This is a genomic window from Nocardia sp. NPDC004604 (genome assembly GCF_040609795.1).
Classification (GTDB): Bacteria; Actinomycetota; Actinomycetes; order Mycobacteriales; family Mycobacteriaceae; genus Nocardia.
In genome coordinates this window covers 1-57,671 of the sequence record NZ_JBEXLC010000022.1, presented here as the reverse complement: position 1 = coordinate 57,671, position 57,671 = coordinate 1, and the positions used below count along the sequence as shown (strand labels likewise).

The window sequence follows — 57,671 nt, the reverse complement described above, 5'->3', positions numbered from 1 at the left end:
AGATAGTGCTCCTGGAGACGGCCCGCGCAGTCGCCCACCACCTCGTGACCATAGCCGCCCTCGATGACCACCAGTCTGGCGTTGACCAATTCCTGCTGGGCCCGGCGGGCGGCCGTCAGCGGGGTGACCGGATCGAACCGATTGTTGAACAGCAGGGCTGGCTTATCCGAGCGCAGAATCCACGGACCGGTGATGCGCTGCGGATAACCCTTGGCGGATGCGGGCCAGGCCCCACAGGCCTGGCGCAGATACAGCCACATGGCACCGTAATGCGGTGCGGTATTCGCGAGTTCGGTTGCCAGCGTTGGCCATTGCTCGGGTTCGTGACCGAAGTTGTTGTCCGCGCAGCTGATCGCGGTGTAGGCGTCGAGGAAGTTATCGGTGAAACCGCCAGCGGCCAGAATCTGCTGTACCGCATCGGGATTGCCCGCCGGACCGCGCTCGAGTTCGGTGAGCAGCTCGGCCAGCGCGGGCCAGCCTTCCTTCGGGTCGTAGAGCATGGTGGCGTGGGCGGGCAGCACCTCGGCCAGGGTCACCGCGCGGGCGCGCTCACCCTGTCCGACCTCGATCGGGCCCTGACGCAGCCGGTCGAACACGGCCTCGTTGCGGGTGCGCAGTGCCGCGGCGTCGGTCTTGGCCGGGCCCGCGAAGGCGCACCGCGGCTGGCCCGCTTCGGCGCACAGCCGCAGGAATTCGGTCAGCACCTCCTCGGTGCCGGCCGCGGAGTCGGCGATCTGGGCGGACGAATCGTTGGTGTAGGCGTCCGGGTCGATCATCGAACCGAGTTGCAGTGCGCGGACCCGGTCGCCGAAGAGCGCGCCGTAGACCTCGCCCAGATAACTCGCGTAGGACCCGCCCTCATAGGTCATCGTCGCGTCGCCGACCGCGCGGCGCAGCAGATCCAGATCGCGGGCGGCATCGACGGTGGTGAGATGCGGCAGTAGCTCCGGACTGTTCGCGGCGCATCCGGCGGCCAGCGCACGGGCGTTGCGCGCGGCGATGCCCTCCTGTTCGGCAGTGGTCGGCGGCAGCAGGAATTCGGACCAGAACCGGTGCTGCTCTTCGGCATTCGGGAAGCAGCGCACCTGTCCGCTGCGGCCGATGCCGCGCTGGTCGAAGGTGATCACGTCGAATCGGCGGGCCACCTCACCGGAGAACAGCTCGCCGTGGCTGGCCCATTTGAAGCCCGAACCACCCGGTCCGCCGACCGCGGTGAACAGAGTGCCGATGCGCCGGTCCTTTTCGGTGGCAGGCTGTTTGATGATCGCGAGGGCCAGCGTCGGGCCGCTGGGCTGCGCATAGTCGATCGGGACCGCCGCGGTGGCGCACTGATACCTGCTCAACTCGGGTTCGGTGCACTGCGCCCAATCGAGTTTCGGGGTCGGCGCCGCATCGGCCTGTGCGACGAGCTCGGCGATCTGCGATACCGCCTCGCTCTGCCGGGAGCACGCGACCAATGACGGCACCAAGACGAGTAGTGCCAACCCGACGATCTTCCACCCGCGCATACCGATCATCCTGCGTTGCGGACCCGGTCCACGTCGTCCTCCTTTGGGACCAATCCCGCTCCGCCGCAAGTGCGTCCGCACTAGGAGCTGCGCATCTCGAGTGCCACGTACTTCCTCCACCTCAGGTCGAACTCGCCCGGCCGACAGGACTATTGCCGCTCAGCCCTCGGACCGACCACCGCGCCGCTCGGTGCTAGGTCATCAGCAATCGGACGACGGCAATGCTGCCCACCACCACGATGACCCCGCGCAGGACATTGGGCGGCATCCGCCTGCCCAACTTCGCGCCCAACTGCCCGCCGATGATCGAGCCGACGGCGATCAGCGCCGCCACCCGCCAGTCGACATCGGCGATCAGCGTGAAGATCACCGCGGAGACCGCGTTGACCAATAGTCCGAGCACATTCTTGACGCCGTTCAGCCGCTGGATGTCCTCGTGCACGAACACCCCGAGCAGGCCGATCAGCAGCACACCCTGCGCCGCGCCGAAATAGCCGCCGTAGATGCCGCACGCGAAGATCGCGAGGAACAGGATCAGGCCACCGTGTTCGGGTTGCGGACCGGTATCGGCCTCGCGGCGCTGTTTCACCCAGCGCGCCAGCCGCGGCTGGACCATGACCAGGATCAGCGCCGCGATGATCAGCACCGGGACAATGGCCTTGAAGGCCGACGCCGGAAGCGTGAGCAGCAGGATCGCACCGGTGATGCCGCCGAGCAGGGACGCGGTGCCGAGCCGGACCAGCCTGGCGCGCTGTCCGGTGAGTTCGCGCCGGTAGCCGTGCGCGCCGCTGATTCCGCCGGGGACCAGCCCGATGGTGTTCGAGACATTCGCCGTGACCGGCGCGATCCCGAAGGCGAGCAGCACCGGGAAGGTGATGAGGGTGCCCGATCCCACGATGGTGTTGATGCCGCCCGCCGCGATACCCGCGCCGAAAACGGCCAGTTGTTCCAACCAAGTCATCTGAACTACCTCTTACGTCCCGTCGGAGCCTGTGGTTGACCTCACAGGGATCCGTACCGGCGTTCACCAGCCGGTCGGAACGCTAATCGTTACGTCGGATGACCGGACGATGGGGACCGGTCTTTCATCGACGCATTGCCGCACTGTAAACTCGCCGACATCATGCAGCGGGCACTTCTTCTCGGCCGCCGCGACGGGGTCTGATCGGACCGGCTTCCCGTCGCGGGGTTCTGCGGCGCCGGTCGACCCCATAACTGGGATCCACCACACCCTGGAGAAATCGCATGTCCCCCGCTGACGCTTTCGTATCCGGCACGCGCACCATCACACCCCCGTCCAAGCCCGCGCCCGCCGACCAGCCCGCCTGGAACCGGCAGCAGAACTCGTCCATGCCGACCTTCCGGTACCGGCCCTTCGCCGAGGAAGTCGAGCCGATCACGCTGCCCGACCGCACCTGGCCGGACAAGATCATCGATCGCGCCCCCGGCTGGTGCGCCGTCGACCTGCGCGATGGCAACCAGGCGCTGATCGATCCGATGAGCCCCGCTCGCAAGCGCCGCATGTTCGACCTGCTGGTGCGGATGGGCTACAAGGAGATCGAGGTCGGCTTCCCGTCGGCCAGCCAGACCGATTTCGACTTCGTCCGCGAGATCATCGAGGACGGGGCCATTCCCGCGGACGTCACCATCCAGGTGCTGACCCAGTGTCGCGCCGAGCTGATCGAGCGCACCTTCGAGGCGTGCGCCGGTGCGGCCAATGTGATCGTCCACTTCTACAACTCGACCTCGGTGCTGCAGCGGCGTGTGGTGTTCCGCGCGGACCAGGAAGCGGTGAAGAAGATCGCGACCGATGCCGCGAAGCTGTGCCTGGAGATCGAAAAGAACTACCCGGACACCAACTGGCGCTACGAGTACAGCCCGGAGTCCTACACCGGCACCGAGCTGGCCTACGCCAAGGAGGTCTGCGACGCGGTCACCGAGATCATCGCGCCGACCCCGGATAAGCCGATGATCATCAACCTGCCCGCGACCGTCGAGATGGCGACCCCGAATGTGTACGCCGATTCGATCGAGTGGATGAGCCGCAATCTGGCCCGCCGCGATTCGATTGTGCTGTCGCTGCACCCGCACAATGACCGCGGCACCGCGGTGGCCGCCGCCGAACTGGGCTACCAGGCCGGAGCCGATCGCATCGAGGGCTGTCTGTTCGGCAACGGTGAGCGCACCGGCAATGTGTGCCTGGTGACGCTGGGGATGAATATGTTCTCCCGCGGCGTCGATCCGCAGATCAACTTCTCCGATATCGACGAGATCCGCCGCACCGTCGAATACTGCAACCAGCTGCCGGTGCACGAGCGCCACCCGTACGGCGGCGATCTGGTCTACACCGCGTTCTCCGGATCGCACCAGGACGCGATCAACAAGGGTCTGGACGCGATGAAGGTGGCGGCCGACGCGGCCGATTCGGATGTCGACGACATCGTCTGGGAGGTGCCCTACCTGCCGATCGACCCGAAGGATGTCGGACGCACCTACGAGGCCGTCATCCGGGTCAACTCGCAGTCCGGCAAGGGCGGCGTCGCCTACATCATGAAGACCGACCACGGGCTGGTGCTGCCGCGGCGGCTGCAGATCGAGTTCTCCCAGGCGATCCAGAAGATCACCGATGGTGAGGGCGGCGAGGTCTCGGCCAAGGAGATGTGGGACGTCTTCGCCGAGGAGTACCTGAGCCCGATCCGCCCACTGGAGCGGATGCGCCAGAAGGTCACCGCCTCGGAAACCGACGGCGGCGTCGACTCGATCGCCGCGGTGGTGAAGGTCGACGGCGTGGAGCAGGAGATCACCGGCGCGGGCAATGGCCCGCTCGCCGCCTTCGTCGACGCGATCGCGGCGGTCGGCTTCGATGTGCGGGTGCTGGATTACTCCGAGCACGCGATGTCGGCCGGTGACGACGCGCAGGCCGCGGCGTATGTGGAGTGCGCGGTCGGCGACAAGGTGGTTTGGGGTGTGGGTATCGCCACGTCCATTACGACCGCGTCGCTGCGGGCTGTTGTTTCGGCGGTCAACCGGGCGCACTGAGGCGTTCAGCCGCGCTGAAGCGCTGCTATATCAGCGGCGCGGAACCACTTCCCGAACTCGGCCCGAGCCGCATTTTGTAGGGCTCGGGCCGACTTCCCCTCATGGACCGGTTCTGGCGTGGACAGCCTCGTGGTTGCGAGGTGGTCACCACGCCACAGGTCCGAAGCGGTCGACGAAGATCCCGGTCGGACCATCCGCGTCGATCATCGCAAGTCCGACGATCGAGTCGGTGCCCTCGGTGACCGTCAGCTGACCGGTGTGATTCGGGCCAGGACTGGAGCCTCCGGATGCCTTCACTCCTGTCCTGGAGCCTCTGCGGCCGTTCCCGTTGAACGGCTGCTTTGCGATCGGCCCTGCCTTCCTCACGGCCAGACGGGGTCCGAGCTCGCTTTTCTCCGGTGGTACTGGAAACCCTTGGCCAGCGAGGTCGTTCGAGCCCGCACCGACCGGGCTCGTCGGGTGGTTCTTTGGACCGGGTTCGTTCGAACGGGGTTCGTTAGGACCGAGGTCGTTCGGACCGGGTTGGCTTTGCCCGGATCCGCCACGGGCCGAACTGGTTTGGACCGAGCTCATAGGGCGGCTCGATCGGCCGGGTTCGCTCGAACGGGGTTCGTCGAACCGAGTTCCTTGGGACCGAGCTCGTTCAGGCTGGGTTGGCTTGGCCCACATTCGTCCTGGCCGAACTCGTTCAGACGGAGCTCGTTGGGTGGTTCGTTCGGACCGAGTTCGCTCAATCCAGGTTCGTACCACCGAGTTCGCTCGAGCCGAGTTCATGGATCCGGGCTTCGTTGGGGCCGAGGTCGCTCGAGCCGAGTTCATGGATCCGGGCTTCGTTGGGGCCGAGGTCGTTCGGGCCGGGTCCGAGCGATCCGGCACTTCGGCTGAGACCGGGGAGTACGGTGAGAACAGGATGCCCATTGGTGACGATCTGTTGCCGATTCGGGTGTCCGAGTCTCGAACTCGCTGTTGGATCAGTGTTTTCGAGCCACCTGCTAGCAGTGGTTAGTGGCGGCGTGCCACCCGGCGCGTCTGCTGTATACACCACGGCGCGGGGGCATGAACCCCGTGCTAGCGTTGATTCGCATTCAAGCGCCGAGCTCTCTGCTCGAATTCCGAGCAGATGGGGGAACAGTGACAGCTAACGACCACAACCCGACTTCTCCGCCCTGGCTGCAGAGTCACTCGGTGGATACGGCCGAGGTCACCACCGACTCCTCGGGTCAGCACGCGGCGCAGGACGAGGCGGCCGAATCCGCAACCGCCGACGCGGCACCCGAGCACGCAGGCGACGGGCACGAGACCGCCGAGGCCACCGACCAGCACGAATCCGAGCAGCCCGACGAGCCCGCGCAGTCGGAGCCCGGGCAGTTCGCCGGATACCCCGTGGGGCCGATGGATCAGACCACGACCTACCCGCAGGCCGGGATGCCACAGCAGTACGGACCGCCCGACGGCTTCGCGCCGCCCAGTGCGCCGGAGCCGTACGGGCCTTACAGCACCAGCCAATTCGCGCAGCCGGGTCCTGGGCAGAGTGGTAGCCACCCGGTGCAGCCCGAGCCGTCATATGGTGATTTCCGGCAGGAGATCGGGCCCGATGGGCTGGTCCGGCGGGTCTCGCAGGATGGTCACGGCGAACCGCAGAGTGGGCCGATCTACAGCTGGGCCCCGCCACCGCCGGTGCAGCAGCCGCCGATGTATCAGCAGCCGCCGATGGGGCAACCGCCCATGGGGCAACCGCCCATGGGGCAACCGCCCATGGGTCAGCCGCCGATGGGTCAGCCGCACGCCGGGCAGCTGCCCTATGCGGAACAGGGTCCGCCGGGCTATGTGGATCAGGGGCCGAATACCGGTCAGATGCCGTACGCCGAGCAGGGGCCACCGCCCGGATGGCAAGGCGGGCAGCCGAATCCGTATCAGCCGCAGCAGCCGTTCCAGCCGCAACATGTGCCGCAACCTGGGCAGCCAGGGCATTCGGTCAATGATCTGAATCTGCTCAAGCGGGCCCGCAAGGCACCGCGCAGTGGCTGGCGCCGGGCCATGCACAAGGCCTCCGGCGGCATGATCAATCCGGGTGAGTCCGCGGCGGATGTCGTCTACCGCGATCTCGTCGACCGGGTGAATCAGCCGGTGCGCGGCGACTATCGGATCGCGATCCTCTCGCTCAAGGGTGGCGTCGGCAAGACCACGACCACGGTCGGGCTCGGATCGACGTTCTCCTCGGCGCGCGGCGACCGGGTCATCGCTATCGACGCCAATCCCGACCTCGGCACGCTCGCGCACCGGGTGCCGCGGCAGACCCGCTCCACCGTGCGCAATCTGCTCGAGGACAGCCACATCACCAGGTACTCCGATGTCCGGGCGCATACCTCCCAGGCGCCGAGCCGACTGGAAGTGCTTGCCAGTGAACAGGATCCAGCGGTTTCCGAGGCCTTCAGCGAGGCCGACTACCGCCAGGCCATCGGCATCCTGCAGTCGTTCTACAACATCATCCTCACCGACTGCGGCACCGGCCTGATGCACTCGGCAATGGCCGGTGTACTGGATATGGCCAGCTCGCTGGTGCTCGTGACCTCCCCCGCCATCGACGGTGCCCGGAGCGCCTCCGCCACGCTGGACTGGCTCGACCACCACGGCTACGGCAAGTTGGTCGAACGAACCGTGGTGGTGGTCAACGCCTCTCGCCGCGGCGCCTCCACCGTCGACCTGGACCAACTACGCAAACTCTTCCTGGACCGTACCCGAGCAGTCCAGGTGGTCCCCTTTGACGACCACCTCGCCGAGGGCGCCGAAATCGACCTCGAACTGGTCAGCAAACCAACCCGCCGAGCCCTCCTCGAACTAGCCGCCATGGTTGCCGACGACTTCAGCTACCTCGGCTCCCAGCAATACCGCCCAGGCCCACCCCGCCACCACTAACCCCCAAAACCGGCCACCCCGCTCCTCCGGCACTGGCGCAGAACATTTGGGTTGGCCGGTGGTTATTCGGCTGTTACTTGGTGGGCGGCGGTGTGGAAGGCGGTTAGGACGGTGGCTATGGCGGGGCGGGTGGGGGCGTGGGGGCGGGTGGCCAGTTCGTAGAGGCGGGCGGCGCGGACGCCGGAGAGGCGTAGGACCGCGAGGTTGGGGTGGGCTACGGCCCAGCGGGGCATGAGGGCCACGCCGTAGTTGGCGGCAACCAGGGTTTCGATTACGCGGAAGTCGTTGAGGCGCTGGGCGATACGGGGTTGGACGCCGGTCATGGTGGCAATGGAGCGCAGGACATCGTCGACCGGAAAGCCGCCGCGGACGCTGAGCCAGGTTTCCTCTGCGAGTTCGGCGGGCGTCACCTCGGTGCGGCCAGCGAGCGGATGTGTCAGGGCGACAACGACATCGGTGGGTTCGCGCATGATGACGGTGGTACTGACACGCGGGCCCGCGATACCGGGCGAGCGCTCGTCGCGGTGGGTGAGGACGATGTCGTAGTCGGCGAGCAGGCGCGGCACTTCGCTCGGCGGAACATCCTCGTCGCGGGCGATGACCTCGACGCCACTGTCGGCGAGAGCGGGCAGCACCCGCGGCAGCAATAGTGCGGCGCCGGATGGAAACAACGCGACGCGGACGCGACCGCGGGCAGAGCCGCGATGGTGGGCCATCTCGGCCACGGCGCGGTCCATCGCGGCGAGCACCTCGTCGGCGCGCACGACGAGGGCGTGCCCCGCATCGGTGAGGCGCACCCGCCGACCATCGGGCTCGAGCAAGGCGACGCCCGCCTCCTTGCCGAGAACCTTGAGCTGCTGCGACACCGCAGACGGCGTCATCGAAAGCGCCTCCGCGACAGCCGCAATCGTCCCGCGATCCGCGAATTCACGCAGCACCCGCAGCCGCTCAACAGCCATCGGCGGCCCAACACTGAGGGATCGACGGGGATCGGGATTCGAGATCATTAAGTGATGCTACATTGATAGTGCATATTTATTCGATTGTTCTTATTTGTTTTATTACTCACGATAAAGAACGTGACGAATCGTGATCGACTGCTCGGGCTCGCTGTTGTGGTGCTCTGGGGGCTGAACTTCATTGCTATTCGGGTGGGGCTGGACCACTTTCCGCCGTTCTTTTTCGCTGCGCTGCGGTTTGTGGTGATCGCGGTGCCGGTGGTGGTGTTCGTTCCGCGTCCGGAAGTACCGATGCGGTGGTTTCTGCTGTACGGCATCGGATTCGGGATTCTGCAGTTCGCGTTCCTGTTCACGGCGATGCGGGCGGGGATGCCGACCGGGTTGTCCTCGCTGGTGCTGCAGTCCTCGGCGCCGTTCACGGTTGTGCTCGGTGCGCTGTTGCTGCGGGAGCGGTTGCGGGGGACGCAACTGTTCGGCCTTGCGGTCGCGGTCGCGGGCATCGTGGTGATCGGGGTCGATCGGGCGCAGCATGCCGCACTGCTGCCCGTGGTGCTGACACTGGCGGGCGGGCTCGGTTGGGCCTTCGGCAATATCGGGTCCCGGCTGGCCACCACGTCAGGTGGCGTCAACCCGCTGCACCTCACGCTGTGGATGACGGTTGTGCCGCCGATCCCGCTCTTCGCACTCTCCGCACTCACCGAGGGACCTACCACCGGTCTGCGCGCACTCACCGACGCCACCTCCCCCAGCGGCTGGCACGCACTGCTCGGGCTCGCCTATATCGTCGCGCTCGGCACCATCACAGGCTCCGGTCTGTGGACCTACCTGATGAGCCGCTACCCGGCCAGCACTGTTGCGCCGATGTCCCTGCTCGTCCCGGTGGTCGGCATCCTCGCCGCCTGGGCCGCATTCGGTGAGGACCCGACGCCGCCATCGCTGCTCGGTGGAGCAATCGTGATCACAGGTGCGTTCGCGGCAACGAAAGCCGGGCGCCGCGATGCGCCCGCGACAGCGGAATCGGTTCCAACCGTTCCGGCATCGGATCGGCCCCACGGCGGGCAACCCCGATTGGTCGAGGCCTGACCCACCAGCGACAACGGACCCGGCCCGGGTCCGTTTCGGTTTGCCGACGCAGCCTCGAGCGAGCAGCACCTCGCCGAGCGCCACGCAAGTGCCAACTCGCGGCGATCTCGCCGCCGAACAGCACTCGACACAGCCTGCGATAGGCAACACACGCCCACCGCAAGCGAGCTACCTGGCGCTTTCGCCGAAGCCCGAAAGCACCGCCCACTGCAACGCCCCGACCTGCGAAGGTTGCGTACAACCTCGGTTCCAGGAAGTAACTCGGGTCGCTCGCACTGCCCGGTAATGTCTGCCCCGCTGTAATCGCGAACCTGTCGAGACCGATCGGGGTTCGGGTGGCGGCGTCAGGGGCGGGTCGGGGTGCCCGCCAGTTGCCGCTTTACAGTGTTTGCGGCGGTAGAGGTCAGGTCCCGAGGCTAGGCACAAAGAAGCGCATGGCAGATCAACGGTGGGCCGTTTCGCGGCGAGCAATGCTTCGCGGGACGGTCGCGATGGGGGTAGCGACGGCGGGAACACTGTCGGCCGGTGCGCTGAGACCGGCGCCTGCCGCGGGGAGTCCCGGTGGCAGGCGGGTCGCGGTATTCGGCGGCGGGGTTGCGGGTTTGACCGCGGCGCACGAATTGGCCGAGCGTGGATTCCAGGTCACTGTGTACGAGAGACGCGCGCTCGGCGGCAAGGCGCGCAGCATTCCGGTGCCGGGCACCGGATCGGGGGGACGTCCGGACCTGCCCGGTGAGCACGGCTTCCGCTTCTTTCCCGGCTTCTACCAACACATTCCGGATACGATGCGGCGAATTCCGTTCGCGGGCAATCCGAATGGCGTCTGGAACAATCTGATCGGCGTGCCCGAGGCACGTTTCGCGCGACGCGACGGCGACGATTTCCGACTACCGCTCGGCCCGAAGGCCCGCACGAGTTTCACTCCGGAGTCGTTCCGCGAAACCGTGGGCGCGATGATTTCCACTGCACTGAAAATGCCCGCCGATGAGGGTGCCTACTTCGCCGATCGACTATTGGTCTTCAACTCCAGTTGCGACGCCCGCCGCTACGGTCAGTGGGAATACACCTCGTGGCGTGATTTTGTCGGCGGGCACGAGCGCTCCCACGAATTCCGCGCACTGCTCTCGCGCACGTTGACCAGCATCATGGTGGCCGCGAAGGAGGATGTCGCCAGCGTCCGGACCATCGGCACTATGGGCGAACAGTTCCTGGGCAACCCCTTCGAGGTCGGCAACGACGGCGCACTGGACCGGGTATTGAACGGCCCGACCAATTCGGTCTGGATCGATCCGTGGGTGCAGCGGTTGCGCGAACTCGGTGTGCAATTCGCGCTGGGCACCGAGGTGCGCGGGCTCGACCTGCGCGATCGGCGCATCGCCTCGGCCCGCGTCGTCGACGAGACCGGTACCACGCGCGATGTCGACGCCGACTATTTCGTGGTGGCGCTGCCCGCCGAACAGGCCCGCGCACTGTGGTCGCCCGACGTGCTCGCGGTGCGTCCGGAACTGGCCGCGATGGATCGGCTGTTCGTCGATTGGATGAACGGCATCCAGTTCTATCTGCGCAGGCCGATGGATATTTCGCGCGGTCACACCGCCTATATCGATGCGCCGTGGTCGCTCACCTCGATCACCCAGAATCAGCTCTGGACGCGCAAACTCACCGAATTCGGCGACGGCACCGTGCAGGACTGTCTTTCGGTCGATATCTCCGACTGGAACACCCCCGGAATGCTCTACGGCAAACCCGCCAAGGAGTGCACACACGAGGAGATCGCCCGCGAGGTATGGGCCCAGCTCACCGCCCATCTCAATGATCGCGGTGAGCTGCTGCGCGATAGCGATCTGCATTCGTGGTTCCTCGATACGGGCATCAGCTGGCAGGAATCGCAGCGGCGCAATGCCAATGCCGACCCGCTGCTGATCAATACCGCCGGTTCCTGGGATTGTCGACCGGAGCCGCACGGCGCGCTCGAAAATCTTTTCCTGGCAGGCGATTACGTGCGCACCAATGTCGACCTCGCGACCATGGAGGGCGCCAACGAATCCGCGCGCGACGTGGTCAACGCCATTCTCGAGGTATCCGGCTCGAATGCCGAGCGCTGCCGCAAGTTCACCCTCTACCGGGTCCCCGAGTTGGAACCACTGCGCCGCATCGATGCCGAACGCTACGCCGCGGGCCAGCCGAATCTGTTCGATGTGCGAATGTGATCGATCTCCCTTCGCGGGAACACAATTCGATCGCCCACGACAACGTGGCGGTGCTTTGATCAAACTATGGGCGAAATCATGGGCACCACTACGATCACCGACCCGGCCGACCTGCGGCAGCTGCTCGGGGAGGTGATGCCGCGAGCCGCGACCAAGGAGCGCATCGCACTCCATCCGCGCGACCGCGACTGGATCGCCGCCACCCCGTTCATCGCCCTGAGCACCAGTGATGCCGCGGGCAACTGCGATACCTCGCCGAAGGGCGATCCGCCCGGATTCGTGAAGGTGCTCGACGACACCACCATCGCCATCCCGGAACGACCAGGCAACCGCAGGGCCGACGGCTATCTGAATATCCTCAGCAATCCGCATGTCGGGCTGCTGTTCATGATTCCGGGCCGCCGCGAGACGCTGCGCATCAACGGCCGGGCCCGGCTGGTCCGCGACGCTCCGTATTTCGATGACATGGTGGTGCGGGGACACCGCCCGATCCTGGCCATCGAGGTCGATATCGAGCAGATCTTCTTCCACTGCGCCAAGGCGTTCATCCGCAGTCACCTGTGGGAACCGGAGCTGTGGCCGGAGGACAACCTGCCCAGTCCGGCCTGCCTGGTCAAGGAGGTCCAGACCAATGTGACGGAGTCGGTGGAGGAACTGGAGCGCCACTACTCGCCGGAGAATTACAACGCCAAGCTGTACCAGGAGTGAGCGCCGTCACTGCCGGCCAGCGAGCGGCCCGCAGCGAATGCGTCGGCGAGCAGAACACATAGACTCGCGGCGTGGCAGACATAACGGTGCGCGGGCGGCTCGCCCTGCGGGCAGCGGCGGCGGCGTCGTGGGCCTCGCAGAAGGCGGGACGCGGCAAGGGATCGATGATCGGCGGGCTCATCGCGCTGCAGATCGATAAGACGATCATGGATCAGCTCGGCCGCGGGCGGCGCACCGTGCTGGTGACCGGCACCAATGGCAAGTCGACCACCACCAGGATGACCACCGCCGCACTGAGCACACTCGGCAAGGTCGCCACCCAGGCCGACGGCGCGAATATGGACGCGGGCATCGTGGCCGCACTGAGCGCACACCGCGGCACACCGCTGGCCGCGATCGAGGTGGACGAGCTGCATCTGCCGCATGTCACCGATTCACTGAACCCGTCGGTGGTGGTCCTGCTGAACCTCAGCCGCGACCAGCTGGACCGGGTCGGCGAGATCAATATGATCGAACGCAGGCTGCGCGCGGGGCTGGCACGGCATCCGCAGACCGTGGTGATCGCCAACTGTGACGATGTGCTGGTCACCTCCATTGCCTACGACCATCCGAATGTCGTTTGGGTGGCGGCCGGCAGCGGCTGGTCGATGGATGCGACGAGCTGTCCGCGCAGCGGTGAGCCGATCGTGTGGGAGGGCGCGCACTGGCGCAGCACCGGCACGGATTTCGAGCGGCCCGAGCCGAATTGGTGGCTCGATGGCGATGAGCTGGTCGGGCCCAACGGTATCCGGCTGCCGCTGAAGTTGGCGCTGCCCGGACGGGCCAATAAGGGCAATGCCGCACAGGCGGTCGCCGCGGCGGTCGCACTCGGTGCGGATCCGGCGGCGGCGGCGACCGCGGCGGGTACGGTGCGCGAGATCGCGGGCCGCTACCGGACCGTGCAGGTCGGCGAGCATGCCGCCCGGCTGCTGCTGGCGAAGAATCCGGCGGGCTGGCAGGAGGCGCTGTCGATGATCGAGCCCGATTCGGCCGGTCTGGTGATCGCGGTCAACGGGCAGGTGCCCGATGGCGAGGATCTGTCCTGGCTGTGGGATGTGCGGTTCGAGCATTTCGAGGGCGTGCAAGTGGTGGCCGCCGGTGAGCGGGCCACCGACCTCGCGGTGCGCCTCACCTATGCCGGGGTCGAGCACACCACGGTGTCGGATCCGTTGCGCGCCATTGCATCCTGTCCGGCGGGACGGGTCGAGGTGCTGGCGAACTACACCGCGTTCCGGGATCTCAACCGCGATCTGGAGGAGCAAGTATGAGCGCATCGCGCAGCGAATCGACCGTACGTATCGGCTTGGTGTTGCCCGATGTGATGGGCACCTACGGCGATGGCGGCAATGCGCTGGTCTTGCGCCAACGGCTGCGCATGCGCGGCCATGACGCTGAGATCGTCGAAATCACCCTCGCCGACCCGGTTCCCGAATCACTGGACATCTATACCCTTGGCGGAGCAGAGGATTCGGCGCAGCGGCTGGCCACCCGGCATCTGCTGCGCCACCCCGGTCTGCAGCGGGCCGCCGCGAAAGGCGCCCCGGTACTTGCCATCTGCGCCGCCATCCAGGTGCTCGGCCACTGGTACGAGACCTCCTCCGGAGAGCGTGTCGACGGTGTCGGCCTCATCGATGTCACCACCTCGCCGCAGGCGAAGCGCGCGATCGGCGAGGTGACCACCACCCCGCTGCTCCCCGGCCTCACCGCCGCCCTCACCGGATTCGAAAACCACCGTGGCGGAACCAAACTCGGCGGCGACGCGACCGGTCTCGCGCACGTCACCCGCGGCGTGGGCAACGGTGTCGGCGACGGCCTGGAGGGTGTGGTCCAGGGCTCCACCATCGGCACCTACATGCACGGTCCAGCCCTGGCCCGCAATCCCGAACTCGCCGATCTGCTGCTGCGCCGCGTCCTCGGCGTCGACGAACTCCCACCACTGCACCTGCCCGAGGTCGACCAACTGCGCCGCGAACGCCTGCGCGCCTGATCACCGCTGCGCGGCCGGCCGTGGGTGATCGCTCCGCGCGCAGCGGAACAGCCTGCGTGGCCGGGTGGTCGCGCGGCGTGCTATGGGCGCAACACAAGGCGCTTTTCGCCTAGGGCTTCAGCGGAATACCGAGTAATGCACGATACGCTCCCGCTATGGCGACGATCACATCAGCGAGATCGGATCGGCTCGAGGAGCATTCGGCACCGGAGGACTACCGGCTGTTCCTGGTTACCCGACTACGGGCATGGCGGCCGCGTCCGCTACATGCCTCGGCGATCGTCACCGGCATCGTCGCACTGACGTCATTCGAAATGTCGTTTGCCGCATTGCACGACCTGTCGGTGCGAAACCTGGTGGCGCCGGCGCTCGCCGCGAATGTGCCGATCGCCATCGACGGCTTGGTCATCGGTTCGATCATCGCCACCGCCACCTTCCGGAGGGGAAGTTCGGCATGGTGGTACGCGACGGGACTGTTCGTTGTCTGGACCCTGGTTTCGGTTGCCGGAAATATTGAGTACGCGCGCGAAATCGGGGGTAGCCCCGTGTCTTTGTCGCTGTATGCGGGCATGCCGTTGACGATGCTATTCGCGGTGCATCTCACCCTGATGCTGTTCGGGCGCGGACGCGAGCGCACACGCGCCGCGGATCCCGCCCCGACGCACGAGGATCACGATCCGGCACCGCACGAGGACTACGACCTGGCACCGCACGAGAATTTCGACCGAGCACCGCAACAGGATCACGACCGAGCACCGCTACTGAATGAAGCCGAAGTGGCGGAGGAGGATTGGGACCCAGCGGAAGCGGAGGATTGGGACACGGAGGACGATTCGGACCCGACACCGCCGCCCGAGCGCATCGTGCCGACGCGGATTCCCGTGATCCTGGCCACTACCGACCCGCTGCTCGTCGCTCCCAAGAAGATGCTGACCAGCGCACAGCCCGGGACCGTCCACTCGGCGGCGCCGCGAATCACTCCGACGTTCGCGACCGCCGGGCCGAACGGCCAGACCAAGATCGACCCCAGCTAGCACAGGCGAGAGCGGACCGCTCGTCTGGGCGGTAGGCCGCGCCTGAGGTGCTCACCCTGCTCGAACTGCTTCAGCCACAATCGGACACGTCGATGGAGAAACGATGGCTTTCAACGTTTGGCAAGACCAGGGCATAGATCAATTCCGGGAGATCGCAGGCCGACTCGCGTCGGTGATCCAGAGCGGTATCGATCGATCGGGCGCATTGAACCAGTTCGCCGAATCGGTCAACAACGGCGAAGCATTCACCGAGCTGATGATCGAATACTCGTCCCGGTGGTTCACCGAAACCGGCGGACGCTCCATTTTGATCGGGCCGGAGCTGTTCTGGCTGCTATCGGAGCCGAGCCCGCGCCGGGCGTCCGGCACCGGCCTGCGAGCCCAGGAATCCTATTTGGATACCGAATTGACGGCCGGACAGCGGGCCCGGATTCTGCTGCTCGTCTGCGTATACGAGGCGCTGGCGCAAAACCAGTGGGCACCGGAAGGCATTGCGGAACATATGATCGCGACCAATGGCGTCGGCTAGGTAGCGCGCAGCACGGCGTAGAACCGCGCGCACGCACGGTGCGCGCGGTCAGCGGGGGTCGGCGGTGGCACAGAGGTCGTGGACCAGCCGCATTTTCTCCAGCACCGGGTCGGGCAGAACGAAGGGGTAGAGGTCGTCGTGACCCATGGAGCGATTCACCATATTGAGTGACCAGGCCAGCGGGAGCCAGAGGTCGATGATGCGGTCGAAGCCGGCGCGGCCCACCTGGGGCCGGTCCAGCGTGGCGCCCGCCGGAGCGAACCCGAAAGCGGCCGCGGTGTCCAGGGTGTCGCGGATGTGCAGGTAGTGGGCGAAGGTTTCGGCCCAGTCCTCGGCGGCGTGCATGCTGGCGTAGGACGAGACGTAGTTGATCTCCCAGCCCGCCGGCGCGCCCTCGGCGTAGTGGCGGTCCAAGGCCGCTTGGTAGTCGGCGTTCGGATCGCCGAACAGGTTCCGGAAGCGTTGCCCGGCATCGTCATCGGCGATCAGCACGTCGAAGTAGTAGTGGCCGATCTCGTGGCGGAAGTGGCCGAGCAGGGTGCGGTAGGGCTCATCCATTTCGATGCGCAACTGTTCGCGATGGGGGTCATTGGCCTCGGCCAGATCCACCGTGATCACGCCGTTCTCATGGCCGGTGATGACGTGGTCGGTGGCGCTGGAGAGCAGATCGAAGGCCAGGCCGGTCTGCGGATTCCTATCGCGACCGACGATCGGCAGACCCAGTTCGACCAGTTCCATGATCAATCGTCGCTTGGCTGCCTCGGCTTCGGCGAAGGCCTGCATGCCCGCGGCATCGAGATCATTGGGCCGGGTCCGGGTCAGGCGGCAGGACTCGCAAAGTCGCGGCCCCCCAGTCTCATCGGGTGCCGGTGTGGCGGTGCTCTGCCAGGCATTATCTGCCGCACCGGATTCGGCCCCGGGCGGCGGCCCGAGCGCACCGGCCGAGACGCCCGACCGGCCCGGTAGCGGCACCAGCCAATTGCACTCCGCCGCGTGCAGGTTGTCGCAGAGACGGAAGCGCTCGCGATCGACAACCCCGGCCGACCGGTCCACCGCCGCGTCACCGGGCGGATCGCCGATCACCACCAGCGCGCGGTCGGCGAGACTGAAACCCAGTGGGCTGAAACAGGACAGGCATACGGAGTTCTCGAAGGCCAACTGCTGTCCACAGTTCGGGCAGGTGAAATCGCGCATTTCGCTACACCTCCACCGGCGCGACGTCGACGGATACGGTGATGGAGCTCTCTTTGGCGTCGGTATAGATGATGCCGCGCAGCGGCGGCACATCGGCGTAATCGCGGCCCCAGGCGACGGTTACGTAGCGCTCGTCGGCGAGCTGGTCATTGGTCGGGTCGAAGCCGATCCAGTGACCGGTCCGGTCGTGCGCGGTATCACCGGGCATCCACACCGCCGACCAGGCGTGCGTCGCATCCGCGCCGATCATGCGCTCCTTACCGGGCGGCGGATCGGTTGCCAGATAACCGGATACATAGCGCGCGGCGAGGCCGTGTGAGCGCAGGCAGGCGACACCGATTCTGGCGAAGTCCTGGCAGACGCCCGCACGCGCCGCGAAGACGTCGGCGACCTTGGTGGATACCGTCGTCGAGCCGGACTTGTAGGTGAAGTCCCGGTAGATGCGGGTATTGAGTTCGGTCACCGCGGCCAGCAGTGGCCGACCGGGGGTCAGGGATTCGGCGGCGTATGCGGTGACCTCGGCGGTGATTTCGGGCGGATGCAGGTCGAGGGTGAATTCGACCACCAACGGGCCGTTCGCGGTGTTCGGACGCGCCTGCTCCCACGGTTTATCGGTCGCGCTGATCGCGCTCCGGTCCGGTACCTGCACCTCGACCGTCGAGGCACCGATGACCACCAGCTTCGTATGTTCCGCCGTGACATGGAAATACGAGGTGGTGTTGCCGTACACGTCGGTGCCGATCGACCGGTCCGATGGCATCGGATCGATATGGATATCGTGGGCGAACAGGCGCTGCCCGGGAAACTCCCGCGGCGTCAGATACGCGCGACCGTAGGAGCTGCTGACCTCGTCGGAATATTTGTAAGTAGTGCGATGCTCGATCCGATAGCGCCGGACCGCATCATTGGGCGCCATCATCCAACGACCCTCGTACTACCCCACAGCGGCTGGATACCAACCGGCAGAGCCAGTCTCGTCGTCTCGAACGATTCGGAGACCTTGCGCAACCGCAAGTGCACACCCTCCAACAGCTCGGCCAGCTCGGTACGCCTGCCCTCGGCGTCGGTGCTATCCAGATCGGCCGGGTCGACGCGGCTCAGCATGCGCTGTGCGTCGGCAAGTAACCGTTGCGGGCGTGCGGATCCCGACGCGCCGGGCAGCGCCTGGAAGTCGGCCTCCAGCTGATCGAGTTGATAGGCAAGCGAACGCGGGTTGCTCGCGTCGAAGAGCAGCAGTCCGGCCACGGCCGATACCCGCACCGAATCCCGGTACCGCCGACGGTAACTCACCGATGATTCGGTGGCCTCCAGCACCGCTTCGGTGACCACGCGCTCGGCCGCCACCGGATAGGTCTTCGTCAGCGCGGCGGCCAGCAATGCGGTCAGCGACAACCCCCGTTCGATGCGCTTACCGATATCCATGACATACCAACCGGTATCGCGCACCAGCGATTCGGCACCGATTCCGGACAGCGACAGCAGCGCCGCCAGTGACAGCGAATGCACCGCCGACAGTGCCGACTCCTGATCGTCGCCGGTGAATCGATATTCGGACAGCGCCCGTTCCATCGAACCCAGGATCATCCAGGTATCGGCCGACAACTGATCCCGCACGGCCCGCGCCGCCGACCCGTACCGATCGATCGCAAAGGCCATCGAACCGGACATATACCGATCGACGGTCAATTCCACCAGATAGTCGTGTCCCTCTCGGCCCGCCCCCGGCACCACCTGCTCAGCGGCAGCAGCCTGATCCGTATCCGCCCCCGCGGCAACATCATTCGTCCCAGCTGGCTCGGATTCATCAGCGCGGGAGTCGGGCCTCGGTTCATCTGGATGTCGTTCGGACCCCGAAGTAGGTTCCGTACCGGGCGCGCCCGCCGCCTGTGACTGCGCCGCATCCGAACCCGATACTCCCACAGCAGAACTCGGCTCGAGCTTCGCCACCACAGCGGGCCCGTGTACACCGCCGGGCAGCTCACTCAGTGGCGCCAAGGTACCGGTGGTGCGGGCCAGGGCGGCCATGAGCGCGGGCAGCGCGTCGGCACCTTCCAGCCACGGCTGGTAGCGGTAGTCCTGATAGCGGATGTGGGTCGCGATCAGCAGGCGCACCACGGCTTCGGCGCGTTCGCTGTAGCGGCCCATCCAGAACAGGTCATTGAGCACGCGGGGCGAGCTGACCGGTTCGAGTGCAGGGGCACGGCGTTCGCGTTCCTCGTGCGCGAGTTCGGTGCCGATGGCGGCGACGGCGGCGGGGGCCGCGCGGACCCAAATGTCCTTGGCGCCAACCTTGATGACCACTCGCTCGGGCAACAACCGCTGACGCAACTGCCCCAGACCACCCTCCATCGCGGTATAGCCGCCGCGCCGGGCCAGCGAGAACAGCCGCATACCGACCGGAGCCGAGGCCAGCCCGCCATACCCCTGGACGGCAGGTGCGACCGAGAACTGCGCCGGCTCCTGCCCGACCCACTGCCAGCCGCTGTCCTCGATCCGGGTGGCGAGTTCGGCGCGCTGGGCATTGGACAGTTCCGGCCCGAACAGCGTCGCCCCGTCGACCGCCGAACGGATGATCAGCCGATCCAGATTGGCGATCAGATGCGAGCGTTCGCTGTCGTGGCCGCCCCAGTAGGCCGGCGCGCCCTCCAGCGCCAACTCCTCGCCGAGCAGGGCCCGCGATATCCGGGGCAGGAATCCGGCCAGCGCCGGATTCTCCAGCAGCCCGCTGCCGAGGGTATTGACCACGGTCACCGCACCGCGCCGCAGCACTTCCACCAGGCCGACCACCCCAAGCCGCGAATCCGGCCGCAGATCCAGCGGATCGGAGAATTCGGCGTCCACCCGGCGCAGCACCACATCGACCCGCTTCAGGGTGCCGAGCGAGCGCATCCACAGCGCGCCGTCGCGCACCACCAGATCCGCGCTCTCCACCAGCGGAAAACCCAGTGTCGAGGCCAGATGGGCCTGATCGAAGGCGGTTTCGGAGTGCACACCTGGACTCAGCACCACCACGACCGGATCCTCGTCATCGGCCATCGGCGCGGATTCGATCAACATCAACCGCATGGCCCTGGCGAACGGTGTCAACGGCCGCGGATTGGAGCGCTCGAAGGCCTCCGGAATCGCCGTCGACACCACCCGACGGTCGGCCAGCGCGTAGCCGGCGCCCGACGGGGCCTGTGCCCAGTCCGCGATCACCCGGAACTGTCCGTCACTCCACCGGCTCAGATCGCAGGCGTGCAGGAACAGCTGATGCCGTCCGGGAATCGTGATGCCGTGCGCAGCCCGCACATATCCGCGGTTGCCGAATACCAATTCCGGCGGCAGTAGGCCGGTGGTGATGGTGCGGCGCGCGCCGTAGATATCGGTGAGCACCTCGTCGAGCACCCGCGAGCGCTGCACCAGCCCGGCCTCGAGCCGGGTCCAGTCGTCCGCGGACACCAGCAGCGGAATGGGATCCAGGCGCCAGGCCGTCGGCAGGGCCGGTTCGCCCGCCGCGCCCACTTCGGTGTAGTAGATGCCATCGTCATCGATCAGTCTGCGCACCCGGCTGTCCAGCCGCCCGAGTCCGCTCGTGCCCAACTCGACGAAGTCGGCGGACAGCTCCGACCAGATATGCCGCACACCGCCGTTGGCATCGACCAATTCGTCGTAGTAGCCGCCCATCGGCCGACCACATTCGTCGAAGGACCCGCTATCGGCCCCCTCGGCGCGATATATGGCGAACTGTTCGGCGATCTGCTCGCGCACGCCGAGACGTCCGGCATTCGGCGGCGTCGACTCCCCCCGCGCGCCGGATTCCCGGGCGCCCGAGCCTCGCGCCTCGTCGCGCATAGTCACCGCGCCGACCTCGCTTCCCCTGTCAGACGTTGTCCAGTGCGCCGCGGACACATGTCCGACCTCGCCTTACCGATTGCTGACCAGTCCCCACACCGTCCGCGCCCGGCGCAGATCGAGAATGCCCGGCGCTCCGATATCAGTGGCCTGTGCTGTCATCTTCGCACGTAGTTCCCCCAGGTCGACCCGGGCCGTGGTGTGCCCGGCCGCCTCGAACCTGCGGTTGCGGCGCGATTGCGCGACCACCGCGTTGACCGGCGGCTCGTCGAAGGCCATGCCGCCCGGATGTGAGACGTGATACGTGCAGCCGCCGCGGGACAGCCCGGTCTCGGCGTCGATGAGATCGAAGACGAGCGGCGCGTCGACGGTGATCGACGGGTGCAGCGAGTTGGGCGGCTGCCACGCGCGATAGCGCACCCCGGCCACTTGGACGTCGGCCTTATCGGTGGCCAGCAGCGGCACCGGCATCCCATTGCAGGTCACCACGAAGCGGTCCCGGTCCGCACCGACCACCCGCACCTGCAGCCGCTCCACCGAGGAATCGACATAGCGGGCGGTGCCGGTCGCCGCGGTCTGCTCGCCGAGAGTGTTCCACGGCTCGATCGCGCCGCGCAGTTCGAGTTCGACATCGCCGAGCACCACGGTGCCGATGCGTGGGAAGCGGAATTCGGTGAACGGATCGAGCCAGGAGGTGTCGAAATCGATACCGTGCACGCGCAGGTCGGCGGCGACATCGGCGATATCGGTCATCAGGAAATGCGGCAGCAGATAGCGGCCGTGCAGATTCGCACCGTGTCGAATCAGCCCGGCCCGCAACGGCTCCGACCAGAATCGCGCGACCAGGCCGCGAACCAGCAGCGACTGCACCAGAGCCATCTGGAAATGCGGCGGCATCTCGAAACCGCGCAGCTCGACCAATCCCAGTCTGCCCCTTGCGGTTTCCGGGCTGTACAGCTTGTCGACGCAGAATTCGGCGCGATGGGTATTGCCGGTCAGATCGGTGAGCAGATGCCGCAGCGCCCGATCGATATGCCATGGCGCGGATCGCCCATCCGAATGCTTGCTCAACCTCGCGATTTCGGCGAAGGCGATCTCCAATTCGTACAGCGCGTCCTCGCGCCCCTCGTCCACCCGAGGGGCCTGCGAGGTCGGCCCGACGAACCGACCGGCGAACAGATACGACAGCGACGGATGCCGCTGCCAGTAGGTCAGCATCGACACCAGCAGATCCGGACGGCGCAGCAGCGGTGACCGCGCGGGGGTCACCCCACCGAGGGTGATGTGATTGCCGCCGCCGGTCCCGCTGTGCGTGCCGTCCACATCGAAGGATTCGGTGCTCAGCCGGGCCAGCCTCGCCTGCTCGTACAGCGTCGAGAGCAGGTCGGACTGTTCGGCGAAGGACGCGCTCGGCTGCACATTCACCTCGATAACGCCGGGGTCCGGCGTCACCGAAAGGGTGCGCAGCCTGGCATCGACGGGCGGGGCGTAGCCCTCGAGCACCACCGGCTGTCCCAGCGCGATCGTGGCGGCCTCGACGCGCCGGAGCAGATCGAGGAAGTCGTCGAGTTGCTCCAACGGCGGCAGGAAGACGTGCAACCTGCCATTGCACACCTCACCGACGAGTGCGGTGGTCGGCTCCCAGTCCGCGTCCGCCACCACCGCGGGTGGTTCGGTGCGTTGGGCCCGCAGCGGTCCCATGAACAGCGGGTCGCTGTCGGGCCGTGGCCGCGGCGGCTGCCAGGAGATGGCATCCAGCGGTAACCGCAATCCGGCGGGCGAATCGCCCTCCGACAATACGATTCGGCCCTCCGGCTGATCGGGTGACTTGCCGCGACGCATCCGCCAGTCGGCACTGGCCCACCCGGATCCGTCCGCACGCCGATACAGCGGAAGCACATACGCGACGGGCGCGGTCACCGGATCGTCGAGCCGCGCCAGCAGCTCCTTGCGGGCCTGCGCCGAATCCTGGCCCGGTTCCAGATCATCGCTCGGATCCACCGGATCCCCCTGCGGCGCACGGACACTGCCCGCCAGCCGGGCCAGCGGGTCCTCGAAGGCGGGGCGCACCTGGGTATCCGGGAGGCCGAGACCCGCGGCGACATGTGCGATCAAAGCGCGCGCCGACTCCGCATCGGCACGCATCGGCCATTGCGTACGCCGGACCACCGCATCGTCCGCGGTCACCGCACCGTTGCCATTTCCGACCGACGCGGTGGACGAATCCGAAATACGCTGTGCCCCAGTCGGATTCTCGACGCCAGCGGCCGAATCATCAGCCGCATCCACCTGCTGCCGGGCCACGCTCCCGGAATGCTCGGCCATCGGCTCGACGCCGACGCTGTGCCCCTTCGACACCACGGTGACCAGCTTGGGCGGCATCCACGGATCGGTCAGCAGATCCTGGCGCGTCCAGACCGGTTCCCCGTCGGCACGCCAGGCAACCGCGATCTCCCAGCGCGGCAACGGTTCTCCCGGATACCACTTGCCCTGCCGGTATTGGACGATGCCGGTCGGCGCGTAGATGCGGCGCAGGCGATCGGCGAGATCGACGGCTCGCTCCCGTTTGTGCGTACCGTCGGCTTCGGTGGTCCATTCCGGGCCGGTCTGGTCATCGATCGAGACGAAGGTCGGCTCACCGCCGATGGTCAACCCGATATCCATCGCGGCCATGCGCTCGTCCACCACCGCACCGGCCGCGGTGATCCGCTCCCACTGGGATGCGGTGTAGGGCAATGTGGTTCGCGGATCCTCGTGCACCCGGCGCACCGTATTGGCGAAATCCATGGTCGCCTCGGTGCGCCCGGTCGCCCCGGTGATCGGGGCCGACGAGCTCGGATGCGGTGTCGCGGCCAGCGGTATGTGGCCCTCCCCCGCGAACAGGCCCGAGGTCGGGTCCATCCCGACCCACCCCGCGCCGGGCAGATACACCTCGGTCCAGGCGTGCAGATCGGTGAAGTCGGCGGGCGGACCCGAGGGTCCGTCGAGCGAGGGCACGTCCTGGGCCAACTGCACCAGATATCCGGAGACGAACCGCGCCGCCAACCCGAATTCGCGCAGGATCGACACCAGCAGCCAGGCCGAATCGCGGCACGACCCGATCGCGACGCGCAGCGTATGGTCCGGCGATTGCACGCCCGGCTCCATCCGAATCGTGTAGCCGACGTCATTGCGCAGCGCATGATTGACCGCGACCAGGAAGTCGATGGTGCGCGGCCGATCGGTCGGCGTATGCGCGCGCACCCAATCCCGGACCAGCGCACCGGGTCCGCAACCGGGTTCGGATTCATCCACCGGCCGCAGATATTGCTCCAGATCGGCGACCAGTTCCCGGCCGTAGGCGAACGGGAAATGCTCGGCGTAGTCCTCGACGAAGAAGTCGAACGGGTTGATCACCTCGAGATCCGCGATCAGCCCAACTGTGATCGACAGCTCCCGCGCCGGATTCGGAAAGACCAGCCGAGCAAGGAAATTTCCGAATGCGTCCTGCTGCCAGTTGCAGAAGTGATCGTCCGGGGTGACCCGCATCGAGTAGGCCTCGATCCTGGTCCGCGAATGCGGCGCCGGTCGCAGTCGCACCACGTGGGGATGGACCGCCACCAGCCGGTCGAAGGTGTAGGTCGTCCGGTGTTCGAGCGACACCTTGATGCCCATGCAGCAAGTTCACCACACCCTGGCCGGGTGTGGTGCGGCATGAGCAGTCGGTTTCCGGACAGCCGCTGTCCCGATGCCGTCGCGCGACACGCGCCCGACCTCCCACCGGCCCGCGCGGGTGGGTGCTATGACCGATTCACGAACCGATCTCGTCTGGAGGTCATATGCGTGCGCCGAACTGTCCGTCCTGCGAATCCGCCATCGACCACTGCCACGGCACCCTGATCGTTCACCCGGCCCGAATCACCGAATGCACCGACGCCGACTGCATCGATTTCGACCACGCCCGACACACCTTCGTCATCGATTGCGCCGACGTTGCCGGGGGCTGCCCCTGCACCGCACCGACGCGGGATACCGCCAGCACCGCCTGAACACACCCGGCTGCGCCGAACTTGCTGCAGTCGCGCCCCCGTAGGCTGGGCTGGTGAGTTACGACCACGTCTTGTTGCCGTCCGGTGCCGCCACGACGATCGCGCAGGTCGACGCGTATCTGGCCACCCAGCAGGGGAGACCCGAGACGGAAGCGGTCGCGGCGATGGCGGCCGAGCTGAACAGACGCAATGCCGAGCTACCCGAACAGGACGGTTTCCTGAGCACGGTTCCGATCGGCGGCGCGGCGACCGGTGCGGTGCTGCCCGTTCCGTGCCCGTACGACGCGATCGGATTCGTCCGGCATCTGCTGTTCGAGATCGCGACGCCGCTGAACTACGCCGTCTACGATCCGCAGCTGGCCTGGTTGATCGATCCGGCCGGACATGTGCCCGCACTGGTCACCCACGGTGGCGCCGGTGAATTCCCCTATGTGACGAAGGCGCTGACCGACCAGTGGATCGCCGAGCTGGCCCCGCCGAATCCCTATCTGGTCGTCGAACGCGACGAGCAGATCTACATCCAGACCTACCGCGACAAGTCCGGGACCTTCACCCTCGAATATCGAGATGGCGCCCCGGACAAGCACTTCGGCGTAACCGTCACCGACCCGCAGATCGTGGCGGAGCTGATCTGGGATTGGGCCATCGACGACCGCAGCCGCCTGCAAACCCTGCCCTGGAGCCGAATCACCCTGTGACGGTTACTGGTTCTGCACGGCCAGTCGACCGGCGAGGGCAATGAAGGAGGCCCCGAAGACCCGGCGCATCCACGTGACCACCGCGGGTCGCGATATCACGTGGTTGCGCACGGCGGCTGCGCACGCTCCATACACCGCGAACACCACGAAGGTGGCGAGCATGAACAGCCCGCTCAGTTCGAGCATGCGCGCCAGCGCATTCGGCGCACTATTCGGCACGAACTGGGGCAGGAAGGCGAAGAAGAAGATCGTCAGCTTCGGGTTGAGAATATTGAGCAGCACCGCCGAAGTGATCACCTGGCGCGCCGAGGGCGCACCATGGGTTCCGGTCTGTTCCTCCGGTACGGCGAGCGCGCCCTTGTCCCGGAAGGTATTCCACGCCATGTACAGCAGGTAGGCGACACCGAGATATTTCAGTGTCTGAAAGGCGACGGCACTCGCGTTGAGCAGTGCCGCCAGTCCGGTCACGGCCGCGACCATGTGCGGAATGATGCCGAGTGTGCAGCCGAAGGCCGCGATCACACTGGCTCTTGTCCCCCGGGACAGTCCGGCCGCCAGTGTGAACAGCACGCCGGTTCCGGGAGTGGCGACGATGACGAGCGTGGTCAACAAGAACTCGATGCTCATCCCCGACACAGTAACGCGTGTTCGGTCGGGCGCAACCCCCGATTTACAGTGTGCGCCGACCCGATAGCGCGCGGCCGAGCGTGAGCTCGTCGGCGAATTCGAGATCGCCGCCCATCGGCAGGCCGGAAGCCAATCGCGTCACCGAAAGACCCGGAAAATCGCGCAGCATTCGCACCAGGTAGGTGGCCGTCGCCTCGCCCTCGGTATTCGGGTCGGTCGCGATGATCACCTCGGCGACATCGACGCCGTCCTCCTGATTGCCGATGCGCGCCAACAGTTCTCGAATGCGCAGCTGGTCCGGTCCGATGCCGCTGAGCGGGTCGAGCGCGCCGCCGAGCACGTGATAGCGGCCGCGGAATTCCCGGGTGCGCTCGATGGCCTGCACATCCTTGGGCTCCTCGACCACACAGATCATGGTGCGGTCGCGACGCGGATCCGAACAGATGCGGCACATTTCGTTATCCGAGACCGTGCCGCAGACAATGCAGAACTGCACGCCGTCGCGCACCTTCTGCAAAGCGGCCTGCAGCCGGTCGATTTCCGGCGGCTCCACCTGGAGCAGATGAAATGCGATGCGCTGCGCGCTCTTCGGACCGACGCCGGGTAGCTTTCCCAACTCGTCGATCAGATCCTGGACCGGGCCCTCGTACAAAGACGTCCTCGGATCAGAAGTCGGGCAGACCGGGCAGCGCCCCGCCACCGGCCAGCGGACCGAGCCGCTCGGCGGCCAGCTGCTGCGCATTGGACATGGCGTCGTTGACCGCGCCGATCACCAGATCCTGCAGACTCTCGACATCGTCGGGATCGACGATCTTCGGGTCGATCGCCAGCGCGACGACCTCGCCGGTCGCCTTGATCGTGACCTTGACCAGGCCGCCACCGGCCTGACCCTCCACTTCGGTCGCCGCGATCTCGGCCTGGGCCTGCATCACCGCCTGCTGCATCTGCTGCGCCTGGGCGAGTAACTGCTGCATATCGAACTGACCACCGGGCTGCACGGCTTGTCCTCTCTGCGGAAAGTGTCGCCGTCCAGCGTAGTGGGCGCCGCTGCGGGCCGTCCGTCCGGAGCCCGGTGCCCGACCGACGGCCGGGTAACGATTGGATCTTCAACGAATGCGGCGCAGGGCCGCCATGCCTACCATCGATTTGGGTCGGGTGTGGTGATTTCTGGAGACAGCTATGAATGCGAACCGAGTTCTTTTCATCAGCACCCTGGCGCTTTCCTTGGGCTTCCCCAGTGTGCTCCTCGGGGTCGCGAGCCCCGCCGCCGCCGACTCGGGCGTCCCCGATTCCGATGTCGTCGATTCGGGTGTCGTCAACACCGCGCTGGACTACGGCGGCGGCTGCGTACTCTACCCCGACAACCCGACAGCCACCATCGATTCGCTCCGATTCCGCTGCTCGGCAGTGCAGCAGGACGCGATCTTCCACGACGCCCCGCGCGGCAATGTGCCGAGCGGCGTGACCAACGGCTGGGTCACCCGGCCACCGGTCATGCAGGCGGTGGCCCCGTCACTGTGGATCGGCAAGACCTTCTATACCGGCCCCGACGGTGGCTTTCTGGTGAACCGGGTCACCAGCGCGGGCCTAGAGGCCTGGAAGGCCGACGTCTACACCGCCCCCGCACTCTCCGATGGCGGACCGGCCTGGGCGCTGAACTACGACCCCTCACCGACACCACCGGTCTACGACGAGATCCGCGAGATCACGCCCAATGTGTGGTTCGGCTACTCCTGGTGGCGCGGCTATTTCCAGACCACCCTGCTGCTGACCTTCGCGCTGACCTACTAGTGCGGTTATTTGACTCTCCCCTCACTGGAGGGTGTTCGCTGGAGACATGACAGCGACAGTCTCCATCGGGGAGTTCGCCCGGCTGACCTACCTCAGCGTGAAAACGCTGCGGTACTACCACGAGGTCGAACTGCTCGAACCCGTCGCGATCGACGCCGGATCGGGATATCGGCGTTATTCGATCGATCAGGTCGCGCAGGCCCATCTGATCCGGCGGCTGCGCGGGCTGGATATGCCGCTGCCCGAGATCAAGGCGGTCCTGGCCGCCTCGGATACCGAATCCCGGGACACGGCACTGCGCGCCCATCTGGCGCGCATGGAAGTGGAGTTGCAACGCACGCGGTCGGTGGTGGCATCGCTGCGGTTGCTGCTGACACCGTCCGCGCCGATCACCGTCGAATACCGATCGATTCCGGCCTTCCCGGCGCTCGCCCGCGTCGAATCGGTCACCAGGCACGCACTCGGGGATTGGTGCGCGGCCACGTATCCGCTCTTGCACGAGACACTGGCCGCGACGAATATCGCGCCCACCGGTGTCGACGGCGCAACCTATTCGATGGAATTCTTCGCCGACGACGAGGGTGAGGTCGCCGCCTTCGTCCCGATCCCGGCCGCGGCCGATATCGCAGTGCCGGAGGAACTCTCGATCATCGAACTGCCCGCGCGCCGCTTCGCCGTGGCCGTGCACTCGGGCCCCTTCGACGATTTCGACCGCACCTATGGCGCCCTCGGCAGCCACGTCGCCGAACACGACACCGCACTGGCCGAACCGGTCCGGGAGCTCTATGTCCTCGGCCCCGGCGAAATCGACGATCCCACCGCCTACCGCACCGAAGTCTGCTGGCCCATCGGTCGGCTCTGAAATAGGGAGAACCACAATGACACTCACCATCGGGCACATCACCTTCGATTGTGCCGATGCGGCCGCGCTGGCCGGTTTCTGGTCCGAGCTATTGGATCGGCCGCTGGATGCGAACGCGAGCTCCGAGTTCGCCACCGTCGGTATGGCCGAAGGGATTTCGCCGGTGCTGATGTTCATCCAGGTGCCGGATAAGACGCCCGGCAAGAATGTGATCCACCTGGACCTGAAGGCCGCCGACTGGCGCGAGCAGATCGATCGCGCGATCGGCTTGGGCGCCAAGCACATCGGCGACTTCGACGAATACGGCGCGCAGTGGGTAACGCTGGCCGATCCGGAGGGCAACCTGTTCGATATCGCGGCCAGCTGATCGACGGGAAGCCACATCCAGCGGTCGGACTCTGGTGTCCGGATTCCGACGTCCCGTCGACTACCGCCCAGAACGAATGATCTCTGCGATATTGCGCTCGGCCAGCGCGCTGATCGTCAGCGACGGGTTCACTGTTCCGGTGCTGCCCGGCACGGCCGCCCCGTCCATTACGTACAGGCCTCGATGCCCGGAAACCCGGCCGTAGCGATCTGTCGCGCGGCCGATCACCGCGCCGCCCAACGGATGTGGGGTGAACGAGGCATTCGCCTCCCAGGCCGGTCGGGCGGGCATGCCGGGCACGCCCACCTGGTCGTTGACTTCCCGCGCTCGCGCGAGGTAGCCGGCCGCGCCGTTATCCGGCCATTGCAGGTTCACGCGCCCGTCGGCCGGGTTGTAGACGAACCGGCCGCGGGTGTCGTCCAGCACCATGCCCAGCGATCCGAGAATGCCGATATCGAGGGGTGTCACACCGGGGACGAACCAGTTCTCCAGTGATACGGGTGCGCCCGCCTCGTCCAGGATCCGGCTCACGGACGCGGCGCCCTGGGTACCCACGACGGGCGAGCTGGCCGACCGCGCCAACGCGACGTCGCCGTTGCCGCCCCAGCCTTCGCCGATGTGCTCGTTCAGGTTCGGCAGCGCGCCGGTCGCCTGCGCGCGCACCAGCAGCTCGGAAGTGCCGACGGAGCCCGCGGCGAGGAACAGCATGTCGCAGGTCAGTGTCCGGGTGCGCAACACCTCGCCGGTAGGGGCGAGTTTGGTAACGGTGACGGCATAGCGACCCGGTTCTTCCGCGATGGCATCCACGCGATGGCCGGGATAGATCTGGGCACAGCCGGTGCCCTCGGCATAGCGCAGATAGTTCTGGTTCAGATCGAACTTCGCGCCATTGGAATTGCCCAGGTTCGAACGGCCGATCGTCGCCGACGGCAGCGACCGTCCGGCCAGCTCGTCGCGGATGACGTCCCAATTCCAACTGCTGTCGATGCGCTGTGGCGTACGCCCGGCCGCGCGGACCTGGTCGTCCCAGGCCCGCGAATGCGCGAACGCCCAAGAGTCATAGATGTCATTCGGAATCGGGCTCAGCCGCAACATCTCTCGGACCTTGGGGTAGTAGACCTCGTGCATCTCGCGGTAGTCGACCACACCGCGGAACACTTGGTCGAAGAACCGCTGCTCCGGCTCGATCATCACCCCGGTGAACACCACCGAGCCACCGCCCACACACGCACCGCGCCACACGTCCATGCCCGGGTAACAGCAAACGTCGAGGACCCCGCCGAACGCATCGAACTGCATCGGGATCCGGTTCGCACCGGTAAAGGTGGTGCAATGCCAGAAGCCGCGGCCATCCGGAATCGTGTCGCCGCAGAAGATGTCGCGCCACGGATCATTCGGCCAGCGCGACCCGCGCTCGAGCACCGCGACCTGGACTCCGGACTCCGCCAGGCGCAGCGCGGAGATCGCGCCCCCGAACCCCGATCCGATGACGATCGCGGGCACATGATCGGCCGGATCCGGCAGCGGTGCGAAGATCTCCGGCACCAGCACGCGGTACACCGGCGCAATCGGGCTCGGGCTGAAGTCTTCGGCCCGTGCCGCCGACGCGGCCGCCGCAAGCGTGCTGCCACCCGCAAGACCGGTCATCGCGGCCAGGCCAGCGCCCCTGATGAAACCACGTCTGTCCATGGTGCCCCTCACCTGATCTGAACGGCGCTCCATCACCTCCGGCGCCCAAAACCCATTGGTGAGCGCTTGGAACACGGTTACACGCGGGCGCGTCGTCGAGGCATAGCCGCCGGGCCGCTCCAACAGCGACACTCCGCCATAGCGACTATCTATCATAGGTAAGAAACCCGAGTGGGAGGTGACAACGTATTGATCCGCGTGTGGATTCGGTGGCTGCTGTTGCATGGCCTACCGCGATTCTTGCTCCTGTTGACGGCGCGCCGGGGCAATCCCCTCGGGCAGCTCGCGGTCGGGCCGGATCGTCTGCTCGGCTCGTCGATCTACCTCGAGCAGATCCGGCAGCGGGGCCGGATCCCCACGATATCGGGCGCGCGCGTGACCGTGGACTACGAAGTGTGCCGACTCGTCCTGCGAGACCGTCGCTTCAGCGTGGTCACGCCCAACCACCGAGCCCTGCCGAAACCGATCCGCTGGGTGATGACCAAGACGGATCCGGGGCTGCCCAACCTCACAGAACCGCCCTCGATGCTGGTGACCGATCCGCCGGATCACACCCGCTACCGTCGCCTGGTCGGGCAGGCATTCACACCGAAGGCGATCGCCGAACTGCGGGAACGGGTTGTCGAAGTGACCGATGACCTGCTCGACGACCTGCAATCGAAGCCGCGGCCGGATCTGATCGTCGACTTCTGCCAACAGCTGCCCGTCGCGATCATCGCCGAGATCCTCGGGTTGCCCGCCGAGATGCATGCGACCCTGCTGAAGTGGGGAGACAGCGGTGCGCCGCTGCTCGAACGCGGTCTGAGCTGGGCCACCTACCGCCACGCCATCGAAGACCTGGCCGAGGTGGAGCGGTACTTCAACCAATACCTCGACAGGCTCGCCGCCGAACCGGGCGACGACGTGCTCAGCATGCTGGTGAAAGGTGGCGAGCTCACCCGCCGCGAGCAGATGGCCAATGCGGCGCTACTGCTGGACGCCGGATTCTTGACCACGGTGAATATGCTCGGCAACGGAATCGCCCTGCTGACAAGTCATCCGGACCAGTTGGAACTGCTGGCGGCGCAGCCGGAGCTCTGGCCGCGCGCGGTCGAGGAAATCCTGCGCTACGACGGTCCGGTGCGGATGACGGGCCGGGTCGCGAGCTGCGAGGTCGACATCGCCGATCAGCGCGTCAAATCCGGTGCCCTGGTGCTGCTGTCGTTGGCGGGCGCCAACTACGACCCCGCAGTCTTCCCCGATCCCGAAAGATTCGATATCACCAGGGCCAACGCCGGGGACCATCTCTCGTTCGGCAGCGGGATGCACGGCTGCCTGGGAGCGACGCTGGCCCGATTGGAAGGCACCATCGCGCTGCGAGAGCTCTTCGAGCGGTTCCCGGACCTGCGCCTGGACGGCCCGCCGATCCCGCATCCCCTGCGGAACCTGCACGCCTACCGCTCGATGCCCGCCAAACTGCATGCCGCCTGATCGAAAAGGCCCGGCACGCGCGTGGTGCCGGGCTATTCGGTTGTCTCAGGCGAGTTCGCGCGCCAGATTCGCGAGCACCTCGGCCTGAATCTTCTTCAGCCCCAACGGTGCGAAGATGCCCTCGAAGATGCCGGCGACACCGCCCGCGCCCTGCCACGAGGTACGCAGGGTGATCTGCGAACCCGAACCGTCCGGCGTTACCGTCCAGGTGTTCACCAGCGTCGAATTCGAATCCCGTTCGGTCACGATGGAATCGGAAACCGAAACGACCGCATGCACATTGCGGGAACGCTTCTCGGTGGCCTGCAGGGTCCACTCGGCGACGGTGCCCGCACCCTTGCCGCCCTCCACCACCTTGTAGTCGCGGTAGTGCGAGGACAGGATGCGCGGACGCACCGTCTCGTAATCCGCGATGGCCTCGAGTGTGCGCTGCGGATCCGCCGCGACGGTGATCGAACTGCTGGCGCTGACCTGTCCCACAATGAGCTCCTTGTCCGGCTGCGTCTTCTGGTCGCTCCGCGGGCTCGCTCCCCGCGGTTCGGTCGCTCCGCGGCTCCGCTCCCGCGGCTTCCCCCTTATCCTGCCCTGTCGGCGGCGCTGCGTGGCGTCGAGGGCGGTCCGCGCGGCGCGATGTTGATCACCGCGCGCCGGCCGGTCCGCACTGTTAGGCTCCGATCAGATTGCGCCGGAGGGGATCCATGCAATACATCGTGCGAAACGGCTGCTCGACGCGGGAGCGGAGACCGCGCGACGAGCAGCGGACACGGCCCGGATCACCACTGCACTGATACGGCGAGTCCTTGATATTCCCGATGCAACGGATCCGTGACATTTATCCCTCGTCTACGTCATGGCAGTGGCTCGGCGAACCGGTGCGTACTAGCGTCGAGGAGTGGCAGTGAGTCTGTTGGGGAAGGCCGGACCCGCATCGGCCGCACACGAATCAGGTTTCGCCGCGCATCGAGCAGGTGTGGACCGACTGTTGGCCAGTTATCGCGCAATACCCACCGACGCCAACGTCCGACTGGCGAAGAAGACCTCGAATCTGTTCCGGGCCAGGGCCAAGAACACCGCACCCGGACTCGACGTCTCCGGACTGGCCAAGGTCATCGCGGTGGACGCCGAGGCCAAGACCGCCGAGGTGGCCGGGATGACCACCTACGAGGATCTGGTCGCCGCCACCCTGCCCTACGGGCTGGCCCCGCTGGTGGTGCCGCAGCTCAAGACGATCACCCTCGGCGGCGCGGTCACCGGCCTCGGCATCGAGTCCACCTCGTTCCGCAACGGCCTGCCACACGAGTCGGTACTGGAGATGGACGTGCTGACCGGCGCGGGCGAGATCATCACCGCGACACCGGATGGCGAGCACGCCGATCTGTTCCGCGGCTTCCCGAACTCCTACGGCACCCTCGGTTACTCGGTCCGCCTGAAGATCGAACTGGAGGCCGTGCGGCCCTATGTGGCGCTGCGCCACATTCGCTTCCATGATCTGCGCGAACTCGAATCCACCCTGGCCCAGATCGTCACCGATAAGACCTACGACGGTGAACCCGTCGACTACCTCGACGGCGTGGTCTTCACCGCCGACGAGAGCTACCTGACGCTGGGCCGCCAAACCGACGAGCCCGGCCTGGTCAGCGACTACACCGATATGGACATCTACTACCGGTCCATCCAGCACGACTCCGCACAACCCAAGCGTGACCGGCTGACCATCCACGACTACCTGTGGCGCTGGGATACCGACTGGTTCTGGTGCTCGCGCGCTTTCGGTACGCAGAATCCGAAGATCCGCCGGTTCTGGCCGAAGCGCTACCGCCGCAGCAGTTTCTACTGGAAGCTCATCGCGCTGGATCACAAGTACCACATCGGCGACAAGCTGGAGGCCCGCCAGGGCAACCTGCCGCGCGAGCGGGTGGTGCAGGACATCGAGGTGCCGGTCGAGCGGACCGCGGACTTCGTCGAATGGTTCCTGCGCGAAATTCCGATCGAACCGATCTGGCTGTGCCCACTGCGGCTGCGGGAAACAACCGCGGCGACCGATGCCCGCCCGTGGCCGCTGTATCCATTGGCGCCCAACCGGACCTACGTCAATGTCGGATTCTGGTCCGCGGTCCCGACCGTCGCCGGTCAGCAGGAGGGCACGGCCAACCGCGCCATCGAGCGGACGGTGTCCGAATTCGACGGTCACAAATCCCTGTACTCGGATTCCTATTACGGCGAAGATGAATTCGCGGCCCTGTACGGCGGCGAAACCTACACCGAATTGAAGAAGCGCTACGACCCGGACCAGCGATTGCTGGATTTGTATTCGAAGGCGGTGCAACGCAAATGACTACATTCAAGGACCGTTCCGATGTCTTCGCGGACCTCGGGACAAAACTCAGCATTGCCGAGATCTTCGAGACCCTGATCGACGGCGATGTCCCGATCCGGCTGACCGCCTACGACGGCAGCACGACCGGACCGGAGGATTCGGAATACAGCCTGGAGATCAAGACCCCGCGCGGCATCAACTACCTGGCGACCGCGCCCGGTGACCTCGGCATGGCCCGCGCGTACATATCCGGTGATCTGACCGCCGCCGGCGTCCACCCCGGCGATCCGTACAATATTCTGAATGCGATGGACGGCTTGAAGTTCCGTCGTCCTTCGGCGCTGGCGCTGGTCACCATCGCCCGCTCGCTCGGATGGGAGCGGCTCAAGCCGATCGCACCGCCCCCGCAGGAGACGCTGCCGCGGTGGCGCCGGATCGCACTGGAAGGCCTGCGGCACTCCAAGACTCGCGACGCCGAGGCCATCCACCACCACTACGACGTCTCGAACACCTTTTACGAATACGTCCTCGGCCCCTCGATGACCTACACCTGCGCGGTCTATCAGGACGAGAACTGGACGCTGGAGCAGGCCCAGGAGAACAAGTACCGCCTGGTCTTCGACAAGCTGCGGCTGAAGGAGGGCGACCGCCTGCTCGATATCGGCTGCGGCTGGGGCGGCATGGTGCGCTATGCGGCCAAGCGCGGCGTCAAGGTCATCGGCGCGACACTATCCGCGGAACAGGCGGAGTGGGCGCAGCAGCGGATCGCCGAACAGGGACTGTCGGAGCTGGCCGACGTGCGGCACTCCGACTACCGCGATATTCCGGAGGTCGGCTTCGACGCCGTCTCCTCGATCGGGTTGACCGAACACATCGGTGTGCACAACTACCCGTTCTACTTCGACTACATCAAGAGCAAGCTGCGCGAGGGTGGCCTGTTCCTCAACCACTCCATCACCAGGCCGGACAACACCCGGACCACCAAGGCCGGCGACTTCATCGACCGCTACGTCTTCCCGGACGGCGAACTGATCGGCTCGGGCCGGATCATCTCCGAGATCCAGAATGTCGGCCTCGAGGTGACGCACGAGGAGAATCTGCGCGAGCACTACGCGCTCACCCTGCACGAATGGTGTAAGAATCTGGTCGCCAACTGGGATGCCTGCGTCGCGGAGGTCGGCGAGGGCACCGCGAAGGTGTGGGGCCTGTACATGGCCGGTTGCCGACTCGGCTTCCAGCGCAATGTGGTTCAGCTACACCAGGTGCTCGGCGTCAAACTCGGCCCGAACGGCGACTCCGGTCTGCCGCTGCGGCCGTGGTGGCAGCCGTAACCATTACCCCGAGACTGCCCGTCCTAGCCGAGGAGTTCATCCAGGAATAGGGCGGGCAGTGCGGTATCTCCGGTTTGTCCCGGTGTGCCACGCATTTCGGTACGCAGCACCCCCAGGATGGACAGCACACCGGGGCCCGCATCCAAAAGCGGCATGGTCCAGCCGTGTTCGGCACAGGTGGCCGCGGCGGGCAGCAGCAGTCCGGTGGCCTCGCCGACCCAGCCGGAGGCGGCCAGACATTCGGCCAACAGCAGTGCGGTATCCAATTCCGCACGGGGACGCTGCTGTTCGACCATCCGGCCGTGCAGTGCGCGGGCCCGGCGCACCGCACGATCATCCGAACGCGGCTGACGTTCGGCCAGCAGCGCCCGGATGGCGGCGATCTCCTCCGCCTCCGCCGCCAGCGCCGCCGCACCCGTCATCCGATGTGCCTGGTGAATGGTTCCGGAGATATCCGATTCGTATCCGGACGCGGCGTCCGCGGCCCGCCGGGCCGCGGTATCGGTCAGCAGGCCGAGGCGCAGCCGCTCGGCGCGAATATGCGCGGCGAGCCGAATCAGCCGGTTATCGGTGGCGATTCGATCGCCCTCGTCGAGACGCGCGGTGGCCGTGTAGAGATCGCCGAGCGCGGCCTTGACCCGGGCGCCGATCACGAAGGTGGAGATCAGGAAGTCGACCGGACCGACCCGGGTGACCAATTCGTGGCTGTCGTCGAGCAGCCGATCGGCGATATCGAGTTCGCCTCGGCGGTAATTCATCTCACCGACCAGCGCGGCGGCCACCCGCACCGCATGTGAGCGCGGCCCCGACCGCTCCCGCGCGGTCTCCCATGCCTGTTGGAAACAGCCTGTGGCGGTGGCGATATCGAGTTGTTCATAGGCCGCGGCACCCTGTCCGCACAGGCCGAATACCGCGCCGAGCGGATCCTTGGATCGGGCGTGATACGGGGCGGCCCACTCCTGGATTTCGCGGGCGCCGTCGAAATCGAATTCGCACAGTCGCACGAACGAGATCAGATTCGCCGCGGTCGATACGGTCCACGCGGGTAGTTCGTCCGGCTTTTCCAGGCAGTCGGCCACCCGGTCCAGCACACCCTCGGTGTGATCGCGGGCGATCTGATCCGAGGCCGCGAGCACCGCCGCCTCACAGCGCTGCCGGACCACATCGTCATCTGTGGCAGATCCGCGCGCCAGCACATTGGACAATCGGCCCAAAGCGGTCCGGGCCGCACTGGACTGCTGCAGATTCACATTCGCCCTGGCCACCGCCATCAGCAGTTTGGATCGCGAAGCCACCTGCTGCACCGGCAGTTTCGATACGGTGCCCAGCAGCGTCGCAAGCCGGGACTTGTCGATGAGGTCCATGCCGCCGCTCTCGAGCAGGTCGAGGGCCATCTTCAGATCCGTCGCCGCCAGCGCGTGATCGACCGACTTGCGCAATAGCTGGTGTTCGGCGTACCAGCGGGATGCCTTGCGGTGCAATGCCCGCAGCTCGGCCGGATCGGAACGCTCCAACCGCGCCCGCAGATGTTCGGCGAACAGCGGCTGCATCCGGAACCACTCGGGATCGTGGGCAATGCGCCGCACGAACAACTCTCGCTGTTCGGCCTGCTCCAGCAGCTGTTCACCGTCCGGATCCTCCGAGAGCGCCGAGGCCAGCGAACCGCTGACGCGCTCGGTGATCGAGATCGAGGTCAGGAAGTCGAGCATCCTGGGTTCGAGGGTGTTCAGCACATTCTCGGCCAAATACTCGCGAATGCCGTGACTGCCCTCGGCGAGATTGGCGATCAACCGATCCGGATCGATATTGCCGCGCAATGACAGACTCACCAGCTGGATGGCGGCGGGCCAGCCGTCGGTGGCCGCGTGGATCTGCTCCACCTGGTTGTCGGTGAGTGCGAAACCATTGCGCCGCACCAGAATATCCTCGGTCTCCGCCGTGGTCAGGCGCAGCGCCGATGAGCCGATTTCGACCAGTTCGTCGTGCACCCGCATCCGGCTGGTCGGCAGGCCGGACTGCTCGCGGCTGGTCACCACGAAGCGCAGATGGTGACACCCATTGTCCAGCAAGGTATCCATCGCCCGATGCACGCCGACATCGCCGACCCGATGCCAGTCGTCCACGATCACCACAACGGTGGAGCCGCTGGCATGGATCTCATCGATCAGGGTGGAGATGACGAAGGCGACCGCATCGGCGGGCCGTTCCTCGAGCACCTGGTTCAAACCCTCGCCGATATCCGGGCGGACCCGGCGGATCGCCTGGATGAGGTGGGCCAGAAACCAGATCTCGTTATCGTCGTCCTGATCCACGCCGAGCCAGGCCACCGCGACCCCGCCATCGGAGAGTTCGGTGCGCCATTGCGCGGCCAATGTGCTCTTGCCGAATCCGGCCGGTGCGTGGATCACCGCGAGCCTGCGACGGCCACCGGCGCGCAGCGTATCCAGCAGGCGCGGGCGTGGCACCGGGTCGCGGGCCGGGGTCGGCGGGCGGAATTTCGTCGTCGCCGTCGGCGGCAGTGTCGGCACGGCCGAGCTCGAATTGTCCGGATGCCGAGATACCGCGGGACGCAATGTCAATGGCCAACTGCGGCGTGCGGTGACCGCGGGTCGCGTCGAGGTGGATTCGGCCACGTCCGCATGATCCGGCTCACCCAGAACCACCGTGGTATCCAATAGCGCCATCTCATCGGGCATCTGGCCGTGCGCACTCTGCACCGCGCGCAGCTGCTCACCGAATTCGAATGCCGAGGCGGGCCGCTCACTCGCGTCGGTATTCATCGCGTACTGGATGGCGTCAGCGACATCGTCGGGGATGTCGTGACCGTGCAGATCCGGCACCGGCTGGGTGGTGATCCGCAGGAATTGCGCGATCACCTTCTCCCCCGACTGCCGCTCGAAGGCGGCATGGCCGGTCAGCAATGCGAACAGCGTCGACCCGAGCCCGTACACATCGGAACGGACCGTCGGCTCAGCACCCTTGAGCACCTCGGGGGCGGTGAAGGCGGGTGAGCCGGTGATCAACCGGCTCGAGGTGCGGAAACCACCCGGGATCCTGGCAATGCCGAAATCGGTCAGCTGTGGTTCACCGTAGGCGCTGAGCAGCACATTCGCCGGTTTGACGTCGCGGTGCAGGATCCCGGCACGATGTGCGCTCTCGATGGCACCGGCCAGCTTCACCCCGGCACGCAGGGAATCCGCCCAGGTGAGCGGCCCCTGTTCGCGAATGAGCTGTTCCAGCGATCCGCGGGTGCAGTAGGGCATGACAATGAACGGCTGACCGGTCGGCGTGACATCGACCTGGAGAATGTCGACGATATTCGGATGCCCGGACACCCGTCCCATCGCCTGTTCTTCGCGCAGGAATCGTTCGCGGCTCTCGGCGTCGATCTCCTCGGACAGCACCTTCACCGCGACCACCCGGTTCAGTGCGTACTGGACACAGCGGTACACCACCCCGAACCCGCCCCGGCCGATCTCGACGGCACTCGACAGGCCCATCGCCTCCAGCTCGTCGACCATCTCGATGGGCGTCTGTCGCTGAGTGTCCGATTCGGCCGGAGTCGATTCGGGGCTTGCCTTGCCCGAACGCATCTGTGGATTCACGTGACCACCTCGAACTCATATCGAATCGGCGTCACCGGCGATCAACAAACACACCGACATCGGACATCGCGAAACGATCCCGCGATGCCCGATATGCCTGCGCACACTCCAACGTAGCGCGGTATCAACCGGAGTGCGTGGCTTTCGAAACAGCCTGGTTCCGACCACGCGGCCGCTCAGCGCTCGGCGGCGGGCCGCGTCGCCGGATCGTAAAGAAATGAGATCCGCTCCATGACGTTCTTGCGCTGGGTGTTCTGGAAGGCGGCGATCAACCAGCGACCGTCTTGGCGGACGATGGTGTAGGTCTGCGTTTTCGACATATCCGCTGGCTGCGTCGGATCGTCTTGGTAGGTATCGCCGCGACTGGTGACGACGGCGGTATCGGTGCCGTAGAAGCGGATGCCGAGGATCGAGTCGGTGAGCTTGGTGCCCTTCTTGAATCCCGCGAACAGGGCGCGGTGCCCCTCGATGATGTCGGTGCGGCCCTGGTAGTAGGTGCCGACGAAGCTGGTGTAGGTGGCGTCCTCGGTGAACAGGGCACCGTAGGCATCGGCATCGCCGCGGCCCCAGGCGCTGGTGAGTTCGTCGAGCAGATCGCAGATTTCCTTGGCCGACTGCGGCGCTGCCGTCGGGACGGTGGTGCAGGCGGTGGTGCCGAGGTTGTGCACATCGGAGGTCTGGTCCAGCCAGAGGTAACCACCGCCCGCGGCGACGCCGAGGGTGATGGCGGAGGCGGCGAGGATGCGGGAAACGATGCGGCGGCGGTTGCGCGGCTTGCGCTCTGGGGCGTTAATGGCAGGTCCTTCTGGCGAAAATGGCAGGGGGAGTTCAGCATTCAGCGGACGGGCGGGCGGCGGGGGTGGACAGGTAGGTGATCCGCTCCATGAGCTTGTTGCGCTTGGTGTTCTGGAAGGCGGCGATCAGCCAGCGGCCCTCGCGGCGGACCAGGGTGTAGGTCTGGGTCTTGGTGAGCTGATCGGTGCGCTTGGGCTTGCCCTTGTAGGTGTCGCCGTGGCTGTTGACCACGGCGGTGTCCGGTCCGTAGAAGCGGATGTCGACGATGTCGTCGGCCAGCCGGGTGCCCTTCAGAACGCTGCCGAACAGGGCACGGTGCGAGGCGGCGATATCGGCGCGACCGCGGTAGAGCGTGCCGAGAAAGCTTGTGTAGGTGGCGTCTTCGGTGAAGACCGCGCCGTAGGCGTCGGCGTCACCGCACCCCCACGCCTCGATCAATTCCGTGAGCACGTCCTGGATGGCCTGGGTGTCCGCATTGGTGTCGGTGCCGCGCATGATGGTTCTCCGTGTTAGATTTCTTCTTATAAGAGCTTTCTTCGTTAAAGAAGTCTCTTCGTTGAAGAAGAGATTAGAGGATGGAGGTATCCGTGTCAACACCGCCGATGCGCCCCGACGCGAGCGAGGTCTACCGCCGCTATCTGAGCGCGGTCATGCTGCACGGACAGGCGGGCGCCCGAGCCGTCGACCTGGGCGCGACGGACCTCTACGCGCTCAACATCCTGGAACTCAACGGCGCCATGACCCCCGGCGAACTCGGCGCCCGCAGCGGATTGACCACCGGCCCGACCACCCGTCTCATCGATCGCCTGGAGGACGCGGGCTATGTGCGCCGGGTCCCCGTCCCCGGCGACCGTCGCAAGGTCATTGTCGAATTGATCGACAAGCCAGCCGATCTCGACGAGATCCTGGCCCCCGCGCGCCGCCGCATCGGCGAAATCATCGGCGGCTATTCCGCCGAACAGCGCGAGGTGCTGTTCGACTACTTCACCCGCGCCACCGACGCGTACTACCAGGCCACCGAGGATCTGCGTTCCAGCTGAGCGCCACCGCAGTGCGATAGCGGGCCGTATCTCCTACCGGAGGGCCAGCGCCACGATCTGAGTGACCTGCTGGTCCGCGAAGTTGTTATCGCTGACCAGGATCAAGGTTCGCTCACCCGACCGCAGGCGCGGCCCCCAGGTCATGCCCTCGATATTGTCGATCGGATCCAGGCCGAGATCGGCGAGGTCGACCAGCAGGCGCTTGGCGACCGGACGGGCATTGTCGAGCGGCGCATCGCGGATATTGGTCGCGCCATTGGTATCGGCCTCGTAGATGCGGATCTTATTGCCGACGCCGACCACGAAAGAGCGTTCCAGGACAAGGTATTTCGTGGGATCGAGCGGGTCGGCGGCCAGGATCGAGGCAATGCCGTTCATGCCCTGACCCGGATCGGGCCGCGACTGCGCGAAGACCGGCTCCATCGGATAGGCGTACTGAGCCAGCAGCGGACCGAAGCGGGCCTGAACCGTAATTCGCGAGGTGGCACCGGCTCGCACCGTGGCGACGGGACCGTCCTGCAGCAGCGGGGCCTCCACGGACGTTACGAACAGCGTGCCGCCCGCCGCGAAGGTCGCACCTTCCAGGGCGAGATTCTGGCGCGGGCCGGTGCTCGGGCGCATCCGCTCGTTGTCCGGGATCGGGAGTTCGGCGACGAAAGTGCCGTCCGGGTGGGTGATTCGCACCGACGGGTCGGCCAGCACGGTATCGGTGCGCTCACCTTCCTGCGTCCAGTAGTAGTCACCGGTCCATGGATCGATGCGAATCTCCTCGGGATCCAAGGACTTCGGCGCATACAGGGAGCCGTCCGAGGTGCGCAGCGGGCGGGTACCGGTGAACGTCACCGGACCAACGCCGCGGTCGTCCACACCGAATCGCGCGGTGTAGAACCGCGCCGGATCCCGCTCCGACCTGTCGTCGCTGATCAGCACGTATTCGCCGGTGCTCGGCTGGAAGTCGATACCGGACAGACCACCGACGGTGGTGCCTTGAAAGTCGGTGCCGAACGGAATGATCTGCTCGCCGAGTAGTCGCACCGGGGCGGCATCGCCCGCGACCGGCTGGGGCGCGGCAGTGGCGACCGGGGCGAGGATACCCGCGACCGCGACAATCGCTATGAGCAGGGACCAGCTACGTCTGACCACAATCGGCAACGGTATCGGCCGGGTCGATCACGCGGGTTAACGGCACCCGAAATCGCCGCCCGAAACGGCGAAAGCCCGCCACCGCGAAAAGCGGTGGCGGGCTGACCTTTTCGAGCGACCTGCAAGCAGTCGCTACGGCACCTTGCGAATTATCGCGAGACTACTTGCGCAGCGAGGCCGGAACCTCGAAGCGCTCGCCGTAGGTCTTGGCGAGGTAGTCGGCGCGCTCGACGAAGGCCGCCTGGCCACCCGGGTAACCGACGATGAACTGGTGCACACCACCGGTCCAGGCCGGGAAGCCGATGCCGAAGATCGAGCCGATATTGGCGTCGGCGGTGGTGATCAGCACACCCTCGTCGAAGCACTTCTGGGTCTCGATCGCCTCGATGAACAGCATGCGGTCGATCAGATCCTGCAGCGGCACACCGAAACCGGCGGTGGTCTTGAAGTGCTCGCGCAGGCCCTGGAAGATGCCGAGGCGCTTGCCGTCTTCGTCGTAGTCGTAGAAGCCTGCCTTCTCGAGGCGGCCCGGACGACCCTGCTCGACCAGGTAGTCGATGACGTCCTGGGCCGGGTGACGCTTCTTGCCCAGGGTGGCGTCGCCGTGCCCGGCGGCCTCGAGGGTCTCCTTGGCGATCTTCTGCATGAGCTTGAGGTTCAGCTCATCCGAGAGCTGCAGCGGCGCGGCCGGGTAGCCCGCCTGCAGACCGGCCTGCTCGATGGTCGCCGGCTCGATGCCCTCGGTCAGCATGGCGATCGCCTCGTTGACGAAGGTGCCGATCACGCGCGAGGTGAAGAAGCCGCGGCTGTCGTTGACCACGATCGGGGTCTTCTTGATCGCGAGGGTGTAGTCGAACACCCGGGCCAGCGCCTCGTCCGAGGTCTTCTCACCCTTGATGATCTCCACCAGCGGCATCTTGTCGACCGGCGAGAAGAAGTGGATGCCGATGAAGTCCTCCTGGCGCTTCACGCCGGTCGCGAGACCGGTGATCGGCAGGGTGGAGGTGTTCGAGCCGAGCAGCGCGTCCGGGGTGACGATGTCCTCGATCTCCTGGAACACCTTGTGCTTGAGCTCGGTGTTCTCGAAGACGGCCTCGATGACGAAGTCGACACCGGCGAAGTCGGCCGCATCCGCGGTCGGCTTGATCCGGTCCAGCAGCGCCTTGGACTTCTCCTCGGTGGTCTTACCGCGGGACAGCGCCTTGGCCTCGATCTTCTCGGAGTAGTTCTTGCCGCGCTCGGCCGCCTCGATGGTGACATCCTTGAGCACGACCTCGTAGCCCGCCTTGGCCGAGACGTAGGCGATACCCGCGCCCATCATGCCCGCGCCGAGCACGCCGACCTTGCGGATCTCCTTCTTCGGGACATCCTTGGGCCGCGAACCACCGTTGTTGATCGACTGCAGGTCGAAGAAGAACGCCTGGATCATGTTCTTCGCGACCGGGCCGGTCAGCAGCGAGACGAAGTAGCGCGATTCGATCAGCGACGCGTTGTCGATATCGACCTGCGCACCCTCGACCGCGGCCGCCATGATGGCGCGCGGTGCGGGCATGTTGGTGCCCTTGAGCTGCTTGCGCAGGTTGGCCGGGAAGGCCGGGAGGTTGGCTGCAAATGCGGGCGTAGACGGCGTGCCGCCCGGGATCTTGAAGCCCTTCTTGTCCCACGGCTGCACGCCGCCCTCGGGGTTGGCCTTGATCCACGCCTTGGCGGCGGGCACCAGCTCCTCGATCGAGCCGACGACCTCGTTGATCAGGCCGATCTCCTTGGCCTTGCCCGGGCGGTACTTGTTGCCCTGCAGCAGAACCTGCATGAGCGCGCCCTGCAGACCGAGCATGCGCACGGTGCGGGTGACACCGCCACCGGCGGGCAGCAGGCCCAGGCTCACCTCGGGCAGACCGAGCTGCACGCCCGGCACGTCGGCCGCGATGCGGTAGTGGGTGGCCAGGGTGATCTCCAGGCCGCCGCCGAGGGCCGCGCCGTTGATCGCGGAAACGACCGGCTTGCCGAGGGTCTCCAGCCGACGCAGCGCCGACTTGATGGTGCCCAGCTCCTCCATGAGGGCCTGGCCGTCTTCCGGGCCGACCTTCATCATGTTCTTCAGGTCGCCACCCGCGAAGAAGGTCTTCTTGGCCGAGGTCAGCACCACACCGGTGATGTTGTCCTTCTCGGCCTCGAGCCGGTCCACGGTCGCGGTCATGGACTTCTTGTACAGCTCGTTCATCGTGTTGGCGCCCTGGTTCGGGTCGTCCATCGTCAAAACGACGATGCCGTCCGAATCCTGCTCCCAACCGATCATGTTGGTCTCGCTCACAGCTCTGTGTCTCCTTGAATTCTCAGCTGTCGGTTGGGGTTAGACGCGCTCGATGATGGTGGCAACGCCCATGCCGCCGCCGATGCAGAGGGTGATCAGCGCGTAGCGGCCGTTGCGGCGCTCCAGCTCGTCGACCATGGTGCCGGTGATCATCGCGCCGGTGGCCCCGAGCGGGTGGCCCATCGCGATGGCGCCGCCGTTGACGTTCAGCTTCTCGTCCGGGATCTGCAGATCCTTCTGGAACTTCAGCACCACCGAGGCGAAGGCCTCGTTGATCTCGAACAGGTCGATGTCATCGACCGACAGACCGGCCTTGGCCAGCGCCTTGTGCGCGGCCGGGGTCGGGCCGGTGAGCATGATGGTGGAGTCGGCGCCGCTGGTGGCGGTGGCGACGATGCGGGCACGCGGGGTCAGGCCCGAGGCCTTGCCCGCCTCTTCCGAACCGACCAGCACCAGCGCGGCACCGTCGACGATGCCCGAGCTGTTGCCGCCGTGGTGGACGTGGTTGATCTTCTCGACGAAGTAGTACTTCTGCAGCGCGACCGCGTCGAAGCCGCCCATCTCACCGACCACTGCGAACGACGGGTTCAGCTTGGCCAGGTCCTCGGCGGTGGTGCCGGCGCGGCGGTGCTCGTCGTTGTCGAGCACGATGATGCCGTTCTGGTCCTTGACCGGAACCACGGACTTGGTGAAGTAGCCACCGGTCCACGCCTTGTCGGCGAGGTCCTGCGAACGCACCGCGTAGGCGTCGACGTCATCGCGGCTGAAGCCCTCGATGGTGGCGATGAGGTCGGCCGAAACACCCTGCGGCACAAAGTAGGTGTCATAGTTGGTGGCCGGGTCCAGCGCCCAGGCGCCACCGTCGGAGCCCATCGGCACCCGGGACATGGACTCGACGCCACCGGCGATGACCAGGTCGTCGAAGCCCGAGCGGACCTTCTGCGCGGCCAGGTTCACGGCCTCGAGGCCGGAGGCGCAGAAGCGGTTGATCTGGAAGCCGCCGACGGTATCCGGCAGACCGGCCACGGTGACCGCGGTGCGGGCGATATCCATGCCCTGGTCGCCGACCGGGGTCACGACGCCGAGGACGATGTCGGAGATCCGGTCCTCGTCGAGGTTGGGGAAGCGAACGCGCAGCTCCTGGATCAGACCAACCGTCAGATCAATCGGCTTCACCGAGTGCAGCGAACCGGTCTTCTTGCCGCGGCCACGTGGAGTGCGGATGGCCTCGTAAATGTAGGCCTCTGTGGTCATATCGGAGTGTTTCCTTCCTTAGGGTGCGGCGAGGGCGAACATCCGTCCATCCACGCTCTATGCAGCGTTCGAACGTCATCCGTTCGAGCGCGTTGTGCAGCGACACCACGTTTGCGGCGTGGCCGCGGGGGACCTCGCCGACCGAGTAGGAACCCGGTCGTCCTAACGCTGTACAAAAGCCGACAAGCAGCGGTAATCGCGAGTCCTACCGCCCAGTAGCCCTGGGCATACGATAGAACTTCGCGATACCGCAGTTCGCGGCCACCCGTTCATACTACCGTCGTGTGCGAACTCCGGTTAACTTAACGTCGTGTGAACGAGGGTTGTCAACCATCCAGCCGTGTGGCACCCAGCTCACTTTTGAGCAACTCCAGGGCGACCTCATCCGGGTCGCGCCGATCCCCCGGCGCCACCGGGGTCTGCGATTCGGCCAGCATCTCCTGCTCCTCCTCCGGGGTGGAGGGCGGTGGGACACCGTCGATCGGCGGGTAGTCCATCGGACCCGGGTCATCCGGTAGATCGGGATAGTCGGGCGGCGGAATATCGTCGTCGCCGCGGAACTGCCGGGCTTCGCCGCCCGGTGCGGGTCGCTGTGCACCGCCGGTCGCGGTATCGGCGGCCCTGGCCTGACTCGGTCGCGAGAATCGCGGCGGCGCGGGCGCATCCGAACCGCGGGCGGCCGCGTTGCCGGATTCACGTCCCGGCGCACTCCCGGCCGGCTGCCCGGTCTGGCCACGCCCCCGGCCTGTCTTCTGCGGTGTGGCGGCGGGCCGCGGCGCGGCGCCACCGGCCTCCCAGCGCACCGGATGATCACTGCCGAGCACGGCCCGCACCGCCGACCGCACCGCCTCCACATTCCGCGGATCCGACAGCCGCTGCGCCAATGGCGCGTGCTGATGCGCGAAAACGATCACATCCCCCTCGATCCGCGCCACCGAGGCCCCCGACAACAACGCCTGCACGGTAGGCCCGAACTCCCGAACCTTCGCCCGAATATCCGCCCAGGCCCCCTCCACCGCCCGCAACAGATCCGCGTCCCCCTGCTGCTCCCCAGCAGTATTCGTGCCACCCTGGTCCGCAGCACCACCCTGGTCCGCAGCACCACCCTGGTCCGCAGCACCACCCTGGTCCGCAGCACCACCCTGGTCCGCAGCGCCTCCATGCTGCGGCGCGACACCCTGCGGCGCGACACCCTGCGGCGCGACACCCTGCGGGGCAGCACCTTGCGGCACGGCAGCACCACCCGCGCCCGCACCGGTCGTCGGCGCGCTCGCTTGCGCCGATGCCCCGGCCGCGGACGCCACCCGATCTGCGTCAGCCTGGTCGGACCGTTGAGCCGACAATGACGCCGCGCCAGCACCGGTGGCCCCTGCGTAGTCGCGCCCTGTCGCTGCGGCTGTCTCGGAGACCGCCTGTGCCCCTTCGGATTCCAGCAGTCCGGCACTGGCCGACGAACCCGCTGCACCAGCAGACTCGCCCCCGGTCGGATCGGCGACGACGCGGTCCCCGGACTCGGCCGCCAACGGCGGCGCGGCCACCTCCGGTCCAGCCGTATCGACCGGCACAAAGGCGAACTCCGGTCCCGCGTCCCCCTGCTCGCGGTCCCACTGCCGTCCAGCAGCGGCGCTCTGTTCGTCGCCCACAGCTTGCCCAGCAGCCTCCTCAACAGGCTGCGCCACGACGGCAGCGTCCGCACCGACGACCTCATCCGACGCGGCACCGAGCCCGGCGGCCGAATATTGAGCGGCCGCGGCGCGCTCCGCGGGCAGACTCGGCCCCGGAGCAGCAGCCTGCGTCGGAGCAGCAGCCTGCGTCGGAGCAGCAGCCTGCGTCGGAGCAGCAGCCTGCGTCGGAGCAGCAGCCTGCGTCGGAGCAGCAGCCTGCGGGGCGCTCGCTGGGCTCGCGCCCGCGCGGGTCGCATCCTTTTCGCGGCGTGCGGCGGCGAGGAGTTCCGCGCCGCGGCGGCGTGGGGGCTCGTTGGCCGCGCGCGGCGGTGCCGACTCAGGCGCGGCCTGGGGCGAGGCAGACGATGTGTCGGCGGCTGGGGCGGGGATGGCGCTGGGCGCGATCGCGCCGGTCGCAATGCCGCGCTCCAGGCGCTCCAGGCGTTGCAAGGTGGCCGATTCGGCGTCGGAGACCGAAGGCAGGAGCATGCGGGCGCAGACGATTTCGAGCAGCAGGCGCGGGGCGGTGGCACCGCGCATTTCGCCGAGGCCCTCGTGCAGGAGTTCGGCGTGCCTGGCCAACGTGGCCGGGCCGGTGCGTTCGGCCTGTTCGCGCATCCGGTCCAGGACATCGCCGGGACCGGAGACCAGGCCGCGGTCGGCGGCGTCGGGGACGGCCTGCAGCAGGATGAGGTCGCGCAGGCGCTCCAGCAGGTCGACGGCGAAGCGGCGTGGGTCGTGGCCCGCCTCCATGACGCGATCGATGGTGTCGAAGAGCGCGGCACCATCGCTGGCGGCGAGCGCGTCGATCGCATCGTCGATCAGCGCGATATCGGTGACGCCGAGCAGTGAGACGGCCCGCGCATAGGTGACACCCTCGGGGCCCGCGCCCGCGAGCAACTGGTCGAGCACGCTCAAGCTGTCGCGCGGCGACCCGCCACCTGCGCGAATCACCAGCGGATACACCGCTTCCTCGACCCGCACATGCTCCTGCTCGCAGATCTTCCCGAGGAGTCCCCGCATGGTCGCGGGCGGCAGCAGCCGGAACGGGTAGTGGTGCGTGCGCGAGCGGATGGTCGGCAGCACCTTGTCCGGCTCGGTGGTGGCGAAGATGAAGATCAGGTGGGCCGGCGGCTCCTCGACGATCTTGAGCAACGCATTGAAGCCCGCGGTGGTGACCATATGCGCCTCATCGACGATGAACACCCGATAGCGCGACTCCGCGGGCGCGTAGAAGGCCCGATCACGCAATTCGCGGGTGTCGTCGACGCCACCGTGACTGGCGGCGTCCAGCTCGATCACATCGAGATTGCCCGGACCACCCGGACCGAGGGCCACACACGACGGGCAGACGCCGCACGGTGTCGAGGTCGGACCCTGCACACAGTTCAACGAGCGCGCGAGGATGCGCGCCGAGGAGGTCTTGCCACAGCCCCGGGGGCCGGAGAACAGGTAGGCATGACTGATGCGACCGGTGTCGAGCGCGGTACTCAGCGGGTCGGTGACGTGCTCCTGACCCACCACTTCAGCGAACGTTGCCGGTCGGTACTTCCGGTACAGAGCCACGGCCAGAGGTTACCGGCGCCCACCGACAATGCCCATTCCCGCCGACCGACAGGCCGGGCGCGGCGCGCCGCCGGGCGTTTCGCGTCAGATATGTGACGCAGATCACAAGATTCCCAAACCTTTGTTAGCCCCCACTGATCAGCGCCGAAGGCGGCAACGTCGGAGCTATCGAAGATCAACAACGGACGAACAGGCAATTTTGGCGCTCGCACAGTGCCATTCGCGCCGATTAATTGAACTCACGCCCTGGTTCGAGGCCGATTTGCAGAGATAACGAATCCGTCAACCGGGATGACATCTACGCAATTGCCTGGCTACCGTGGTTAGCGGCAACTTCGGTAGCCAAACCTTCATCAGGTTGGTGGTCCCGGCCGGTCCCTCATCCCGACCGGGACACAACCTGATTTCCCCGATTCAGGGCGTTTTCCGCCGCATTCACACCGCATCCACCGGAGGAAACTTCCACCGTGACGTCGTGTGACGACATCGCCGCCGCCTGGCTTTCGAGCACTGATTTCGCCGACGACCATGCCGCCGTCGACCTGCTCAGCCGGGCGATCAGCCCGCAGGACTTCGCGATCAAGCGCGATTCGCTGCCGGTGACCGCCGCCGCCGATCCGTCGACCGCCGCGGCCATCCTCGAACTCTTGGAGCGCGGCCAGGTGCCGACCATGGCGGCGATCCGGACCCTCACGGCCCAGAACGAGATGCGCCGCGAGGCCGAGCGCATCGAACGCCTCGGTCGCCGGGCCCAGCGCAGCATCGACGACTTCGGCCGGGTGCTGGCCCGCCTGGCCGAGGACTATTGGCTCGCGCACGGCACCGGCCCCACCCGCCGCGACGTGCTGCAGTCCGAACCGGTGATGACGCTCATCCGGGACCGGATCGGCGATATCGCACCGACCGCGGTCAAACATCTCTGGTTGGTCGAGCGGGCGCAGCGGGCCGGGTGGATCGCCTCCAATGCGAACCCTGGGTCCCTGTGTGCCGCGAGGCGCTTCTACTCCGCCAAATACGGCAACCGGGTCTCGCTGCGGCCGGTCAATACGATCGGCACGATCGTGGCGAGCTACCTCAACGACTACCTGGCCGAATACGAACGCCCGCCGCGCTGGTCCACCCTCGCACGCGAACTGCGCGACGATCGCGGCCGCCGGCTGTTCCACGACACTGCCGACGCGCGCATGCAGCAGCGGTGGCTCACCACGGCCGAATGGGTGGCGGTGCGCGAGGACCTTCCGGTGCCCGGTCGCCGGGGCCTGCGGGCATTGGCCAAGAAGTCGCGGCGCTGAACTGTCTGGGCCGATAGCCCTAGCGGTGCTCAGGGCGGCTGTGCGCATTCGGTAATTTCTTCGCAACGCATACACGCGTGGAAGGAGTTACCCCGTGTCCTCAACCATCGATCCCGCGGCCACCGCCTGGCTGCTCGTCAGCACGGCCATGGTGCTGCTGATGACGCCTGCTCTGGCGATTTTCTACGGCGGAATGGTGCGCTCGACCGGCGTGCTCAACATGCTGATGATGAACTTCATCGCGATTCCACTGGTGACCGTGGTCTGGTTGCTCGCCGGTTACAGCCTCGCGTTCAGCGCGGATGCGGGCGGCGGCCTGATCGGTAACCTCGACCACTTCGGTATGGCTGGCATCGACCCGAATTCCGTACACGGCACGATTCCGGAACTGCTGTTCGCCACCTTCCAGCTGACCTTCGCGATCCTGACCGCGGCACTGGTCAGCGGCGCTATCGCGGACCGCGCGAAATTCTCCGGCTGGATGGTCTTCGTCCCGCTGTGGGCGCTGGTGGTCTACGTGCCGATCGCGCACTGGGTGTGGGGTCCGGACGGCTGGCTGGCCTCCTTCGGCGCGCTCGACTACTCGGGCGGCATGGTCGTCGAGATCGCCTCCGGCGTGTCCGCGCTGGCGCTTGCGCTCGTGCTCGGCCCGCGCATCGGCTTCAAGACCGATGCGATGCGTCCGCACAACCTGCCGTTCGTGCTGCTCGGCGCCGGTCTGCTGTGGTTCGGGTGGTTCGGATTCAATGCTGGATCCGCGCTGACCGCGAATGGCATTGCGGCCGCGGTATTCCTGAACACCTTGGTGGCCGGCTGTCTGGGCATGCTCGGCTGGCTCGCGGTCGAGCAGATCCGCGACGGTCGGCCGACCACCTTCGGTGCGGCCTCCGGTGTGGTGGCCGGACTGGTTGCGATTACACCGTCGTGCGGTTCGGTGAATACCCTCGGCGCATTCATCGTCGGCCTGGTGGCCGGTGTGGTGTGTTCGTTCGCGGTGGGCTGGAAGTTCAAGGCGGGCTACGACGATTCGCTCGACGTGGTCGGCGTGCACTTCGTCGGCGGCGTTGTCGGCACGCTGCTGATCGGCCTGCTCGCCAACCAGGTGATGACCGGTGGCGTCGAGGGGCTGTTCTACGGTGGCGGATTCACGCAGCTCGGCAAGCAGCTGGTCGGCGTGGTCGTGGTCGCGGCCTACGCGTTCACCGTTACCTTCGTACTCGGCAAGGGCATCGACCGGTTCCTCGGATTCCGGGTCAGCAAAGACGACGAGACCGCGGGCATCGACTTCGCATTGCATGCTGAGACCGCATATGCCGAAGGCGTGCACGGACATTCGCCGCGCCGTTTCGGCGAGGGGCACTTCGGTCAACCGCACGGCGGCGATCACTGATCGAAGCGGCAACTGCGCCACGACGCCTGGCTGACGTCACCGCCGAATCGGTACGAACCGCACCGATTCGGTAGGGCGAGAGTCAGGCGTTTTCCATTCGGATTTCGACTTCCACTCGAAAGTGGTTGCTACGAAACCTCGTCCGAGGGAGCCTTCCAAGTGTTGCACTGGAACGTCCTGTCGTACTTGTGCCCCTGTGTGAACCAGTTGGCCTGGTTCTGCCCAGTGCCGTGATCGCGCGCGTCACCCTGCCGGTCGCCGCGCCCGACCTGGTCCTGTGTGGCGTGCGTCAACTGGGCCACCGTGAAGACGCCGTCGTACGTCGATGTGCCGACGTACATTCCGGAAAAGCAGTCCGCCTCGAGCTCCATGCGGCGCGACAACTCCAGTCCGAGCGCACTGCGGGTGCCCGCGTCATTGCGCTCGGTGTTCATCCGCTGCGATATTCCGGAGAGCGCCTGCACGTGATGGCCGTATTCGTGCGCGAAAACTGCCAGGTAGATCACCACGTCGTCGCCATACTTCTCGACCTGGATCTTGTCCAAGGGCATGTAGATCGTGTGGTTCGTCGAACAATAGAACGCCGCGAAGCTGCTACTGGCCGAAGTACACGGAGAAGTCGCGTCCGACGCTCGTGCGGGCACGCTCAGACCCGGACTGGAGAACGGCAGATTCGCGCTCTGCAAGGCAGGTCGCCACTTTTTGTCCAGGCAGTCGGCTGCGGCCTGGAAGAACCGGGTGGCCGCGGCGGTCGTCGCGGCCCAGGCCGGGTAGTCGCAGTCGATGTTGATCAGCCCGCTGTTGTCATCACTGAACAGCGGATTCTCGCCGAGCTTGGCAACTGGTTGCGGCCCAGCGGGTTTCGTTGTGGTCGGCGCTGCCGCCCCCGTTGTGGACGACGACGCGGTGCGCGATGTCGGGCTGGGTGATGAGGTCGTCGCCGATGTCGGCGGCGTGTAGGTGTAGCTGGGCGTCGGCGGGGTGTAGGCCGACGGACCGTGTCTCTTCTTCTCGTTATCGGCCGCGATCGCCGATGAGACGAACAGTCCGACGACCACGACGATGACGGTCAGCACACCGAGCAGTGCGCTGAGCCCCGCACCCCAACTGCGCCGCCGCGGCGGGTACGGATGCGGCGGATAGCCGGGCCGCTGGTACGGCATCGGCGGACCGTACGGCGCCGCATTCGGTCCACCGTAGGCGGGCGGATAGCCCGGTGGCGGGCCATATCCCGCCTGCGGACCCGGCGGTGGCTGGTACCCAGGGGCGGGTTGATATCCGGGCGGCGGCTGATAACCCGGTGCGGGTTGATATCCGTGCTGCTGAGATCCGAGCGGCGGCTGAGGCCCGGGCGGCGGCTGAGGCCCGGGCGGCGGACCATAGCCGTAGGGCGGCTGCGTCATCTACTCACGACACCGAACCGGTCGACGCAGTGAACGTATTGCACTGTGCCGCAAGGTCTTTGTCCACGCCGATCTCGAACCACGCCCCACCATTGGCCGCGGTGCCGTGATCACGCATATCGCCGCGCTGATCGCCGCGGCCGTGCGCATCGCGTCGGGCGAGGGTGATCTGCGATGTGGTCAGCGAACCGCCATTGGCCGAGGAGCCGAGATACATTCCGTCGAAGCAGTTGGCCTGCAATTCGATTCGGCGCGACAGCTCCAAACCCTTCTCGCTGCGCACACCCGCGTCGACCCGATCGCTATTGGCCTTGCGCAGGATTCCGGCCATCGCCTGTACGTGATGGCCGTATTCGTGGGCGAAGACCGACAGGTAGACGATCCAGTTGTCCTTGAACAGATCGGTCTGCAACTGGCTGATCGGCATGTAGATGGTCTTGTTCGCCGGACAGTAGAACGCGGCGAAATTACTCGTCGAGCCGGTACACGGCGTGGTGATGCCGTCGGTATTCGCGCTGACATTCAACGTCGGCGATTGGAACGGCAGATTCTTTTGCGCCAGTATGGGTTTCCAGGCCGACTCCAGGCAGCTCGCGGCCGTTTCGAAGAACTTTCGCGCGGTATCCACCTGCGTACCCCACGGCGCATAGGAGCACTTCGCCGGAATCAAGGTGGTGTTCGGATCGGTCAGCAGTGGATTGGTTCCGGTCTCCGATACGCCACCGCTGGAGTCCGGGGTATAGGTCATGCTCGGGCCGGGACCCGATGCGGTATTGCTGACCTTGTCGTGCGTGATCGCAATGCGCACCAGTCCGCCCGCCACCACGAAGACGATGATCAGCAGCAGGGCCACCCAGCCGCTACCGCCCTTGCGCCGCTGCGGCGGACGTCCCGGCGGACCGTAGGGCGTCGGGGGCGGCATCGGCGCGCGCTGTCCGTATCCGGTTGCCGGATAACCGGTCTGCTGGCCATATCCCTGCGGACCGTAGCCCGGCTGCTGGCCGTACCGGGGCGAATACCCTGGCTGCTGGCCATATCCGGGCTGCTGGCCGTAACCCGGCTGAGCGGGCGCAGGACGATAGCCCGGCTGGCCATATGGCGAACCCGGCCCTGGACGCGGCGGAACCGATTGCCCACCAGGCGGAACCGGTCCATAACCGTACGGCGGCTGTGTCACTCCCCCGTACCCCCTCGTCTCAATCATCGCCGACAGTCTTGGCCTTGCGGCGCGCCCAGGTCCGTTCGTGGGCCCGCCCGTCACCCACCGCCACCCTCAACGGGCGGCCTGCGGCCGACTGTATTTATTTGTGCGCTGCCGCCTGCGGGCTCGTCGCTCGCGCCGGGCTGCTGACGCAGAATAGCAACTTGTCTAGAGTAGGCAGCCATGCTGACTTTTCGGGGGGGCGCCGCGAGCGCGCTACTTCTCGCCACTGCGGGAATGCTGGCGGCCGCACCGGTTGCCCACACGGAGCCCGCAACCGATGGCGTGAATATCGTCGCCGATCTGAAGCTGAGCCGGGACGGCGTGCTCGAGGTCACCGAAAAAGTGGTCGTGCCCGCAGCGGGCGAGTTCAAGATGACGCTGCCACTGCGGCTCAAGGTCGGCCAGGACGTGGAACGCGTCTTCAAGGTCACCGATGTCGATACCAGCGGCGCGGGCACCGCGACGGTCGCGAACGATCTGTTCACCATCGATGCCAAGCCCGGCGAATCGACCTTCACCTACGCGATCCACAACACCGTCAGTGACGCGCCGGGCAGCCAGGTCTTCCGCTGGCTCGGCACGATCAATGCCGATGTCGCCTCGATCGATGCCTCGCTGATCAGCCCGAGCTACGAAATGGGCGTGGTGGACTGCAAACTCGGCCCGCCCGGCAATCTGCGGAAGTGCTCCGATCTGCAGATCGAGGCGGACGGGGTGCTCTACTGGCAGCAGAGCGACCTGCACAAGGGCGACAATATCGACCTGACCCTGCAACTACCGCCCAGCACGGTGTCCGCCAACGCCGATGTCCGCGACAACGGCGAAGCGGGTGCGTTCTCCTTCACGACTCCGGTGCTGGTCGCGTTCGGGGTACTGCTGCTCGCGCTGGCCGGATTGGCGGCCTACGTGCTCAAGGCCCGGCGCGAAAACGCCGCCGCCACAGCGGGATCCGAGATGATCGACCCGCTGCTGCGCAATGGCAATCAGGTGCAGTTCACCTCTCCCGACGGCATTCTGCCCGGCGAGGCGGGCGTATTGCTCGACGAACATGTCGATCCCAGCGATATCGCGGCGACGGTGATCGACCTCGCGGTGCGCAGGTACCTCTGGATCACGCCTGTCGGCGACAACGATTGGCGCCTCGACCGGGTGAACGCACCCGATGATCAATTGCGCGATTACGAGAAGACGGTCTACCGAGCGCTACTGCCGGAGGGCACCAATTCGGTGACCGTCGGCGAACTGCGCGCACCCGGCCGCGTGCAGGCCCAGCCGGTGCGCGCCGCCATGCGCGCCGATGCGGTCGAGCGCGGCGCCTTCATCGATCGGGCCCACATCGGTTTGCCGGTCCTGTTGGGTGGGGCACTGATCGTCGGCGGTATCGCGGCGACCATTGCCCTGGCGCTCATCTCGGGCAGCGCACTGGTCGGCATTGCCATCCTGCTCGGTGGCGTCGCGACCGCACTGCTGCCGCGATTCCTACCGGTCCGCACGGCCCAGGGCCGCGAACTCGTCGGCCAGATCCGCGCACTGCAGCGCGGCCTCGATGCGACCAGCCGCGACCAGATTCCGCCCGCCGACCAGGAATTGGTCTTCTCCAGGGCATTGCCGTTCATGGTGATCGGCGGCCGCGCCGACAACTGGATCCGCGCCTTCCGCGAGCTGAACCCGGCTGCCGACTCCCAACCCGGCCTCTACTGGTTCGGCAGCTTCGAACGCGACCGCAACCTCCAGCGCTTTGCAGGCCACTTCCCCTATTTCATCACCGCACTCGAAGGACTGTTCGCGGGCGGGCGCTGAACATCCAGCACGCCAAGCCATTTCATCGGGCAGACGGTATCCGGATACTCGATGCGTCGTATCCCATGGTCCGCACCGATGCTGCGGGTGATGCGCGATTGCCCGATGACGAGTGGAGGGCGGGACGCGATCAACTCACCGAGTTGATGGGTCTGGCCGATACGGCGACAACACCGGTGCGGGCGGCCTTCACGAATTTCTGACGAGTCATCTCGCCTACTTTTTGAAATAGGCGAGAAGACCCGCTACAGAACTGTCAGTCGCTCAGTGCGGTACGCCGGATCGCTGAGAGCGGGTCGGCGTAGAGGACGCTGAGGGAGGTGACTACGGCCGCGAATTCCTGGACCTTGCCGCCGAATCCGCTGATGCGGATATCGGTGGGTGGGAGTTGGGACGACTGAGCAAAGGCGCGGGCCACGTGGGCGACGGCGGGGCGGTAGCCGGTGAAGGCCTGGCCGCCGAGGATAACGCGGTCCGGGTTGAGCATGTCGCGGACCATCGCGACGGTGTGTCCGAGGATGGTCGCGCGCTCGGCGAGCAGTTCCCGCGCATCCGCCGCGCCCGACTCGGCGGCGCGGTACAGGTCGGCGATGGTGGTGCCGCCGGTGCCCTTGTGCGCCGGAATGATCCCGCGCCCAACGGCTCTGGCGTGCAGCGAGCGATCGCCGACGGTCACCTCCAAGCAGCCGCGTCGGCCGCAGGTGCATTCGACATCGGAGCCGGTCGGCAAGTGCGCGATCGAACCGGGGCCGCTACTGGGAGTGTGCACCCGGCCGTCCAAAGTCACTGCGATACCGGCAGTTTCGCGAACGTAGAAGTACAGACTGCTACCTGGGCCACCGGTCCGTGCGCCACTGCGGTCCGCGTCCTTCGGTTCGCCGGTCGGCAGCAGCAGCTCCGAGGCTGCCATGGCCTCGACGTGCGGCGCCACCGAAACCGGCAGCTCCAGCACCTCGCCGAGCACCGAACCGACCTGCGCACCCT

General features: G+C 66.5%; 44 protein-coding genes and 2 pseudogenes (1 of these 46 running past the window's edge). 22 read left to right on the top strand and 24 right to left on the bottom strand.

What is annotated here, in order from left to right:
* Positions 1-1,508: the 5' portion of an alpha/beta hydrolase gene (locus tag ABZW16_RS11030; protein WP_354954587.1), read on the bottom strand. Its footprint begins 67 nt before the window's first position; 1,508 of the gene's 1,575 nt are visible here — the first part of the coding sequence; its start codon is at positions 1,506-1,508; its stop codon lies beyond the left edge, outside the window.
* 193 nt (positions 1,509-1,701) lie between these two features.
* Positions 1,702-2,469, bottom strand: a complete 768-nt coding sequence (locus ABZW16_RS11025; protein ID WP_354954585.1) for a sulfite exporter TauE/SafE family protein — start codon at positions 2,467-2,469, stop codon at positions 1,702-1,704.
* Positions 2,470-2,753: 284 nt separating this feature from the next.
* Between ABZW16_RS11025 and leuA the strand changes: the two genes are divergently transcribed.
* Positions 2,754-4,547 (top strand): 2-isopropylmalate synthase, encoded by a 1,794-nt coding sequence (gene leuA, locus ABZW16_RS11020; protein WP_354954583.1) that lies wholly within the window; start codon positions 2,754-2,756, stop codon positions 4,545-4,547.
* Between the two features lie 144 nt (positions 4,548-4,691).
* Here leuA and ABZW16_RS11015 read toward each other — a convergent pair whose 3' ends face one another.
* The gene (locus ABZW16_RS11015) at positions 4,692-4,844 is read right to left on the bottom strand and encodes a hypothetical protein (protein ID WP_354954581.1); all 153 of its coding nucleotides are present in this window, start codon (positions 4,842-4,844) and stop codon (positions 4,692-4,694) included.
* Positions 4,845-5,972: 1,128 nt separating this feature from the next.
* On the opposite strand from ABZW16_RS11015, the gene ABZW16_RS11010 reads away from it, so the two are divergent.
* Positions 5,973-7,463, top strand: a complete 1,491-nt coding sequence (locus ABZW16_RS11010) for an AAA family ATPase (RefSeq protein WP_354954636.1) — start codon at positions 5,973-5,975, stop codon at positions 7,461-7,463.
* Between the two features lie 62 nt (positions 7,464-7,525).
* Here the strand turns inward: ABZW16_RS11010 and ABZW16_RS11005 are convergent, their stop codons facing one another.
* A complete protein-coding gene (locus ABZW16_RS11005) occupies positions 7,526-8,422 on the bottom strand; it encodes a LysR family transcriptional regulator (protein WP_354954579.1) in 897 nt (298 codons plus the stop codon).
* A gap of 120 nt (positions 8,423-8,542) precedes the next feature.
* On the opposite strand from ABZW16_RS11005, the gene ABZW16_RS11000 reads away from it, so the two are divergent.
* From ABZW16_RS11000 to ABZW16_RS10970, 7 genes are all read left to right on the top strand, one after another.
* Positions 8,543-9,505, top strand: coding sequence for an EamA family transporter (locus ABZW16_RS11000; protein ID WP_354954577.1), 963 nt, complete (start codon positions 8,543-8,545; stop codon positions 9,503-9,505).
* Between the two features lie 491 nt (positions 9,506-9,996).
* Positions 9,997-11,715: an FAD-dependent oxidoreductase gene (locus ABZW16_RS10995; protein WP_354954575.1), complete on the top strand. Its 1,719-nt coding sequence runs from the start codon at positions 9,997-9,999 to the stop codon at positions 11,713-11,715.
* Between the two features lie 78 nt (positions 11,716-11,793).
* Entirely contained in the window at positions 11,794-12,423 is a 630-nt protein-coding gene (locus ABZW16_RS10990) for a pyridoxamine 5'-phosphate oxidase family protein (RefSeq protein ID WP_354954573.1), read from the top strand.
* A gap of 71 nt (positions 12,424-12,494) precedes the next feature.
* A complete protein-coding gene (locus tag ABZW16_RS10985) occupies positions 12,495-13,730 on the top strand; it encodes a MurT ligase domain-containing protein (RefSeq protein ID WP_354954571.1) in 1,236 nt (411 codons plus the stop codon).
* A complete protein-coding gene (locus ABZW16_RS10980) occupies positions 13,727-14,449 on the top strand; it encodes a glutamine amidotransferase (RefSeq protein ID WP_354954569.1) in 723 nt (240 codons plus the stop codon). Before ABZW16_RS10985 ends, ABZW16_RS10980 begins: the two co-directional genes overlap by 4 nt.
* A 155-nt stretch (positions 14,450-14,604) precedes the next feature.
* Positions 14,605-15,483: a DUF2637 domain-containing protein gene (locus ABZW16_RS10975; RefSeq protein WP_354954567.1), complete on the top strand. Its 879-nt coding sequence runs from the start codon at positions 14,605-14,607 to the stop codon at positions 15,481-15,483.
* Positions 15,484-15,586: 103 nt separating this feature from the next.
* On the top strand, positions 15,587-16,012 hold the full coding sequence (locus tag ABZW16_RS10970; protein ID WP_354954565.1) for a hypothetical protein: 426 nt from the start codon (positions 15,587-15,589) through the stop codon (positions 16,010-16,012).
* Positions 16,013-16,060: 48 nt separating this feature from the next.
* Here ABZW16_RS10970 and ABZW16_RS10965 read toward each other — a convergent pair whose 3' ends face one another.
* From ABZW16_RS10965 to ABZW16_RS10945, 5 genes and pseudogenes are all read right to left on the bottom strand, one after another.
* The gene (locus tag ABZW16_RS10965) at positions 16,061-17,206 is read right to left on the bottom strand and encodes a putative zinc-binding metallopeptidase (protein ID WP_354954563.1); all 1,146 of its coding nucleotides are present in this window, start codon (positions 17,204-17,206) and stop codon (positions 16,061-16,063) included.
* A gap of 4 nt (positions 17,207-17,210) precedes the next feature.
* Complete coding sequence (locus tag ABZW16_RS10960) at positions 17,211-18,125, bottom strand: transglutaminase family protein (protein WP_354954561.1); 915 nt, start codon at positions 18,123-18,125, stop codon at positions 17,211-17,213.
* Positions 18,122-21,040 carry a circularly permuted type 2 ATP-grasp protein gene (locus ABZW16_RS10955; protein WP_354954634.1) on the bottom strand — a complete coding sequence of 973 codons (2,919 nt, stop codon included), beginning with the start codon at positions 21,038-21,040 and terminating at the stop codon, positions 18,122-18,124. Before ABZW16_RS10955 ends, ABZW16_RS10960 begins: the two co-directional genes overlap by 4 nt.
* 72 nt (positions 21,041-21,112) lie before the next feature.
* A pseudogene (locus ABZW16_RS10950) lies at positions 21,113-23,263 on the bottom strand (transglutaminase family protein); the annotation flags it as partial.
* Between the two features lie 159 nt (positions 23,264-23,422).
* Positions 23,423-24,694 (bottom strand): annotated as a pseudogene (locus tag ABZW16_RS10945) (transglutaminase family protein); the annotation flags it as partial.
* Between the two features lie 164 nt (positions 24,695-24,858).
* Between ABZW16_RS10945 and ABZW16_RS10940 the strand changes: the two are divergent.
* Both ABZW16_RS10940 and ABZW16_RS10935 read left to right on the top strand, forming a co-directional pair.
* A complete protein-coding gene (locus tag ABZW16_RS10940; protein WP_354954559.1) occupies positions 24,859-25,068 on the top strand; it encodes a hypothetical protein in 210 nt (69 codons plus the stop codon).
* A 53-nt stretch (positions 25,069-25,121) separates the two neighbouring features.
* On the top strand, positions 25,122-25,766 hold the full coding sequence (locus tag ABZW16_RS10935) for a hypothetical protein (RefSeq protein ID WP_354954558.1): 645 nt from the start codon (positions 25,122-25,124) through the stop codon (positions 25,764-25,766).
* Positions 25,767-25,769: 3 nt separating this feature from the next.
* Here the strand turns inward: ABZW16_RS10935 and ABZW16_RS10930 are convergent, their stop codons facing one another.
* The 3 genes from ABZW16_RS10930 to ABZW16_RS10920 are packed head-to-tail and all read right to left on the bottom strand — an operon-like array spanning position 25,770 to position 27,391.
* A complete protein-coding gene (locus tag ABZW16_RS10930; RefSeq protein ID WP_354954556.1) occupies positions 25,770-26,393 on the bottom strand; it encodes a LysE family translocator in 624 nt (207 codons plus the stop codon).
* A gap of 43 nt (positions 26,394-26,436) precedes the next feature.
* Positions 26,437-27,045 (bottom strand): recombination mediator RecR, encoded by a 609-nt coding sequence (gene recR / locus ABZW16_RS10925; RefSeq protein ID WP_354954554.1) that lies wholly within the window; start codon positions 27,043-27,045, stop codon positions 26,437-26,439.
* A 13-nt stretch (positions 27,046-27,058) separates the two neighbouring features.
* A complete protein-coding gene (locus ABZW16_RS10920; RefSeq protein WP_354954553.1) occupies positions 27,059-27,391 on the bottom strand; it encodes a YbaB/EbfC family nucleoid-associated protein in 333 nt (110 codons plus the stop codon).
* A gap of 181 nt (positions 27,392-27,572) precedes the next feature.
* On the opposite strand from ABZW16_RS10920, the gene ABZW16_RS10915 reads away from it, so the two are divergent.
* The 3 genes from ABZW16_RS10915 to ABZW16_RS10905 are packed head-to-tail and all read left to right on the top strand — an operon-like array spanning position 27,573 to position 29,413.
* Positions 27,573-28,184 carry a hypothetical protein gene (locus ABZW16_RS10915; RefSeq protein WP_354954551.1) on the top strand — a complete coding sequence of 204 codons (612 nt, stop codon included), beginning with the start codon at positions 27,573-27,575 and terminating at the stop codon, positions 28,182-28,184.
* Positions 28,185-28,230: 46 nt separating this feature from the next.
* Positions 28,231-29,046 (top strand): MerR family transcriptional regulator, encoded by an 816-nt coding sequence (locus tag ABZW16_RS10910; RefSeq protein ID WP_354954549.1) that lies wholly within the window; start codon positions 28,231-28,233, stop codon positions 29,044-29,046.
* 16 nt (positions 29,047-29,062) lie between these two features.
* Positions 29,063-29,413 carry a VOC family protein gene (locus ABZW16_RS10905; protein ID WP_354954547.1) on the top strand — a complete coding sequence of 117 codons (351 nt, stop codon included), beginning with the start codon at positions 29,063-29,065 and terminating at the stop codon, positions 29,411-29,413.
* 60 nt (positions 29,414-29,473) lie between these two features.
* On the opposite strand, the gene ABZW16_RS10900 is transcribed toward ABZW16_RS10905, so the two are convergent.
* Positions 29,474-31,102: a GMC oxidoreductase gene (locus ABZW16_RS10900; RefSeq protein WP_354954545.1), complete on the bottom strand. Its 1,629-nt coding sequence runs from the start codon at positions 31,100-31,102 to the stop codon at positions 29,474-29,476.
* A 192-nt stretch (positions 31,103-31,294) separates the two neighbouring features.
* Between ABZW16_RS10900 and ABZW16_RS10895 the strand changes: the two genes are divergently transcribed.
* Entirely contained in the window at positions 31,295-32,572 is a 1,278-nt protein-coding gene (locus tag ABZW16_RS10895; protein WP_354954632.1) for a cytochrome P450, read from the top strand.
* A gap of 45 nt (positions 32,573-32,617) precedes the next feature.
* Here ABZW16_RS10895 and ABZW16_RS10890 read toward each other — a convergent pair whose 3' ends face one another.
* The gene (locus tag ABZW16_RS10890) at positions 32,618-33,052 is read right to left on the bottom strand and encodes an SRPBCC family protein (RefSeq protein WP_354954543.1); all 435 of its coding nucleotides are present in this window, start codon (positions 33,050-33,052) and stop codon (positions 32,618-32,620) included.
* Positions 33,053-33,470: 418 nt separating this feature from the next.
* Between ABZW16_RS10890 and ABZW16_RS10885 the strand changes: the two genes are divergently transcribed.
* Together ABZW16_RS10885 and ABZW16_RS10880 are read left to right on the top strand one after the other, a co-directional pair.
* Complete coding sequence (locus ABZW16_RS10885) at positions 33,471-34,907, top strand: FAD-binding oxidoreductase (RefSeq protein WP_354954541.1); 1,437 nt, start codon at positions 33,471-33,473, stop codon at positions 34,905-34,907.
* Positions 34,904-36,220, top strand: coding sequence for a class I SAM-dependent methyltransferase (locus ABZW16_RS10880; protein ID WP_354954539.1), 1,317 nt, complete (start codon positions 34,904-34,906; stop codon positions 36,218-36,220). Before ABZW16_RS10885 ends, ABZW16_RS10880 begins: the two co-directional genes overlap by 4 nt.
* Before the next feature lie 23 nt (positions 36,221-36,243).
* On the opposite strand, the gene ABZW16_RS10875 is transcribed toward ABZW16_RS10880, so the two are convergent.
* From ABZW16_RS10875 to ABZW16_RS10865, 3 genes are all read right to left on the bottom strand, one after another.
* The gene (locus ABZW16_RS10875; protein WP_354954537.1) at positions 36,244-39,825 is read right to left on the bottom strand and encodes a protein kinase; all 3,582 of its coding nucleotides are present in this window, start codon (positions 39,823-39,825) and stop codon (positions 36,244-36,246) included.
* Positions 39,826-40,001: 176 nt separating this feature from the next.
* A complete protein-coding gene (locus tag ABZW16_RS10870; RefSeq protein ID WP_354954535.1) occupies positions 40,002-40,493 on the bottom strand; it encodes an SgcJ/EcaC family oxidoreductase in 492 nt (163 codons plus the stop codon).
* A 160-nt stretch (positions 40,494-40,653) separates the two neighbouring features.
* Positions 40,654-41,115, bottom strand: a complete 462-nt coding sequence (locus ABZW16_RS10865; protein ID WP_354954533.1) for an SgcJ/EcaC family oxidoreductase — start codon at positions 41,113-41,115, stop codon at positions 40,654-40,656.
* Between the two features lie 92 nt (positions 41,116-41,207).
* On the opposite strand from ABZW16_RS10865, the gene ABZW16_RS10860 reads away from it, so the two are divergent.
* Complete coding sequence (locus tag ABZW16_RS10860; protein ID WP_354954531.1) at positions 41,208-41,660, top strand: MarR family transcriptional regulator; 453 nt, start codon at positions 41,208-41,210, stop codon at positions 41,658-41,660.
* A 33-nt stretch (positions 41,661-41,693) separates the two neighbouring features.
* On the opposite strand, the gene ABZW16_RS10855 is transcribed toward ABZW16_RS10860, so the two are convergent.
* From ABZW16_RS10855 to ABZW16_RS10840, 4 genes are all read right to left on the bottom strand, one after another.
* A complete protein-coding gene (locus ABZW16_RS10855; RefSeq protein WP_354954529.1) occupies positions 41,694-42,803 on the bottom strand; it encodes an esterase-like activity of phytase family protein in 1,110 nt (369 codons plus the stop codon).
* Positions 42,804-42,963: 160 nt separating this feature from the next.
* Positions 42,964-45,114, bottom strand: a complete 2,151-nt coding sequence (locus ABZW16_RS10850) for a 3-hydroxyacyl-CoA dehydrogenase NAD-binding domain-containing protein (RefSeq protein ID WP_354954527.1) — start codon at positions 45,112-45,114, stop codon at positions 42,964-42,966.
* Positions 45,115-45,153: 39 nt separating this feature from the next.
* Positions 45,154-46,368 carry an acetyl-CoA C-acetyltransferase gene (locus ABZW16_RS10845; protein ID WP_354954525.1) on the bottom strand — a complete coding sequence of 405 codons (1,215 nt, stop codon included), beginning with the start codon at positions 46,366-46,368 and terminating at the stop codon, positions 45,154-45,156.
* Between the two features lie 326 nt (positions 46,369-46,694).
* Complete coding sequence (locus ABZW16_RS10840) at positions 46,695-49,598, bottom strand: DNA polymerase III subunit gamma and tau (RefSeq protein ID WP_354954523.1); 2,904 nt, start codon at positions 49,596-49,598, stop codon at positions 46,695-46,697.
* Between the two features lie 467 nt (positions 49,599-50,065).
* Between ABZW16_RS10840 and ABZW16_RS10835 the strand changes: the two genes are divergently transcribed.
* Both ABZW16_RS10835 and ABZW16_RS10830 read left to right on the top strand, forming a co-directional pair.
* Positions 50,066-50,890, top strand: a complete 825-nt coding sequence (locus ABZW16_RS10835; protein WP_354954522.1) for a hypothetical protein — start codon at positions 50,066-50,068, stop codon at positions 50,888-50,890.
* 94 nt (positions 50,891-50,984) lie between these two features.
* Positions 50,985-52,280: an ammonium transporter gene (locus ABZW16_RS10830; RefSeq protein WP_354954520.1), complete on the top strand. Its 1,296-nt coding sequence runs from the start codon at positions 50,985-50,987 to the stop codon at positions 52,278-52,280.
* A gap of 128 nt (positions 52,281-52,408) precedes the next feature.
* Here ABZW16_RS10830 and ABZW16_RS10825 read toward each other — a convergent pair whose 3' ends face one another.
* A complete protein-coding gene (locus ABZW16_RS10825) occupies positions 52,409-53,683 on the bottom strand; it encodes a neutral zinc metallopeptidase (protein ID WP_354954518.1) in 1,275 nt (424 codons plus the stop codon).
* Positions 53,684-53,687: 4 nt separating this feature from the next.
* Positions 53,688-54,887, bottom strand: coding sequence for a neutral zinc metallopeptidase (locus tag ABZW16_RS10820; protein WP_354954516.1), 1,200 nt, complete (start codon positions 54,885-54,887; stop codon positions 53,688-53,690).
* A gap of 180 nt (positions 54,888-55,067) precedes the next feature.
* Here ABZW16_RS10820 and ABZW16_RS10815 point away from each other — a divergent pair, with 180 nt between their 5' ends.
* Positions 55,068-56,687 (top strand): DUF2207 domain-containing protein, encoded by a 1,620-nt coding sequence (locus ABZW16_RS10815; RefSeq protein WP_354954514.1) that lies wholly within the window; start codon positions 55,068-55,070, stop codon positions 56,685-56,687.
* A 65-nt stretch (positions 56,688-56,752) separates the two neighbouring features.
* Positions 56,753-56,890: a hypothetical protein gene (locus tag ABZW16_RS10810; RefSeq protein WP_354954512.1), complete on the top strand. Its 138-nt coding sequence runs from the start codon at positions 56,753-56,755 to the stop codon at positions 56,888-56,890.
* 53 nt (positions 56,891-56,943) lie between these two features.
* Here the strand turns inward: ABZW16_RS10810 and ABZW16_RS10805 are convergent.
* Positions 56,944-57,671: ROK family protein (locus ABZW16_RS10805; RefSeq protein ID WP_354954510.1), on the bottom strand; the 728-nt coding region annotated here is incomplete at its 5' end.

Coding starts and splice junctions, on each gene's coding strand:
- ABZW16_RS10900 (WP_354954545.1), bottom strand. CDS start 31,102: ATGGACAGACGTGGTTTCATCAGGGGCGCTGGCCTGGCCGCGATGACC.
- ABZW16_RS10930 (WP_354954556.1), bottom strand. CDS start 26,393: ATGAGCATCGAGTTCTTGTTGACCACGCTCGTCATCGTCGCCACTCCC.
- ABZW16_RS10915 (WP_354954551.1), top strand. CDS start 27,573: ATGAATGCGAACCGAGTTCTTTTCATCAGCACCCTGGCGCTTTCCTTG.
- ABZW16_RS11005 (WP_354954579.1), bottom strand. CDS start 8,422: ATGGCTGTTGAGCGGCTGCGGGTGCTGCGTGAATTCGCGGATCGCGGG.
- ABZW16_RS10810 (WP_354954512.1), top strand. CDS start 56,753: ATGGTCCGCACCGATGCTGCGGGTGATGCGCGATTGCCCGATGACGAG.
- ABZW16_RS10975 (WP_354954567.1), top strand. CDS start 14,605: ATGGCGACGATCACATCAGCGAGATCGGATCGGCTCGAGGAGCATTCG.
- ABZW16_RS10940 (WP_354954559.1), top strand. CDS start 24,859: ATGCGTGCGCCGAACTGTCCGTCCTGCGAATCCGCCATCGACCACTGC.
- ABZW16_RS10845 (WP_354954525.1), bottom strand. CDS start 46,368: ATGACCACAGAGGCCTACATTTACGAGGCCATCCGCACTCCACGTGGC.
- ABZW16_RS10995 (WP_354954575.1), top strand. CDS start 9,997: ATGGGGGTAGCGACGGCGGGAACACTGTCGGCCGGTGCGCTGAGACCG.
- ABZW16_RS10955 (WP_354954634.1), bottom strand. CDS start 21,040: ATGCGCGACGAGGCGCGAGGCTCGGGCGCCCGGGAATCCGGCGCGCGG.
- ABZW16_RS10980 (WP_354954569.1), top strand. CDS start 13,727: ATGAGCGCATCGCGCAGCGAATCGACCGTACGTATCGGCTTGGTGTTG.
- ABZW16_RS10820 (WP_354954516.1), bottom strand. CDS start 54,887: ATGATTGAGACGAGGGGGTACGGGGGAGTGACACAGCCGCCGTACGGT.
- ABZW16_RS11010 (WP_354954636.1), top strand. CDS start 5,973: ATGCCACAGCAGTACGGACCGCCCGACGGCTTCGCGCCGCCCAGTGCG.
- ABZW16_RS10905 (WP_354954547.1), top strand. CDS start 29,063: ATGACACTCACCATCGGGCACATCACCTTCGATTGTGCCGATGCGGCC.
- ABZW16_RS10965 (WP_354954563.1), bottom strand. CDS start 17,206: ATGCGCGATTTCACCTGCCCGAACTGTGGACAGCAGTTGGCCTTCGAG.
- leuA (WP_354954583.1), top strand. CDS start 2,754: ATGTCCCCCGCTGACGCTTTCGTATCCGGCACGCGCACCATCACACCC.
- ABZW16_RS11025 (WP_354954585.1), bottom strand. CDS start 2,469: ATGACTTGGTTGGAACAACTGGCCGTTTTCGGCGCGGGTATCGCGGCG.
- ABZW16_RS10815 (WP_354954514.1), top strand. CDS start 55,068: ATGCTGACTTTTCGGGGGGGCGCCGCGAGCGCGCTACTTCTCGCCACT.
- ABZW16_RS10960 (WP_354954561.1), bottom strand. CDS start 18,125: ATGATGGCGCCCAATGATGCGGTCCGGCGCTATCGGATCGAGCATCGC.
- ABZW16_RS10910 (WP_354954549.1), top strand. CDS start 28,231: ATGACAGCGACAGTCTCCATCGGGGAGTTCGCCCGGCTGACCTACCTC.
- ABZW16_RS10880 (WP_354954539.1), top strand. CDS start 34,904: ATGACTACATTCAAGGACCGTTCCGATGTCTTCGCGGACCTCGGGACA.
- ABZW16_RS10825 (WP_354954518.1), bottom strand. CDS start 53,683: ATGACGCAGCCGCCCTACGGCTATGGTCCGCCGCCCGGGCCTCAGCCG.
- ABZW16_RS10990 (WP_354954573.1), top strand. CDS start 11,794: ATGGGCACCACTACGATCACCGACCCGGCCGACCTGCGGCAGCTGCTC.
- ABZW16_RS10970 (WP_354954565.1), top strand. CDS start 15,587: ATGGCTTTCAACGTTTGGCAAGACCAGGGCATAGATCAATTCCGGGAG.
- ABZW16_RS10865 (WP_354954533.1), bottom strand. CDS start 41,115: ATGCGCGGCACCGACACCAATGCGGACACCCAGGCCATCCAGGACGTG.